This window comes from Salinicoccus cyprini (assembly GCF_007713705.1).
GTDB lineage: Bacteria > Bacillota > Bacilli > Staphylococcales > Salinicoccaceae > Salinicoccus > Salinicoccus cyprini.
This window is the reverse complement of sequence record NZ_VMSJ01000002.1, coordinates 115,343-172,378: the sequence shown is the minus strand read 5'-3', so window position 1 is coordinate 172,378 and position 57,036 is coordinate 115,343. Positions and strand designations below refer to the sequence as shown.

General features: G+C 46.1%; 61 protein-coding genes and 2 riboswitches (2 of these 63 only partly in view). Of the genes, 27 read left to right on the top strand and 34 right to left on the bottom strand.

Annotated features, from left to right (window positions below):
• Positions 1-931 carry the 5' portion of a sodium-dependent transporter gene (locus FO441_RS07090; RefSeq protein ID WP_145287861.1) on the bottom strand. Its footprint begins 410 nt before the window's first position, so the window shows 931 of its 1,341 coding nt (coding positions 1-931); it begins with the start codon at positions 929-931; its stop codon lies beyond the left edge, outside the window.
• Positions 932-1,224: 293 nt separating this feature from the next.
• Between FO441_RS07090 and fdhD the strand changes: the two genes are divergently transcribed.
• Entirely contained in the window at positions 1,225-1,992 is a 768-nt protein-coding gene (gene fdhD, locus FO441_RS07085; protein ID WP_222927805.1) for a formate dehydrogenase accessory sulfurtransferase FdhD, read from the top strand.
• A gap of 393 nt (positions 1,993-2,385) precedes the next feature.
• Here the strand turns inward: fdhD and FO441_RS07080 are convergent, their stop codons facing one another.
• The 3 genes from FO441_RS07080 to FO441_RS07070 form a co-directional block, all read right to left on the bottom strand.
• The gene (locus tag FO441_RS07080) at positions 2,386-3,165 is read right to left on the bottom strand and encodes an N-acetylglucosaminidase (protein WP_145287855.1); all 780 of its coding nucleotides are present in this window, start codon (positions 3,163-3,165) and stop codon (positions 2,386-2,388) included.
• 55 nt (positions 3,166-3,220) lie between these two features.
• Positions 3,221-3,754: an NADPH-dependent FMN reductase gene (locus tag FO441_RS07075; RefSeq protein ID WP_145287852.1), complete on the bottom strand. Its 534-nt coding sequence runs from the start codon at positions 3,752-3,754 to the stop codon at positions 3,221-3,223.
• A gap of 119 nt (positions 3,755-3,873) precedes the next feature.
• Positions 3,874-4,056, bottom strand: coding sequence for a hypothetical protein (locus FO441_RS07070; protein WP_145287849.1), 183 nt, complete (start codon positions 4,054-4,056; stop codon positions 3,874-3,876).
• Between the two features lie 214 nt (positions 4,057-4,270).
• On the opposite strand from FO441_RS07070, the gene FO441_RS07065 reads away from it, so the two are divergent.
• Positions 4,271-5,635, top strand: a complete 1,365-nt coding sequence (locus FO441_RS07065) for an aldehyde dehydrogenase (protein WP_145287846.1) — start codon at positions 4,271-4,273, stop codon at positions 5,633-5,635.
• Positions 5,636-5,680: 45 nt separating this feature from the next.
• Here the strand turns inward: FO441_RS07065 and FO441_RS07060 are convergent, their stop codons facing one another.
• Genes FO441_RS07060 through FO441_RS07050 form a run of 3 tightly spaced genes read right to left on the bottom strand, consistent with a single transcriptional unit; the run spans position 5,681 to position 9,337 of the window.
• Positions 5,681-6,565, bottom strand: coding sequence for an SDR family oxidoreductase (locus FO441_RS07060; RefSeq protein ID WP_145287842.1), 885 nt, complete (start codon positions 6,563-6,565; stop codon positions 5,681-5,683).
• A gap of 33 nt (positions 6,566-6,598) precedes the next feature.
• On the bottom strand, positions 6,599-7,969 hold the full coding sequence (locus tag FO441_RS07055; RefSeq protein WP_145287839.1) for an MATE family efflux transporter: 1,371 nt from the start codon (positions 7,967-7,969) through the stop codon (positions 6,599-6,601).
• A 57-nt stretch (positions 7,970-8,026) separates the two neighbouring features.
• Entirely contained in the window at positions 8,027-9,337 is a 1,311-nt protein-coding gene (locus FO441_RS07050; protein ID WP_145287836.1) for a Na+/H+ antiporter family protein, read from the bottom strand.
• 141 nt (positions 9,338-9,478) lie between these two features.
• Between FO441_RS07050 and FO441_RS07045 the strand changes: the two genes are divergently transcribed.
• Complete coding sequence (locus FO441_RS07045) at positions 9,479-9,829, top strand: YflT domain-containing protein (RefSeq protein ID WP_145287833.1); 351 nt, start codon at positions 9,479-9,481, stop codon at positions 9,827-9,829.
• Between the two features lie 28 nt (positions 9,830-9,857).
• On the opposite strand, the gene FO441_RS07040 is transcribed toward FO441_RS07045, so the two are convergent.
• Positions 9,858-10,847 (bottom strand): YeiH family protein, encoded by a 990-nt coding sequence (locus tag FO441_RS07040; RefSeq protein ID WP_145287831.1) that lies wholly within the window; start codon positions 10,845-10,847, stop codon positions 9,858-9,860.
• A 99-nt stretch (positions 10,848-10,946) separates the two neighbouring features.
• Between FO441_RS07040 and FO441_RS07035 the strand changes: the two genes are divergently transcribed.
• Positions 10,947-11,837: a LysR family transcriptional regulator gene (locus FO441_RS07035; RefSeq protein ID WP_145287828.1), complete on the top strand. Its 891-nt coding sequence runs from the start codon at positions 10,947-10,949 to the stop codon at positions 11,835-11,837.
• A 5-nt stretch (positions 11,838-11,842) separates the two neighbouring features.
• Here the strand turns inward: FO441_RS07035 and FO441_RS07030 are convergent, their stop codons facing one another.
• Both FO441_RS07030 and FO441_RS07025 read right to left on the bottom strand, forming a co-directional pair.
• On the bottom strand, positions 11,843-12,157 hold the full coding sequence (locus FO441_RS07030) for a DMT family transporter (RefSeq protein WP_145287825.1): 315 nt from the start codon (positions 12,155-12,157) through the stop codon (positions 11,843-11,845).
• A complete protein-coding gene (locus FO441_RS07025) occupies positions 12,157-12,492 on the bottom strand; it encodes a DMT family transporter (protein ID WP_145287822.1) in 336 nt (111 codons plus the stop codon). Before FO441_RS07025 ends, FO441_RS07030 begins: the two co-directional genes overlap by 1 nt.
• A 45-nt stretch (positions 12,493-12,537) precedes the next feature.
• Positions 12,538-12,638: riboswitch (guanidine-I (ykkC/yxkD leader) on the bottom strand.
• 123 nt (positions 12,639-12,761) lie between these two features.
• On the opposite strand from FO441_RS07025, the gene FO441_RS07020 reads away from it, so the two are divergent.
• On the top strand, positions 12,762-13,295 hold the full coding sequence (locus FO441_RS07020; RefSeq protein WP_145287819.1) for a cysteine hydrolase family protein: 534 nt from the start codon (positions 12,762-12,764) through the stop codon (positions 13,293-13,295).
• A gap of 12 nt (positions 13,296-13,307) precedes the next feature.
• Here the strand turns inward: FO441_RS07020 and FO441_RS07015 are convergent, their stop codons facing one another.
• Both FO441_RS07015 and FO441_RS07010 read right to left on the bottom strand, forming a co-directional pair.
• On the bottom strand, positions 13,308-14,369 hold the full coding sequence (locus FO441_RS07015; RefSeq protein ID WP_186365499.1) for a YkvI family membrane protein: 1,062 nt from the start codon (positions 14,367-14,369) through the stop codon (positions 13,308-13,310).
• Positions 14,370-14,491: 122 nt separating this feature from the next.
• Complete coding sequence (locus FO441_RS07010) at positions 14,492-14,743, bottom strand: hypothetical protein (RefSeq protein ID WP_145287814.1); 252 nt, start codon at positions 14,741-14,743, stop codon at positions 14,492-14,494.
• Between the two features lie 91 nt (positions 14,744-14,834).
• A riboswitch (SAM riboswitch) is annotated at positions 14,835-14,931 on the top strand.
• A 69-nt stretch (positions 14,932-15,000) separates the two neighbouring features.
• Between FO441_RS07010 and FO441_RS07005 the strand changes: the two genes are divergently transcribed.
• Together FO441_RS07005 and FO441_RS07000 are read left to right on the top strand one after the other, a co-directional pair.
• On the top strand, positions 15,001-16,278 hold the full coding sequence (locus FO441_RS07005; RefSeq protein ID WP_145287811.1) for an O-acetylhomoserine aminocarboxypropyltransferase/cysteine synthase family protein: 1,278 nt from the start codon (positions 15,001-15,003) through the stop codon (positions 16,276-16,278).
• On the top strand, positions 16,278-17,192 hold the full coding sequence (locus tag FO441_RS07000; RefSeq protein WP_145287808.1) for a homoserine O-succinyltransferase: 915 nt from the start codon (positions 16,278-16,280) through the stop codon (positions 17,190-17,192). The genes FO441_RS07005 and FO441_RS07000 overlap by 1 nt, the downstream gene beginning before the upstream one ends.
• A 26-nt stretch (positions 17,193-17,218) precedes the next feature.
• Here FO441_RS07000 and FO441_RS06995 read toward each other — a convergent pair whose 3' ends face one another.
• Together FO441_RS06995 and aroF are read right to left on the bottom strand one after the other, a co-directional pair.
• Positions 17,219-17,512: a chorismate mutase gene (locus FO441_RS06995; RefSeq protein WP_145287805.1), complete on the bottom strand. Its 294-nt coding sequence runs from the start codon at positions 17,510-17,512 to the stop codon at positions 17,219-17,221.
• Between the two features lie 16 nt (positions 17,513-17,528).
• Complete coding sequence (aroF, locus tag FO441_RS06990) at positions 17,529-18,566, bottom strand: 3-deoxy-7-phosphoheptulonate synthase (protein WP_145287803.1); 1,038 nt, start codon at positions 18,564-18,566, stop codon at positions 17,529-17,531.
• Between the two features lie 410 nt (positions 18,567-18,976).
• Between aroF and FO441_RS06985 the strand changes: the two genes are divergently transcribed.
• Positions 18,977-19,843, top strand: a complete 867-nt coding sequence (locus FO441_RS06985; protein WP_145287800.1) for a prephenate dehydrogenase — start codon at positions 18,977-18,979, stop codon at positions 19,841-19,843.
• A 45-nt stretch (positions 19,844-19,888) separates the two neighbouring features.
• Here FO441_RS06985 and guaC read toward each other — a convergent pair whose 3' ends face one another.
• Positions 19,889-20,872: a GMP reductase gene (guaC, locus tag FO441_RS06980; RefSeq protein ID WP_145287798.1), complete on the bottom strand. Its 984-nt coding sequence runs from the start codon at positions 20,870-20,872 to the stop codon at positions 19,889-19,891.
• Positions 20,873-21,091: 219 nt separating this feature from the next.
• Between guaC and argF the strand changes: the two genes are divergently transcribed.
• The 3 genes from argF to FO441_RS06965 are packed head-to-tail and all read left to right on the top strand — an operon-like array spanning position 21,092 to position 24,147.
• A complete protein-coding gene (gene argF / locus FO441_RS06975; RefSeq protein ID WP_222927804.1) occupies positions 21,092-22,111 on the top strand; it encodes an ornithine carbamoyltransferase in 1,020 nt (339 codons plus the stop codon).
• A 60-nt stretch (positions 22,112-22,171) separates the two neighbouring features.
• Positions 22,172-22,759: a DsrE/DsrF/DrsH-like family protein gene (locus tag FO441_RS06970; protein ID WP_237605677.1), complete on the top strand. Its 588-nt coding sequence runs from the start codon at positions 22,172-22,174 to the stop codon at positions 22,757-22,759.
• A gap of 26 nt (positions 22,760-22,785) precedes the next feature.
• Complete coding sequence (locus FO441_RS06965; protein ID WP_145287795.1) at positions 22,786-24,147, top strand: MBL fold metallo-hydrolase; 1,362 nt, start codon at positions 22,786-22,788, stop codon at positions 24,145-24,147.
• 72 nt (positions 24,148-24,219) lie between these two features.
• On the opposite strand, the gene FO441_RS06960 is transcribed toward FO441_RS06965, so the two are convergent.
• The 4 genes from FO441_RS06960 to FO441_RS06945 all read right to left on the bottom strand — a co-directional run bounded on the left by FO441_RS06960 (position 24,220) and on the right by FO441_RS06945 (position 27,103).
• Positions 24,220-24,765: a redoxin domain-containing protein gene (locus tag FO441_RS06960; protein ID WP_145287793.1), complete on the bottom strand. Its 546-nt coding sequence runs from the start codon at positions 24,763-24,765 to the stop codon at positions 24,220-24,222.
• Entirely contained in the window at positions 24,758-25,381 is a 624-nt protein-coding gene (locus tag FO441_RS06955) for a hypothetical protein (protein ID WP_145287790.1), read from the bottom strand. The genes FO441_RS06960 and FO441_RS06955 overlap by 8 nt, the downstream gene beginning before the upstream one ends.
• Positions 25,382-25,471: 90 nt before the next feature.
• Positions 25,472-26,305 carry an SDR family NAD(P)-dependent oxidoreductase gene (locus FO441_RS06950; protein ID WP_145287787.1) on the bottom strand — a complete coding sequence of 278 codons (834 nt, stop codon included), beginning with the start codon at positions 26,303-26,305 and terminating at the stop codon, positions 25,472-25,474.
• A 30-nt stretch (positions 26,306-26,335) separates the two neighbouring features.
• The gene (locus tag FO441_RS06945) at positions 26,336-27,103 is read right to left on the bottom strand and encodes a hypothetical protein (protein WP_145287784.1); all 768 of its coding nucleotides are present in this window, start codon (positions 27,101-27,103) and stop codon (positions 26,336-26,338) included.
• 569 nt (positions 27,104-27,672) lie between these two features.
• On the opposite strand from FO441_RS06945, the gene FO441_RS06940 reads away from it, so the two are divergent.
• The gene (locus FO441_RS06940; RefSeq protein WP_145287781.1) at positions 27,673-28,767 is read left to right on the top strand and encodes a PLP-dependent transferase; all 1,095 of its coding nucleotides are present in this window, start codon (positions 27,673-27,675) and stop codon (positions 28,765-28,767) included.
• A gap of 76 nt (positions 28,768-28,843) precedes the next feature.
• The gene (locus FO441_RS06935) at positions 28,844-29,044 is read left to right on the top strand and encodes a PLP-dependent transferase (protein ID WP_145287778.1); all 201 of its coding nucleotides are present in this window, start codon (positions 28,844-28,846) and stop codon (positions 29,042-29,044) included.
• Between the two features lie 274 nt (positions 29,045-29,318).
• On the opposite strand, the gene FO441_RS06930 is transcribed toward FO441_RS06935, so the two are convergent.
• On the bottom strand, positions 29,319-29,588 hold the full coding sequence (locus FO441_RS06930) for a glutaredoxin family protein (protein ID WP_145287773.1): 270 nt from the start codon (positions 29,586-29,588) through the stop codon (positions 29,319-29,321).
• Positions 29,589-29,837: 249 nt separating this feature from the next.
• Positions 29,838-30,626, bottom strand: coding sequence for a pyrroline-5-carboxylate reductase (gene proC, locus FO441_RS06925; protein ID WP_145287770.1), 789 nt, complete (start codon positions 30,624-30,626; stop codon positions 29,838-29,840).
• 343 nt (positions 30,627-30,969) lie between these two features.
• On the opposite strand from proC, the gene FO441_RS06920 reads away from it, so the two are divergent.
• The gene (locus FO441_RS06920; protein WP_145287767.1) at positions 30,970-31,662 is read left to right on the top strand and encodes a DUF1048 domain-containing protein; all 693 of its coding nucleotides are present in this window, start codon (positions 30,970-30,972) and stop codon (positions 31,660-31,662) included.
• A 98-nt stretch (positions 31,663-31,760) separates the two neighbouring features.
• Here FO441_RS06920 and mqo read toward each other — a convergent pair whose 3' ends face one another.
• Positions 31,761-33,269 carry a malate dehydrogenase (quinone) gene (mqo, locus tag FO441_RS06915; protein ID WP_145287764.1) on the bottom strand — a complete coding sequence of 503 codons (1,509 nt, stop codon included), beginning with the start codon at positions 33,267-33,269 and terminating at the stop codon, positions 31,761-31,763.
• A 255-nt stretch (positions 33,270-33,524) separates the two neighbouring features.
• On the opposite strand from mqo, the gene FO441_RS06910 reads away from it, so the two are divergent.
• Entirely contained in the window at positions 33,525-33,707 is a 183-nt protein-coding gene (locus FO441_RS06910) for a hypothetical protein (RefSeq protein WP_145287761.1), read from the top strand.
• A gap of 20 nt (positions 33,708-33,727) precedes the next feature.
• Here the strand turns inward: FO441_RS06910 and FO441_RS06905 are convergent, their stop codons facing one another.
• The 3 genes from FO441_RS06905 to FO441_RS06895 all read right to left on the bottom strand — a co-directional run bounded on the left by FO441_RS06905 (position 33,728) and on the right by FO441_RS06895 (position 35,805).
• Positions 33,728-34,057 carry a hypothetical protein gene (locus FO441_RS06905; protein ID WP_145287758.1) on the bottom strand — a complete coding sequence of 110 codons (330 nt, stop codon included), beginning with the start codon at positions 34,055-34,057 and terminating at the stop codon, positions 33,728-33,730.
• Positions 34,058-34,130: 73 nt separating this feature from the next.
• Positions 34,131-34,796 (bottom strand): HAD family hydrolase, encoded by a 666-nt coding sequence (locus tag FO441_RS06900; protein ID WP_145287755.1) that lies wholly within the window; start codon positions 34,794-34,796, stop codon positions 34,131-34,133.
• Positions 34,797-34,896: 100 nt separating this feature from the next.
• Complete coding sequence (locus tag FO441_RS06895) at positions 34,897-35,805, bottom strand: LysR family transcriptional regulator (RefSeq protein ID WP_145287753.1); 909 nt, start codon at positions 35,803-35,805, stop codon at positions 34,897-34,899.
• A gap of 114 nt (positions 35,806-35,919) precedes the next feature.
• Here FO441_RS06895 and FO441_RS06890 point away from each other — a divergent pair, with 114 nt between their 5' ends.
• Together FO441_RS06890 and FO441_RS06885 are read left to right on the top strand one after the other, a co-directional pair.
• Positions 35,920-37,023, top strand: coding sequence for a 5-methyltetrahydropteroyltriglutamate--homocysteine S-methyltransferase (locus tag FO441_RS06890; protein ID WP_145287750.1), 1,104 nt, complete (start codon positions 35,920-35,922; stop codon positions 37,021-37,023).
• Between the two features lie 26 nt (positions 37,024-37,049).
• On the top strand, positions 37,050-38,402 hold the full coding sequence (locus tag FO441_RS06885; RefSeq protein ID WP_145287747.1) for an MFS transporter: 1,353 nt from the start codon (positions 37,050-37,052) through the stop codon (positions 38,400-38,402).
• A 63-nt stretch (positions 38,403-38,465) separates the two neighbouring features.
• Here the strand turns inward: FO441_RS06885 and FO441_RS06880 are convergent, their stop codons facing one another.
• The 9 genes from FO441_RS06880 to FO441_RS06840 form a co-directional block, all read right to left on the bottom strand.
• Entirely contained in the window at positions 38,466-39,473 is a 1,008-nt protein-coding gene (locus FO441_RS06880; protein WP_145287744.1) for a PTS sugar transporter subunit IIC, read from the bottom strand.
• 74 nt (positions 39,474-39,547) lie between these two features.
• A complete protein-coding gene (locus tag FO441_RS06875) occupies positions 39,548-40,393 on the bottom strand; it encodes a MetQ/NlpA family ABC transporter substrate-binding protein (RefSeq protein WP_186365498.1) in 846 nt (281 codons plus the stop codon).
• A 22-nt stretch (positions 40,394-40,415) separates the two neighbouring features.
• The gene (locus FO441_RS06870; RefSeq protein WP_145287741.1) at positions 40,416-41,099 is read right to left on the bottom strand and encodes a methionine ABC transporter permease; all 684 of its coding nucleotides are present in this window, start codon (positions 41,097-41,099) and stop codon (positions 40,416-40,418) included.
• Entirely contained in the window at positions 41,092-41,829 is a 738-nt protein-coding gene (locus tag FO441_RS06865) for a methionine ABC transporter ATP-binding protein (RefSeq protein ID WP_145287738.1), read from the bottom strand. The genes FO441_RS06870 and FO441_RS06865 overlap by 8 nt, the downstream gene beginning before the upstream one ends.
• A 126-nt stretch (positions 41,830-41,955) precedes the next feature.
• Positions 41,956-42,723, bottom strand: coding sequence for a hypothetical protein (locus tag FO441_RS06860; protein WP_145287735.1), 768 nt, complete (start codon positions 42,721-42,723; stop codon positions 41,956-41,958).
• Positions 42,707-44,080: a sensor histidine kinase gene (locus FO441_RS06855; protein ID WP_145287731.1), complete on the bottom strand. Its 1,374-nt coding sequence runs from the start codon at positions 44,078-44,080 to the stop codon at positions 42,707-42,709. Before FO441_RS06855 ends, FO441_RS06860 begins: the two co-directional genes overlap by 17 nt.
• A gap of 4 nt (positions 44,081-44,084) precedes the next feature.
• Positions 44,085-44,762 carry a response regulator transcription factor gene (locus FO441_RS06850; RefSeq protein ID WP_145287728.1) on the bottom strand — a complete coding sequence of 226 codons (678 nt, stop codon included), beginning with the start codon at positions 44,760-44,762 and terminating at the stop codon, positions 44,085-44,087.
• Between the two features lie 141 nt (positions 44,763-44,903).
• Positions 44,904-45,620: a PepSY domain-containing protein gene (locus FO441_RS06845; RefSeq protein WP_145287725.1), complete on the bottom strand. Its 717-nt coding sequence runs from the start codon at positions 45,618-45,620 to the stop codon at positions 44,904-44,906.
• A gap of 124 nt (positions 45,621-45,744) precedes the next feature.
• Positions 45,745-46,317 carry a thymidine kinase gene (locus FO441_RS06840; RefSeq protein WP_145287722.1) on the bottom strand — a complete coding sequence of 191 codons (573 nt, stop codon included), beginning with the start codon at positions 46,315-46,317 and terminating at the stop codon, positions 45,745-45,747.
• A gap of 250 nt (positions 46,318-46,567) precedes the next feature.
• Between FO441_RS06840 and FO441_RS06835 the strand changes: the two genes are divergently transcribed.
• From FO441_RS06835 to FO441_RS06790, 10 genes are all read left to right on the top strand, one after another.
• Positions 46,568-47,821: a YeeE/YedE family protein gene (locus FO441_RS06835; RefSeq protein WP_145287719.1), complete on the top strand. Its 1,254-nt coding sequence runs from the start codon at positions 46,568-46,570 to the stop codon at positions 47,819-47,821.
• Between the two features lie 121 nt (positions 47,822-47,942).
• Positions 47,943-49,370, top strand: a complete 1,428-nt coding sequence (locus FO441_RS06830) for an aldehyde dehydrogenase family protein (protein ID WP_145287716.1) — start codon at positions 47,943-47,945, stop codon at positions 49,368-49,370.
• A 69-nt stretch (positions 49,371-49,439) separates the two neighbouring features.
• Positions 49,440-50,405 carry a dihydroxyacetone kinase subunit DhaK gene (gene dhaK / locus FO441_RS06825; RefSeq protein ID WP_145287713.1) on the top strand — a complete coding sequence of 322 codons (966 nt, stop codon included), beginning with the start codon at positions 49,440-49,442 and terminating at the stop codon, positions 50,403-50,405.
• Between the two features lie 12 nt (positions 50,406-50,417).
• Positions 50,418-50,996 (top strand): dihydroxyacetone kinase subunit DhaL, encoded by a 579-nt coding sequence (gene dhaL / locus FO441_RS06820; protein WP_145287711.1) that lies wholly within the window; start codon positions 50,418-50,420, stop codon positions 50,994-50,996.
• Complete coding sequence (gene dhaM, locus FO441_RS06815; protein WP_145287709.1) at positions 50,996-51,358, top strand: dihydroxyacetone kinase phosphoryl donor subunit DhaM; 363 nt, start codon at positions 50,996-50,998, stop codon at positions 51,356-51,358. Before dhaL ends, dhaM begins: the two co-directional genes overlap by 1 nt.
• Positions 51,359-51,758: 400 nt before the next feature.
• Complete coding sequence (locus FO441_RS06810) at positions 51,759-53,387, top strand: BCCT family transporter (RefSeq protein ID WP_145287705.1); 1,629 nt, start codon at positions 51,759-51,761, stop codon at positions 53,385-53,387.
• Positions 53,388-53,538: 151 nt separating this feature from the next.
• Positions 53,539-54,600 carry a type 2 isopentenyl-diphosphate Delta-isomerase gene (gene fni, locus FO441_RS06805; RefSeq protein WP_145287702.1) on the top strand — a complete coding sequence of 354 codons (1,062 nt, stop codon included), beginning with the start codon at positions 53,539-53,541 and terminating at the stop codon, positions 54,598-54,600.
• 1 nt (position 54,601) lies between these two features.
• On the top strand, positions 54,602-56,104 hold the full coding sequence (locus tag FO441_RS06800; RefSeq protein WP_145287699.1) for a phytoene desaturase family protein: 1,503 nt from the start codon (positions 54,602-54,604) through the stop codon (positions 56,102-56,104).
• 11 nt (positions 56,105-56,115) lie between these two features.
• A complete protein-coding gene (locus FO441_RS06795; protein ID WP_145287696.1) occupies positions 56,116-57,003 on the top strand; it encodes a phytoene/squalene synthase family protein in 888 nt (295 codons plus the stop codon).
• A gap of 13 nt (positions 57,004-57,016) precedes the next feature.
• Positions 57,017-57,036, top strand: partial view of a phytoene desaturase family protein gene (locus FO441_RS06790; protein WP_145287693.1) — the 5' end (the start) only. The gene runs 1,480 nt beyond the window's last position; 20 of the gene's 1,500 nt are visible here — the first part of the coding sequence; its start codon is at positions 57,017-57,019; the stop codon falls past the right edge of the window.

Below are 57,036 nucleotides of genomic sequence, written 5' to 3'. Positions count from 1 at the left end.
GGAACGCACCAAGGAAAAGAATATAAAACAGCATGCCGAGCGGTATTTCACCAAACACTTGTGGCAGTACAATGAACACAAGCCCCGGTCCTTCAGCCGCTTCAACACCAAGGGAAGCGATTGCCGGGAAGATGGCAAGACCCGCCATGATTGAAATGACAATGTTCATGATGACGATGGACAGCGACGACTGGGTCAGATTATGTTCTTCCCCCAGATAGGATGAATAGGTGATCATCGTCGTCGCACCAATGCTCAGAGCAAAGAAAGACTGGCCGAGTGCATAGAGCAGTGCTGTAGAGTCGATTGCACCGATATCCGGCGTCAGGAAGAACGCGATGCCTTCCATCGCGCCGGGCAGTGTAACGGAACGGATGATGACAATCAGAAAGAGTACAAACAGGAGCGGCATCATGATTTTTGATGCACGTTCCAATCCCTTCTGTACACCCTGGGCCACGATGAATGCCGTCAGCAGGATGAATATCCCCTGGGCAATAACGGCATAGAGTGGATTTGCAATAATATTTTCAAAAGCAGCGCCGTAGTTGTCGATCTGTATGAGACTGAATGCCTCTCCGAAAGCAACTACCAGATAAATCAGTATCCAGCCGCCAATTACACTATAGAAGGACAGCAGCAGGAAGACACCTATATTTCCAAGCCAACCGAATACTCTGTAGACCTTTTTGCCTCCCAGATATTCGAAGCCTTCAATCGGATTTCTCTGGCTGGCCCTTCCGATTACAAATTCAGACAGTAGAAGCGGCATACCTATAAATAGAGTCATTAACAGGAATACAAGAAGAAACGCGCCGCCGCCATGTTCTGCCGTCATATAAGGAAAACGCCATAGTGCGCCGAGTCCAATTGCCGAACCGGCCGCAGCCAGTACAAAGCCGAGTTTGGACCCCCATCTTACGTTGTTCATAAACTAACCTCACTTCAATGATTTATTCATTCTTTATAGAGTTCCTAATATATTAGCATACCTGTCACGACCTTGAATACACCGCATTGCAAATTACGTATGAATAAAAGGGCAATTTACGAATAAATGCCAACTTGAATTGCAGTACGGGGGACCTTCAATATGCCTGGATGATTCCAATCATCTTCCATCCATCTAATGAGTCGGTTCTATTGCATTGCAACCGGTAATCGCTTTCAATATAATGATTAAAAGGAGGGAATGCAGTGAAACCGACATCCAAAAGGAAAGTTATGCATTACAGCAGCAACCAGATGACGAAAATCGAAGATGCTGTAGCTGAAGAGTTCCCCCTCACCATCTATTTGAACGAAGTGGAATTTGCAACGCTGGTATGCTCGCCTGAACATCTCGAAGAACTGGTCATCGGCTTCCTTGCCTCCGAAGGTGTGATCAGGCGGTTCAACGATATAGAGAAAATGAATATGGATGAACATGGCGGCTTCTGTCATATTCGTCTGGACAGGCGTGTTTCCACAGACCATTTCACCTATTCCAAACGCGTCATCGGATCATGCTGCGGAAAGAGCCGACAGTTCTATTTCCAGAATGATGCAGATACTGCGAAAGTATCCATGTCAAAAAGCACACTTACTCCCACCCAGTGCATTCAGCTGATAGAGAAAATGCAGCAGCGCAGTACGGTTTTTAAAGAAACCGGCGGCATACATAACGCGAGCATGGGTACAGCGGACGGACTTGTTGTTCACAGAGGAGATATCGGCAGGCACAACGCCCTTGACAAACTATATGGATATTGTCTCACGAACCATATTACTGTACGCGACAAAGTGCTCGTATTCAGTGGGCGCATCTCTTCAGAAGTACTGGCAAAAGCTGCAAAAATTGGAGTAGGCATTGTCCTGAGCAAATCCGCTCCGACGAACCTTGCAATCAAAATGGCGGATGACCTGAATATTACGACCGTCGGTTTCATCCGAGGGGGTTCATTCAATATATACAGCCATTCCTGGCGTATAGAAAAAGATTCCGGCAACTAGGCTGGAATCTTCGAGAGGTTTGAAAAACAATAGACAACCACAAACGTTACAAGATCATCGAAGGTTACTTTCTCTAATCATCAGTGGCATTTCGGATCTGGAGTTTGTTGTTTAGGGATTGGCTCATGCTGGACGCGGTTGAAGCAGCTACAGATGGAGATCAAGCCGTCCCCTGGCAGACTGGACCTGTTCCAGTGTGTACGGAGGGGTGGCTTTTTGTGCTGTTTTCATCAGATTTGTTTGGAGATGGGCGAGCGGGGATGAGGTTGGCCCTGCAACTTGCCATGGCGACGCCCACGATGGTGAGTTGGCACCATCACCACACTCCCCTCAATCCCATCACCAAAAAAAGACTGCAGACATGTCATTCTGCAATGACTTTGTCTACAGCCCCTATTGATAGTATTCAGTTATGAACTGGCCCGCCTTTTCATCAATGCGTGCATAGTGGGACTCGAGTATATGTCCAATTTTTATCGCCCATTCTATATCCGTTGCATAGAGATGTGTCCCTGGCTGCTGAGGGTTCCAGCGCATTGCATATAAGGTCTGCTGCTGGTTATCCAGGTAATTTTTACGGATGAATGCGGCACCGCCAAGTATCGCCGCTTCAGGACTCGACCAGCCGGCTTCTGCTGCGTAGCTCGAACCTTCCTCAACGGCCTCGCGGTCGAATGCACCGATGCCAAAGAAATTATAGTAGGTCGTTCCATCCACTTCGATGCCTCGAGCGAGCTGGGATTTTCCATTGCCTGTTTCAATCTGTGCATGACTGATCAGATACAGTACATTAACCCCATGCTTCGACTGTGCTTCAAGAAAAGCCTCTTCCATCCCTTCGAGTATCCCCTTACCCTCGAGCAGGGCGGCAATCTCCCGAGAATCAGCATCCACCCTCTCAGTCAGATCGAGAAACTGGAATTCTGTAGGACTGCCGTCAACAGCCATCGCTTCCCTGACTCTCTCCTCCTTGGCGGTCAGCATGCTGCCATCTTTCAATTCGAGATCCGTTGTATCATTCTGAAGATGATGTCCGACTGCCTCCTCAAAACTGGCAACAGGTGTACTTCCTTTGAATACTTCCGTTTCAGATACAAGAAATGCCAGGAAAAACACGAGCATTACAACGAGCAGTATGAAAATCGGTATATTTTCTTTCGTCCTTTTATCCATCCATGTGTCCTCACCTGTTCAGATTGGGTCATACATTAAAAAAGCATCTGATACATCAGATGCTTACCGTCTCTGCATGGGACTGGCGAACCAGCCCATCAATCATAACACCGAGGCGTCCGGTCAATTCATCATTGGCAAGCACGCGTCCTTCGTCCGTACGTTCAAAATCTGCATCACATGTACAGACCTGGATTGGCAGTACCATCGCATGCAGACCGCGCATCACCATTCTGAGCTGGGTCAGGGGATCGGAGTTTCTCATCCCACCGCTATTGCAGTATAGGCCCACGGGTTTCATTTCAAATTCATCCATGGACAGGTGATCCAATGCGTTTTTCAATAGTCCAGAAAAAGAAGTATGGTAGTTCGGCGTCCCTATTATAATGGCATCCGCATTTTCAGCAAGACGCTTCAATGTTTCGACATCATCTGTCTTGCCCTGTCCGAAAACAGGCAGATTGTACTCCCTGAGATCGACATGGGTGACAGCATGCTCAGGCTGCTCTACGAGCGACTCGATCGTACGGGCGATCGCATGTGTATGGGAGCCTGGGAAAGCACTTCCCGAAAGTATTAGCAGATTCATTGGAAAAGCTCCTTTATACGTGTATATGTATAATATGTTACCATCTGACCCATCCAAATTAAACCGCCTAAAGTTGTATTAACATAAAAAGAAATCGGCTTGTTCAAGCCGATTTCTTTTTAATTCATCAATTTATCGTTTAGTATCCTCAACTTAGTTACCGTATCATTGTCTAATTCAGCGACGTCTACTTTTTTGTCTATGATGGATTGTGCCAGTTCAGTGGAAATGTCCACAGCCCTGCTTATCTGATAAGCCGTCAGCTTGTCAGTCATCAATTCAAAATTTACACCAGTGTCCATATGCTCACCTTCCTCGATCAATCATGCAATTAATTGATCCACTGCCAATTATATCACACGTACAGCATTAAACAATGAATGCACATCACATATTTACAATTATTTTATTATAACAATCATCATTCATCCACCGTTCCATCTATAAATTGCCATTTTCCAAGCAGGCTGACATAAAATCAGTTTGGGCGGGTACATGTAGATAAGACAAGGAGTGATGAAAATGTATGAATCATTATTCAATAGACAGAAGCAGTTTTACCAGTCGGGCAGAACAAAAACGCTCTCTTTCAGGATAGAGGCACTCAAGCAGCTGAAAAGAAGCATCCGGTATTATGAATCTGCATTACTTGATGCAATGGAGAAAGATTTCAATAAAGGCAGAGCAGAAGCCTACCTGACGGAAATCGGCTATGTATACAATGAAATCAACTATACTATGAAACACCTTGAGGAGTGGGCAGAAACGAAAAAAGTGAAGACTCCTGCGACCCATATCGGCTCCACTTCAAAAATCTACAAGGAACCTTATGGTGTCACGTTGATCATTGCACCATGGAACTACCCGTTCAATCTGACTGTTGCACCTCTGATTGGGGCCATCAGTGCAGGAAACACAGCCATACTCAAGCCTTCTGAGCATACACCCACAGTTGCAGGAGTCATCAGCAATATCATGACATTGGCATTTCCAGAGAAATATGTTGCTTCAGTCGAAGGGGGTATCGAAACAAACCAGAGTCTTCTAAGCCTGCCATTCAACTATATATTCTATACCGGCAGCTCCCATGTCGGCAGAATTGTCATGGAAAGTGCTGCCAGACATCTTACACCTGTCACACTTGAGCTCGGTGGGAAATCCCCGGCAATCGTGACGAAGCATGCCGATGTCAAACTTGCCGCGAAGCGTATTGTATGGGGAAAATTCTTGAACGCCGGGCAGACATGTGTGGCACCTGATTTCGTCTATGCCGATGCAAAAATCAAAAAGAAGCTCATCCACCATATGAAATACTATACAGAGAAATTCTATGCTGAAGCTTTCAAAACGGGAACGTATATGAACATCGTCAACCAGAATCATTTTGAACGTCTCAGAGGATTGATCCAGGGCAACGTCGTGTACGGTGGAACAACGCGACCTGCCACTCTGACAATAGAACCGACCATCATCGACGACGTCGATTTCGGCCATGATGCCATGCAGGAGGAAGTGTTCGGTCCAATACTTCCTGTCCTTCAATTCGAATCCCTGGATAAGGCAATACTCGACATCAGAGATCTGCCCGATCCACTTGCCCTATATGTATTCACTGACAGGAAATCAGAAGCAAAAAATGTAATCCGTTCCATCCCATTCGGCGGCGGTGCTGTAAATGACACCGTCTTCCATCTCGTAAATCCGCACCTGCCATTTGGTGGACGCGGCAACAGTGGCATGGGAAAATATCATGGCAGATATTCCTTCGATACTTTTACACACGAGAAGAGCATTCTTCATCAGACAACATGCATCGATTTCCCATTCAGGTATCCTGACTCAAAGCTTCTTGGCAAAGCCATCAAATATCTATGGAAATAGAAATAAAGCCCATCGCCAAAGCGATGGGCTTTATTTCAGCTGTTTCTAGTTGATCGGCATACCGCCTGTAATACCATATATCTGACCTGTAATATAGCTTGCGCTTTCTGATGCCAGCAAGACATATGTGTCTGCCAGTTCAACAGGCTGGCCTGCACGGCCAAGTGGTGTCGTCTGTCCAAATTCAGGGATGCTTTCTTGAGGCTGGCCACCTGAAATTTGAAGTGCTGTCCATATAGGACCTGGCGCCACACCGTTCACACGGATGCCTTTCTCACCAAGCTGCTGAGCCATGGAGATGATGAATGATCTCTGGGCACTTTTAGTCATTGCATAGTCAGCCAGAATATCTGACGGACTGAAACCTTGGATGGATGTGGTGATGATGACACTGCCACCTGATGGAAGGTGTTCAAGTGCTTCCTGCAGCATCCATACATTGGAGAATACATTGATGGTGAACGTATCTTTCAACTGTTCTGTACTGATGTCTCTGACATCTTTCTGGTACTGCTGCATACCCGCGTTCATCACAAGTATATCAAGCCCATCCATTGCCTTGGCTGCATCATGGACAAGGTTTCTCGCGAAATCCTCATCTCTCAGATCACCTGGCAGCAGTACAGCTTTTCTGCCTTCTGCTTCAATGACGGATTTGACTTCCTGTGCATCGGATTCCTCATCCGACAGATAGTTGATGGCTACATCCGCACCTTCTTTGGCATATGCAATCGCTGCTGCCCGTCCGATGCCGGAGTCGCCTCCTGTAACCAGGGCCTTTCTGCCTTCAAGTCTGCTGTGTCCTGTATAGGATTTCTCGCCACAGTCCGGTACCGGCTCCATCTTGTTCTGGAGACCTGGATAGGGCTGCTCCTGCTTCTCGAATTTATCCTCATAAAACATATGCTTCGGATTGTTCAATTCAGCCATTTCAATGCTCCTTTCTTTTTCACTACAACCTATTTATTGCGCGTTTCCAGGAACATTAAACATGTTTTTCTTTTCAATATGCTTCAATCTGATATAGAATCCGATTGCAGCACAAGTCAGACCGATTGAAATACCGATCCAGAAACCGTATACCTCGAGAGATGTATAGGCTGATAGAAGATAGCCTGTTACAAGTCCCACAAGCCAATAGGAGATGATGGCAATGACGGAAGGAAAGACAACGTCCTTATACCCGCGCAGAATCCCCTGGAATGTTGCCTGCAGTGCATCGGAAAACTGATAGATGATGGCAAAAAGGAATAAAGGCACAGTAATCGCCACCACTTGCGGATCATCCGTGTACAGGTAGGATATCCGTTCCCTGAAGGCAAACAGAATGAGCGAGGCAGCTCCTACAAGTGCCAGGCTTGATAGGACACCCATTATTTTATAACGTCTGGCATCATCGTACCGCCCGCCCCCAGCGCTGAAACCGATGACGATGGTCATCGCCATGGAGATGCTCAGTGGCAGCATGAAGAGCATTGTTGTAAAGTTGAGCACGACCTGATTGGCTGCTATGACGTTCGTTGTGAACATGACACCAATCAGCAGGGTCATCAGCGAAAAGATGCTTGTTTCGACAAAAACAAGGATGCCAATCGGTATACCTACCGCCAGGTGATGACGGATGGTTGATAGCGAAGGAGCCGAAAATCGTCTGAATATGCTGAAGGGCTGCAGCGCATCCACTTTCACAACCATCAGGACAATAAAGAAGAAGATGAGCCAGTAGGTGATGGCAGTAGCGACGCCCGCGCCGATCCCCCCCAGTTCAGGAAAACCGAAATTACCGAATATCAGTGTGTAATTGAAGAAAATATTCAAGGGCAGCGACGTTGCTATAACGTATAGTGATATTCTTGTCAGCCCCTGTGCATCAATGAAATTTCGGAGTACATTGAAGAGGAATAACGGCAATATACCGCAAGATAGTCCTGTAAGATAATAGAAGGCGACGTGGTGGACTGCCGGGTCCAGGTTCATGATACCGAGTACACTATCCAAAAATAGTACACCGAACAGCAGAACAAAGAGTGTCAGTACAAAAGTGACATATATCGCTTGATTGACATTATGGTTCACCTTATCCTTCTGTCCCGCACCAAGCAGCTGTGCAACAATCGCCGTCACTGCGAGCAGAATACCATTGATTCCTGTGGACACGGGCGCCCAAAGACTTGAGCCAATGGCGACACCTGCCAGGTCATCGACTCCAGCTCTGCCAGACATCATCGTATCTATCATATTCATCGAATATAAGAGAACCTGTGTTGTCATGATCGGCCATAGGATACCGACGAATTGCTTGTACATTTCTTTTATGGAATCAGTATGATACATATTTTCACCTTTTCTCCAAGTCATGGTTTCCATTGATGGTATACACTATAACCCTTTTTATAAGATCAACCCTGCTAAAAAACCGGCAATCAGGACGGGTATATTCAAAAATATGAAGGTTGGCACACAAGTATCCCATATATGGTCATGCTGACCATCTGCACTCAGTCCAGCCGTCGGACCAAGTGTGGAGTCGGATGCTGGAGAACCCGCGTCTCCCAGCGCCCCTGCAGTTCCGATGATGGCAATGATTGCGGGTATGGACAATTCCAGCTCCATACCCATCGGAATGAAGATGCTCGCGATAATGGGTATGGTGGCGAACGAGGAGCCGATACCCATTGTAACGATCAGCCCGACCAGCAGCATTGAACCGACAATCAGAACTTTTTGTCCTGAAAGCGTCTCTGCGATACCGTCGACCAGCGGACCAACATGTCCTGTTTCCGAAATCACAGCAGCAAAGCCGTTGGCAGCAAGCATTACAATACCGATATATGCCATCACCCTGATACCATCAACCAGCTCATTATCCAGCCTGCTCCACTTGAATTGAAAGGAAAGAAAGAAGACCATGATACCGGCCAACGCGCCGAATATCATTGAATCAGTGAGAATTTGTACACCGAAAGTGGCAGCAATGGCGACCAGAGCAATCGCTATTGTCTTCATACTTGCCTCCGTCTCGTTTGCAGAACCGAAAGTTTTCGTCTCATAAATACGTTGCTTCCTATAGTACACCAATGCCAGAATCAGCCCGACAACGAATCCGCTGGCAGGTAGGACCAGAGCGGGGGCTACTTGGCCAAAGGCGATGTCTGTTCCTGCCGATTCAAAACCTGAAACGATGGTATTCTGGAATATCTGTCCGAATCCGATTGGAAACAATACATATGGAAAAGTGAGACCGAAAGTCAGCACTACTGCAATCAATCTTCGATCAAAACCCAGTTCGTTCATCAAACTGAGCAGTGGTGGAATCAGAATCGGAATAAATGCAATATGTATCGGAATAAGGTTCTGGCTCATTATGGAAATGGCAAGCAGTGCAGCAATGATGGAGACTTTTGCGATGATTCTTGCTTTTTTGGACTGTTCCTTTTTCAAAGTCCTGATGATGAATGTCACTAGAACCTCTGTAATGCCACTGTAGGCAATCAGAGCTGCGAAACCTCCAAGAAGTGCATAGCTGAGGGCGATTTCAGCTCCTCCTGTAATCCCTTCAGTAAAGACACCGATTACTTCGCCGTATCCCATGCCTGCAACCAGACCACCGGCGAGTGCACCGATGAATAGTGCAAGTACCACGTTCAGTCTGAGCAGACTGAGTACAATCATTATAAGTACAGCTATAACTACTGCATTCATTCCGTACCCTCCTCATTAAAATTTTACAATATTGCTATACTAAATACTTTGACTGTGTTTGTCAATATGACCATGTTTAATATGGTTGTAATGGGGAAACCAATATAATGTAATGCTAATCAATTCAGGAGGGATTTTAACATGAAACCATTCATCAAGCCATACACGAATGATGAGACACTTCAGGACGATATTAAAAAATTGACATCAAAAGACATCAGTGCAGATGATATTTATGTCATCTCTCATGACGATGACCGTACTGAAAGAATTACTAAAAATGCAGGAGTCAACACGATTGGCGTAAGCGAGTCAGGTGTCGCTGATACCGTCAAATCGACATTCGAAAAACAGGGTGATACACTTCGCAAACAACTTCAGAATGTCGGCTTCTCTGAAACAGAAGCAGAAAATTATGAGAGTGATATGGACGAAGGTAAAGTATTCCTGATTGTCACAAACAATGAAAATGTAGGCCAGCATCTGGCATAGAAATAGAGCCGCTCCCATGGGAGCAGCTCTATTTTATCTGATACACCAGAACAGACAGTAGAATGGAAATTATGAGTATCAGAACAAATGGCTTCAGTGTACGTCCTGCCATATCTTTTATGCTGATATTCAAGCCAAGCGCAATCATCGCCATTGTCAGCAGCAATGTAGTCAACTGAGAAATAGAATCCATAATCTGAGCTGATATTTCAATATAATCTCCTATTACATAACTGTTCAATAGACTCATCAGTATAAAACCAATCAGGAAGTAGGGAAAAGCCACTTTGGCGCCTCCTGTCCTGCTCTCCTTGCGACGCATATACCAGATGAAAATAAGGCAGAGTGGCACAAGCAGGAAAACCCTTGAAAGTTTGGCCAGGAGCGCGAAGCCCAGCGCTTCTTCGCCGGCGGGTTCAGCGGCAAGGGCAACATGCGCCAGTTCATGAAGACTCAGGCCCGACCAGATGCCGTATGCCACATCTTCGATCGGCACATAAGGTCGGATCAAAAGATATACAACTGAAAATATAGTACCGAGAAGTGCAATGATTCCTACACTGACAGCGGTATCTTCATCCTTGGCCTTGATGATGGGGGCGACTGCTGCGATTGCAGCAGCACCGCATACTCCTGTGCCGACTCCAAGGAGCATGGACAAGGTCATATCAGCCTTGAACAGTTTCGCCAGAGCATATGACATGAGTATTGCAAATGCAATGACAACCGAAGATTTCAGCAACAGGGGAAGCCCTTCGCTGAATACAACATTTATATTCAATTTCAATCCATATAGTACAATGGCTGCACGCAGAAGTATTTTGGCTGAGAATTGTATCCCTGCCTTGAGTTTATAGGGATAGCCGAAAAGCTGCCTATAGATGAAGGCGAGAGTGATTGCTGTAGCCAGAGGCCCTATATAATTGAAGACCGGTAGGCGGGCGATGCCAAAACTGATGATTGCGATAAGCAGCGTAAAAATCATACCGTACCAGAACTGTAATCGATTAGATTCCATGAGATACCCCTCCCCCTATTATGATAGAAGGGATTACTATATAAGTGAAATAGTATATTATAATATTAATCATAACCCATCACTTATGGAGGTCGTCCTTTGATCAATCAAATCATGAAAGTGTTCGTTGCTGTAGTTGAGGAAGAAAGTTTTACAAAAGCAGCTCAAAGACTGCATATGACCCAGCCCGCAGTATCGGGCTATATCAGACAGCTTGAGGAGGAACTCGATATCACACTGATCGAGCGCTCAACTCGAGGGGTCCGGCTGAATGCAGCCGGGGATATCTACTATCATCATGCCAAAGAAATGATGACACTTGAATCCCGGATGCAGCACCTGATTCTTGATCTGCAGGAAGAAACGAAAGGTCCTGTTAAGATAGGCGCCAGCTATACGTACGGTGAATATATACTGCCGACCATGCTTGCAGCGCTTGTTGAAAAGCATCCAAAAATCGTACCTGAAGTGCATATAAGCAATTCAGCAACCATAATGAATGATATCAGATCCGCCACACTCGATATTGGCATCATTGAAGACGAAATCCAGGGCGCCAAAGTCAATATGACGCGTCTCCTGAAAGACGAGATGCATGTGATTGGCGAGGCGGGATTTCCCGACCATCCAACCCACCGGTCACTGAGAGAAGCAACCTGGCTGATACGCGAAGAAGGGTCGGGCACAAGAAGCTATCAGGAACAGGCATTCAGTCATCTTGATATCCAACCCAAAACAATCACTTTGAGCAGTACACAAGCTATTAAAAATGCTGTAGCAAGCGGTATGGGACTATCACTATTATCAAAACACACCATTAATCATGAGCTTGAAACCGGCCGTCTGAAGCGCATCGAATACAACAACGTTGCACTCGACAGGCATTTTTATCTGCTCACACCGGATGTCCGGTACCATTCGACCAGCACACTTGCACTGCTCGATATGTTCAACAGCATGGCTATCGAACACCACGAAGTTTTCCGATAGCCATGCTACGAGATCAGCTTCAGACCGACGACTGCACAAATGATGAGAAGAATGAAGAATACCCGCTTCCAGTCTTTTGATTCCCTAAAGAAGACCATGCCGAGGAGTGCACCGCCGGAAGCGCCGATACCGGTCCATACCGCATAGGCGGTGCCCATCGGCAGCACCTCAAGCGCCACCGCCAGAAACAAGAATGATAGTCCGAAAGATACCAGAAGAAGAAGCAGCGAAAACAGTGATTTATCTTTATGAAGTTTATTGATTGAAAGCACACCGCAGACTTCAAAGAGACCCGCCAGAACAAGTGATATCCATGCCATTACGAAACCTCCTCCGATTTATCATCTGTTACCATTTTCAAACCGACCACACCGACAAGTATCAGGAAGATCAATAGAATTTTAAGGGGTACGAATGGTGCATCAAAAAGAATGATTTCGGAAAGTACTGTTCCGAATGCACCCAGACCTACAAAAACAGCATATACTGTGCCCACCGGTAAATACTTGCCAGCGTTGATCATCAGATAGAAGCTGAGGAATATGGCTAGCAGAGTAGGAATCCACTGATACCATTCTGCTGCATGGGTAAGACCGATCACCCACCCGACTTCAAACACACTGGCGATTACAACTTTCAACCATTGGGTTTTCATAAAAAAGCCTCCTTTAATCTAAAAAGCCTGGGAGAGAATATTATTCTCTCCCAGGCTTTTATCCCTCCGTGTCATGAATGCACTTCATGCGCCATCTCTCGGACCAGGCCCATTACGCGAATGGCGGAACCCTAGATGACCTTCATATCAGATTAAGGATATCATAACCAAAGTTCTTCAGGATTTCAAACGAAACGGTATGAAATCTCATCAATCGGGTATTCATAGAGTATGAATTACATGTAAATAAAATATGAGGAGTGAACGACATGCTCATTGCTATAGACCTTCAGAATGATATTTTCGATAAAGACGGTTCAGGCTATGCTGAATCCACAGAAGCAGTACGCGATGGTATCGAATCGCGCATCCAGGAAGCCATAGAAGAGAATGAACCGATCATCTATACACAGAACTTCTATCCAGAATTCGAACAGGAGTCCCGTAGTCTGGAAAGCATCCGTTTTGATGAAGCAATTTTCCCCCAGTTCCGCGAACTTCTTGAAACACATGGTGACAAGTATGAAAAGACATTCTATGGCATCCCTCCTGAGGAAGCGAGGAAAATCCAAAAGAACTATGGAGATGATGTGGAAACCAATCGGAAAATCGAGTTCATAGGCGCAGAGACCAATGTATGCGTACTTGCCAATATCATGATCATCCAGAATATTTTCCCACAGGCTGATATCACCCTCAACAAGGACCTCGTAGCCAGTACCAGTAGAGAGCTGGGCGAGAAAACAATTGATGTCCTATCCAATATGAATGTATTCATTATCGGGAATAATGAACAGCAATAAAAAATCACCTCATTAATGAGGTGATTTTTTTCCTATAACCAGCCTTAACCATTTGATGAACATGGCGATACCGAGCAGCAGTCCGACATATCCCATTACCGGATAGACCGTGCCGACCAGATCCGCAAAACCCGCAAAGCTCAATATATAACCAAGTATAAGCGATACTGGCAGCATTATTTTATAACGCCGGCTGCCAGGACGGCTGAATCGGTTCAGAAATGGATAGAGCATGCCTACCGCCGTATTGTATATGACAAGCAGCATCGCTATTGAAAGCAGAAGTCCAAGTACCGGATGGATTTCATCTGCCAGAAGCAGCATCGGCAGCTCCACATCATTCACTTCATTCATACGTGCCAGCAGACCATTATTGATCAGGAACATGAGCAGGATGATGACGACACTGCCGATGATGCCACCCCATCCCGCCACTTTTCTCGAATCGGAACGTGAACCCATCATGGTCAGGAAACTGAAAGCGACAGCAATAGTAAAACCGCTGTATGTAATGGCGTCCCACCACCATGGTCCCAGCGGTGTTGCTTCAGGCTCGGCATACTGGTCAGCTTCACTGAAAGGTACAGCTGGACTCATAAAATTAATGAAAGCAATGATGACCACAATCGCCAGCAGATAAGGGGTGATGGCTCCCAGTGCCAGTACAATACGGTTGAAATCGAGGTTCAGTGTAATATAGACGGCAATGATTAATATCAGTGAACCTACCCATGGTGCCACGCCGAAGCTTTCGTAGAATGTGAATCCGGCACCTGCAAACATGATGACAGCTACACCATAAAGAAAGAATGCAAGGACGACATCAACGATGCGTCCAAAAATATTCCCGAACATGCTCAGAAGCGAGTCGACATGCGACTCTGCTTTAATATCAAATCCGACATCCGCCGTCCATTTCCCTGTAAACAGTACCAATAGCCCCGACAGCAATATGGCAAAGATGCTCATCGTTCCATTATTTGTGAAAAACTGCAGTATTTCCTGCCCCGTGGAGAAACCCGCACCGACGACTACACCGGTGTAGGCAAATCCTATCTTGAGGGCCCGCCTCATATTGGCCACCTTGAATCACTCCAAAATTTCTTGAGATTTATTTACCAGAACAACTTCATACTATACTTGTGCCACCATGTTGGCAATTGGCAAAAACCGCATAATACCTCCAGCCTCGAATTCTACTCAAGACTCCCTTCCACACGATCATACATGTATTCCGCTTCATGATGCTCAAGACCATAATCATGCATGATGGCATCGATGATCTGCACTCTCGTCAGACCTTCTCTACTGTACTTCATGATGCCATCGCGCATTTCTTCCATATGGTCATGTGCACTTATTCTATTCTTGGTCCGCTTCAACTGGTAGCGGCTGCCGATGAACAGCATCAGTGCGAGCACCATCAGGATGATGATCAGAATATCCACTGGACCACTCCTTTGCTGAAAGTAGCTCAAATCTTAAAATTATTTGACAAATTCACTCCTTCTATAGTAACATAGTTTCTAATTAAATAATTGCTTATCCAGAGTGGTGGAGGGAATGGCCCTGCGAAGCCCGGCAACCTTTTCAGTAAGGTGCTAAATCCAACAGGTATCAGCCTGAAAGATGAGTTGACGTGAGAGTCTCCCTTAATCTTTGGGTAGGCTCTTTTTTTATTAATCTATACTTGGAGGAATGTAAAATGGCAGAAGATCACCGTTTCGAAACAAAACAGCTGCATGCTGGACAGGAAGTGGATGCTACTACGAACTCCCGAGCGCTCCCGATCTATCAGACGACATCCTATGTCTTCGATGACACCAAACATGCTGCAAAACTATTCGGTCTGCAGGATGTCGGCAATATATATACACGCATCATGAATCCAACTACAGCAGCGCTCGAAACCCGGGTAGCTGAACTTGAAGGTGGTGTAGCAGGTCTTGGTGTGGCTTCGGGTATGGCAGCAATCACCTATGCAATCCAGGCTGTAGCGAATAGTGGAGACCACATCGTTTCAACAACGAGCCTATATGGTGGTACACATACGCTGTTCACACATACCTTCAAGAAGTTCGGCATCGAAACTTCTCTTGTAGACACTAAAAATCCTGAAGATGTTTCACGTGAAATCAAAGAGAATACGAAAGCCATTTTCATAGAAACCATCGGCAACCCGGAAGGAAACATAGAAGATATACAAGCACTTGCCGATATTGCAGAGAAAAATGGCATTCCGCTGATTGTCGATAACACTTTTGCCACGCCTTACCTATGCAGGCCGATTGAACATGGGGCACATGTAGTCGTCCACTCGGCGACCAAGTTTCTTGGCGGACACGGTACCTCGATCGGTGGCGTAATTGTAGATGGCGGCAACTTCAATTGGGATAATGGCAAATTCCCCGGTCTGACCGAGCCGGATGAATCCTATCATGGACTGGTTTTCACAGAAGCCTTCGGTCCGGCCGCCTATGCATTCAAAATAAGAACGACGCTTCTGAGGGATACAGGGGCAGCACTGTCACCATTCAATGCGTTTCTGCTGACACAAGGAATCGAAACGCTTTCCCTCCGCATGGAGAGACACGTGGAAAATGCAGAAAAAGTGGCTGCATTCCTCGAGAGCCACGATAAGGTGGAGTGGGTCGACTATGCGGGACTTGAGTCGAACAGATACTATGCACTCAAAGAAAAATATCTTCCGAAAGGCGCATCCTCCATATTCACCTTCGGTGTGAAAGGCGGCTATGAAGCCGGAAAGACTTTTATCGAATCTCTGGAGCTCTTCTCACTGCTCGCCAATGTGGGAGACGCCAAATCGCTTGTCATCCACCCTGCTTCCACAACGCACTCGCAGCTGAGTGAAGAGCAGCAGCTTACGGGTGGTGTGAAGCCGGAGACCATCCGACTGTCCGTTGGGCTTGAGCACATTGATGATATTCTGGATGATCTCAGGAAAGGGCTGGATGCAATCTAATGCCTATTAAAATTATAGAAGGTCTCCCTGTCAGGGAGCGCCTTCAGAAGGAAAATGTATACACCATAGAAGCGAAGCGGGCGCATACACAGGATATACGTCCGCTCCGCATACTCATTTTAAATCTGATGCCTAAGAAGGAAGAGACCGAGCTTCATCTGCTGAGGCTGCTTGGAAACTCTCCATTGCAGGTGGATATAGACTTTATGTACATGACTACACATCAAAGCAGGAACACTCCGACCAGCCACCTGCAAAAGTACTATCACACTTTGGACGAAGTGCACGACAGGCGTTATGATGGGATGATTGTCACGGGTGCACCTGTCGAAACATTGGACTTTGAACAGGTGAACTATATAGAAGAACTGCGTGATATCGTCGAGTGGTCCGAGACACATGTGTTTTCCAGGTTTTTCATATGCTGGGGAGCGCAGTTTGCGCTGAACTACTATTACGGCATAGAGAAGTCGCTCCTGCCAAGCAAACTGTTCGGCATCTTCGACTACGACAATCTGATGCCGACCCATCCATTGATGAGAGGATTCGATGATACGTACCACGTACCTCAATCCCGACATACACAGGTGGACAGGATAGCCATCAAAAATGCCGAGACGATTGATATACTGTCGTCACATCCTACATTCGGACCGGATATACTATGTACTAAAGATCAGCGCAATCTGTTCATATTCGGTCATCTGGAGTATGAACGCAATACACTTAAAAACGAATACGACAGGGATTGCGAGGCCGGCCATGAAATTGCATTGCCCCATAACTACTTCCCGGAAGATGATCCTTCTGCTGATCCCGTGTTCAACTGGAAAAGCCATGGACATCTGCTGTTTGGCAACTGGATCAACGAAACATACCAGAACACCTACTATGATCTGTCAGAACTAGAATAGCCTGCGATATTATCGCAGGCTATTTCTTATATCTTATGGGAGACATTATAATTTTTTAAGTTTTCATGCTGTCGTTTTTTGGAGAGTGCCATGAGATGCCTGAAAAATGAGTCCGCATAGATCTCCAGACTTTGATCCTGCAGTCTTTCTACATTTCTACAAACGACTTGCTCTTCACGTGCTTCGTCAAATACCGGAATATTGTTCATCATTTTATATTCGGCAATATTCTCCGCAATCTGCATCCGTGCTTCAAACAGCGCAATAAGCTCTGCATCCAGTTCATCAATTCTGTGCCTCAATTTTTCATGTGTATTCATGGCCACCCCTCCTTATCTACTGCTGTACAATCTGTTTGCCGGTAGCAGTCTTCTTCTCGATATCAAGCAGCATGTTGATCGTCTGCATCAGTTCACCAAATTCATCCGGCGTCAGACACTGCTGACCATCGCTCCATGCATTTTCAGGTTCTTCATGTACTTCGATCTGCAGTCCGTTTGCTCCTGCCATCACAGCTGCCTTGGCCATGGATGGAATCAGATGTCTTACACCTGCAGCGTGGCTCGGGTCAACAACGATTGGAAGGTGGGACTCTTTCTGGATCACCGGCACTGCCTGGATATCCAGTGTATTTCTGGTTGCAGTCTCGAAAGTGCGGATACCACGCTCACAGAAGATGACGTTATCGTTTCCACCAGCCATGACGTATTCTGCAGACATCAACCATTCCTTCATTGTGGCCGACATGCCACGCTTCAATAGAACAGGCTTGTCCGTCTGTCCGATTGCCTTCAGCAGGTCGAAGTTCTGCATATTGCGCGCACCGACCTGGATGACATCCACCATCTCGACGAAATCATCGATGTAGTCTGTGGACATCAGTTCCGAAACAATCGGCAATCCTGTTTCCTCTTTGACTACGTTAAGGATACGAAGACCTTCGAGTCCAAGGCCCTGGAAAGCGTATGGCGACGTTCTCGGCTTGAATGCGCCACCTCTGAATGTATTCGCACCTGCCGCTTTAAGCTTTTTGCCAAGTGCGACCATATCATCTTCATTTTCGACTGAACAAGGGCCTGCACATACCATGAAGTTCTCGGCACCTACTTTGACACCATCGATGTCTATTACGCTATCATCCTCATGAAACTGTCTATTTGCTTTCTTATATGGCGCTTGGATACGATGAACCCCCTCGACAATCCTGTATTTTGCGAAATCATTTTCCGTAACAACCGATGTATCACCAATCAGACCGATCACTGTCCGGTTCTTGCCGTCCGAGCGGTTGACTCCAAAACCTGCTCCCTCGATATTATTGACCAGTTCCTGAATTTCCTGTTCCTTGGCATCGTGCGCAACATGAATAATCATAATAAAACCTCCCAGTATATTTGTAAAAATAAAACCGCCACCTATTATATAAATAAGTGGCGGTAGTTTGAATAAAATGATATACCGAGCTCTAGCCACTTATTTATATAAATGGCTAGACATCACAAAATGCTTTAGCCATCACTGATACAAACAGAATTTGTTTTACGTTTGTACGCAATGATGATGGGTACAAACGGTATCAAAAATAGCTAAAGTAAAATCGATTATGTTGTTGTTGTCTGGTAAGTAACATATAATCGCCTCTTTTGAGATGTGTTGAAAGTCATTATAGACCCCTTATATGGCTTTGTCAATACAGAATTGTCAGAAAATCAGAAAATATCCGTTTGCTTTAAAAAACCAATATGTTTATACTACTCTAATATAATGAACGTGGAGGTAGAGTCATGAATATTACCATAGTTGGCCTTGGGAACATCGGTGGGTCGTTTGCCATGTCCTTGAAGGAGAACGCAGCAGAACACGATGTCTATGCGATTGATGTCGATAGCAATGCGTTGCGAAACGCTGAACAGGATGGCATCATTATCAAGGGATATACAGAACCCGAAGAAATATTGCCCAAAACCGACCTGATCATCTTCGCAGTCTATCCTCTCATTATGAAATCGCTGGTTGAAAAATATGGACCCTACCTGAAGGATGATGCTGTGCTGACTGATGTAACCGGTGTGAAACGATCCATCATCGGACAGATTGAGCCCATTCTGCCGGAGCATGCAGATTTCATTTTCGGACATCCTATGGCCGGCAGGGAAAACAGAGGATTGAAATATGCGAGTGGCGAAGTGTTCAAAGGCGCAAACTATCTCTTTACGCTGACTGATAGAAATAAGGAATCGAACGTCCGGATGCTGTCTTCACTGGTCGAACGGATGGGCTTTAAAAATATTTCTGCAGTGAGCCCTGAGTTCCATGATGATGTCATCGGCTTCACGAGTCAGCTGACCCACGTCATTGCCCTCTCGCTCATAAACAGTGATGATGTAGAAAGAAGGACGAAGCAGTATACTGGTGACAGCTACAGGGATCTGACACGTATTACAAACATAAACGAGAACCTCTGGCCCGAACTGTTCATCATGAATAAGGACTATCTGCTCGACCATATCGACCGGTTCAAATCCCAGATGGATCTGCTCAAGGACGCCATTGAAGCAGAGGATATCGACACCATGCAGGAAATGATGGTCGAAGCGAGACGCAGGTATCATGATCTGCATGACCTGGAACTTCCCGAATCAAATGAATAGTGTACATAAAAAGAGCTCTTCACTTCTGTGAAGGGCTCTTTGCTTCTAATATACTTTATCTCCATTGAAGATTGAATTCTTGACCATCACGTAGTCGACAGTACGGATTGCTTCCAATGTACTACCCCCTGCGTATGAAATGGAGGATTGCAGATCTTGTTCCATTTCATCAAGCGTATCGTTCAGTGGACCCTTATAATCCACAAACATCTTCTTGCCTTCGACGTTCTTCTTCTCGCCTTTTTGGAATTCGGAAGCGGAACCGAAGTACTCCTTGTACTTCCTACCGTCACGTTCGACCGTTTCCCCCGGTGACTCCTCATGTCCTGCAAATAGTGAACCGATCATGACCATCGATGCACCGAAGCGGACTGATTTCGCGATGTCTCCGTGCGTTCTGATGCCACCATCCGCAATGATCGGCTTCGTTGCGGCTTTTGAACACCATCTGAGTGCCGCCAGCTGCCAGCCGCCTGTACCGAATCCTGTTTTTATTTTTGTGATGCAGACTTTACCTGGGCCAATGCCGACCTTGGTTGCGTCCGCACCAGCGTGCTCGAGTTCACGAACCGCTTCAGGTGTACCGACGTTCCCTGCAATCAGAAATGTTTCAGGGAGCTGCTCCTTGATATACTGGATCATTCTGATGACGCTGTTGGAGTGTCCATGGGCAATATCGATCGTAATATAGTCAGGCACAAGTGCCTCCTCTTTCAATTCATCTACAAAAGCAAATTCTTCTTCTTTTACACCGACACTGATGGAAGCAATCAGATTTTTGTCTTTCATCAATCTGATGAAGTCCATGCGTGTTTCCGGCTGGAAGCGGTGCATGATGTAGAAGTAGCCTTCCTCAGCCAGTTTTAGGGCGATTGTGTCATCGATGATCGTCTGCATGTTTGCAGGTACTACAGGCAGTCTGAATGTATGTTTACCGAGAGTGACGGAAGTATCGCATTCTGCTCGGCTGTCCACTATGCATTTATTCGGAATTAACTGGATATCTTCGTAGTCAAATACATTTTCCATTATAAATTCTCCTTAAAATACGAATATTATTGTAACTGGTTAATTAATATGTTCGCCATTCGGTAGTTTATGACATTTGAGGTCCAAAGTCAAGAGCATTGGATGCATCAGCTGAAAAATTAAGTTTTATAAATTTTTATGCATTATTTTAAATATTTATTTGATAATTATATATAAACATGTATAATTATGATTAATCAATTTTAGGGAGATGATGGTTTGGGCGCTGCTAGACAATTAAACCTGATCAATTTCTATGGCAAGAATTATCTAAAGGAATATGACTTCAATAAGCATCAGCTTGAAATACTGATAAACCTTGCAGAGGATCTCAAAACTAAAGAGAAGCACGGCATTCCTCACCGCTATATGAGCGGCAAGCATATTGCGCTGATTTTTGAGAAGCAGTCCACACGTACACGCTCTGCTTTCACTGTAGCTGCAAGCAAGCTTGGTGCAAGTGTCGAATATTTAAGTAAAAATGATATGCAGCTCGGTGCCAAGGAATCCGTTGAAGATACTGCTAAAGTACTCGGTTCGATGTTCGATGGCATTGCATACAGAGGATTTGGACAGGAGACGGTAGAAGCACTCGGAGAATTCGCAGGTGTGCCCGTCTGGAATGCACTGACGAATGAATGGCATCCGACTCAGATGCTTGCTGATTTTCTGACCGTCAAGGAGTATCTCGGCACTTATCATGGCAAAACGGTCACCTTTGTTGGGGATGGCAGGAACAATGTCGCACATTCTCTGCTCGTCACAGGTGCCATCCTTGGTGTAAACATCAATATCGTTGCACCCGAGTCGCTGCAGCCGACACTGTCGGTCCAGAAGCTTGCCATGGATCTGCAGCACCAGTCGGGCAGCAAGTCCCTGATCACCTCAAATGTTGAAAAAGGGATCAAAGGCAGTGACGTCATCTATACGGATGTCTGGTGTTCGATGGGCGAGGAAGATGCACTTGAAGAACGTTATAATCTGCTTCATCCATATCAGGTGAATCAGGAGCTGGTAGATATGACCGGAAAAGACACACTCTTCCTCCATTGCCTGCCTGCTATACATGATACAACGACCGATGTCGGTCAGCTGGCTTATGAAAAGTTCGGTGTCGATGGTCTTGAAGTGACAGATGAAGTTTTCAGAAGCAGCTACTCCAGAGTATTCGAACAGGCTGAGAATCGCATGCACACAATCAAAGCACTGCTTGCTGCTACATGCGGTGATGTCCATTAGAAGAGCGACTATGACAGTCGCTTTTTTGTTGTTCATAATATACCTGCCGGGGTATTTGGTATGTATTATAAGACTTTCTATAATGTCATTATATTAAAAGGTAAAGTCGTTGTTGCACTTCAGAAGAATGCACCACAGGCCAAGGCGAACATTGATGGCCATCAGGTCGTCGAAACGAAGGATGGAGCTACACTGGTCGTTTTCAGTGGTGACCTTGATAAGGCGCTTGCTTCTTTTGTCATTGCGACCGGGGCAAGAAGCATGGGGAAAGAAGTGACGATGTTCTTCACATTCTGGGGACTCAATATCATTAAAGATCCGAACGCCCCCAGGAAGAATAAAAAGGGCCTCGATAAAGTGTTCAGCATGATGATGCCAAAGTCCGCATCCAAACTGCCGATCTCCAAGATGAATATGTTCGGTATGGGATCCAGAATGATCCAGTACGTGATGAAGAATAAAAAGGTGGATGCCGTTACCGAAATGATCGAAAAGGCAGACAAGCTCGGTATCAAGATGATTGCCTGTACAATGAGCATGGACGTGATGTCTATAGACACAGATGAACTGCTCCCTCATGTAAACTTGGGAGGGGTTGGCACTTACCTTGGAGACGCTGAAAATGGTAATCTGAACTTGTTCATATAAATAATTGATAAAGGAGTGCATTACAAGTGTTTTTTAAACAATTCTACGATCAGAAGCTTTCCCAAACTTCATATATGGTTGCCTGTCAGAAAACAAAAGAGGCGATTATCATTGACCCTAAACGTGTTCTTGATGAATACGCAGATGTTGCAGAGTCACAAGGCTTCAATATTACGCAGGCGACGGAAACGCATATCCATGCAGACTTTGCATCCGGTCTAAGAGATGCCAACAGGCGTTTTGATGCCAAACTGTATGTATCTGATGAGGGTGATGAAAATTGGAAGTACAGCAATATGCCTGAAGAGACCGAATATCTTAAGGATGGAGATGTCATCAAGGTCGGCAGTGTTGAGCTTGAAGTCATCCATACACCGGGACATACTCCTGAAAGCGTCTCATTCGTCCTTACCGATCGCGGTGCAGGCAGCGTTGAGCCGATGGGCATGTTCACTGGAGACTTTCTATTTGTAGGTGACATCGGTCGTCCGGATCTGCTTGAAGAAGCAGCAAACATGGAAGGTACGACTGAAGAAGGTGCCGATGCCATGTTTGATTCTCTGAAAAAACTTGGTGCCTACCCGGGCTTCATGCAAGTATGGCCAGGCCACGGTGCAGGCAGTGCATGCGGCAAGTCACTCGGCGCAGTACCCCTTTCAACATTGGGATATGAACGGAAAAACAACTGGGTGTTCAAATATGAAGACAAGGAAGCTTTCATTCAGGAGCTGACAAGTGATCAGCCGGAACCACCAAGCTACTTTGCCCAGATGAAAAAGGTCAACAGGGACGGCTTACCCGAGTTCAAATTGAAAGCGGTTGAAGTCGGCACTCCCGAAACACTTCCAGGTCAGATATTTGATCTGAGAAGCAAAGAGGATTTCAAGAAAGGATTCAAAAGAGGCGCCATAAATGTACCCTACAACAGCAAGTTTCTTCAATTTGCCGGATGGTACATTGATTATGATGCACCAATGACAGTGATTGCCCATCCTGAAGACAGCAAAGTATTACAGGAAGAGCTGGCTTCCACAGGATTTGATGATCTGCAGCTGATCGTTCCTCTGGAAGAGGCAGATAAATACTATGATGATGCCTATGATAATATTTCACCTGAATCGCTTGTGCAGGATCGTGACACTAGAAATATTCTGGATGTAAGATCCACTTCCGAATACAAATCAGGAAATCTCGACAATGCCCATCATATCCACTTCGGTCACCTGGACGATAAGGAATTGCCTTTTGGCAAAGAGGAGACAGTATACGTACATTGCCAATCCGGGGTCCGCTCCGCAATTGCAATGAGTGTGCTCAAAGCGCGTGGATTTGAAAATGTAGTCAATATTGAAAATGGCTATATCGGTATTAAAAAAGCTATGAACTGATTAGCGTTTACTACTATTCATATCGATACCATAAACATAAAGACATCCGGTTCAGATCTGAACTGGATGTCTTTATTTCATTTGATCAAATGTACTGTCAATCGACTGCTCTGTCATCGGACCTGTAAACTTGAACCTTATATAACCTTCCGAATCAATAAAGTATGAAGTAGGAACAGATTTGACCTGGTATGTATCAGTGACCGATCCTTCCTCATCCAGCAATACAGGAAAATTCAGATCATAATCCTCATGGAAATCCGATATATCCTGCATGCTGCTCTCCTGGTGCATCATATTGACAGCAAGGATTTCATAATCATTATGCATCTCGTAATAATTGACCATATGAGGCATTTCAGCTTTACATGGCGGACACCATGAGGCCCAGAAGTTCAGCATCACCGGCTGATTCACATCACTTAGACTGATCGCTTCACCGCTCGTCGAAGATAGTGTGAAGTCCGGCGCTCTGGATCCAATATCAAGTCCCGTTTCAGGATTGGACTCAAGTGCTTCGCTCGTCGCCACGCCACCTGAAAATGATTGATATAAAGCGACTGCAACTGCCCCCGTCAATATCGTTACGATGACTGCATGTCTGATGAATCTATTCATCTTCGGTATCCTTTGAAGCGACGGCTATCAGGTAGATCAAGCTGAGTAGGATCCACCACTGTATAATGCTCAAGGTGAGCACCTCAATACCACTGTATACAAAGAAACGAGCAATCACATGCATAATGAATATCGCTACGGTTACTGCGAATATCACTCTGAAGCGACGCCATAGGAAGTAGATTGATATGAGTGCAGCGAGCGTTATAACGGCAAGAGCGGTATAATGCCACTGCATAAGGGATCTGATTTCCAGTATGCCGTAGAAAGCAAGAAAAGAGACTGAAAAAATGCAGAATGCCTCTACATAGAATAATCCTTTCGATACGTAGAATAGATAGATGAAGGCTATCACCATACCAATCAGAAGACCGGGTGCACCGCCGTCAAAGTATAGTACACCCAATGGATTATTGATGAATTCCGTCCAGCTGAATACGATGTATGTAAGTTTATAGACCAAAAATAGTATGATGAGTCCATTGGTCCATCTATTGAACAGTTCACGCTTCTCATCAGATTCCCATAGCATCAGATAGCTGACAATCAATGAAAGTAATATTGCCATGTAGATAGAAGGTAGCGAAAAATTCCCGATTGTAAAAGTTTCAAACATGCTATCATTCCAATTCAAATAAATTTAATAATACTTATAATGATGACATGTATGTCTACTCGATGAAAGCTTCCTGCTTCTTGAAAATGACTACGGATGCTGGCGTATTCTTCTGATCGCCTGCTTTACAATGGCATCATACAATACCGGCGGCAGAACTTTGCTTGCAAAGTTCAGAGCAAAAGAACCCGGAGTCGTACGATAGACCGGTTTTACCCGCTGATCAGTCAGAGCCTTCACCATGATATCCCTTGTCCGCTCAACACCAGGCGCCCGATCGAATGCACTCAGCATGAAAGCCTTCACTTGTTGCATCTGGCCATGGTAATCCGACCCTTCAACCGCCATATAGTTCTCATCCATAGCTACCTGGCCGAAAGCAGTCTTGACGATGCCCGGTTCCACCATGACCACTTCAATTCCCAGACCTTGCACTTCCTGCCTTAGAGCTGTACCGATTGCCCTGATACTATGCTTTGTCGCAGCATAGTATCCCATGCCGGCACTTGAAACATGTGCCGCTGAAGAGCTGGTGACCACTATGCGTCCTGCCCCCTGCTGACGCATGGCCGGCAGCACATTGCGTATCGTCTCCACCGCACCGAAGACGTTGACTTCAAACTGGCGTCTGACTGCATTCTCGGGAACTTCCTCAATAGCGCCGTACACACCAAAACCAGCATTTACCAGAACTGCATCAATCGTGCCGAACGCATCTTGAATGGAAGAGCGCACCTCCGCCACCTGATCACTTTTTGTAACATCCACCGGGAAGGCGTGCGCCCCCTGCCTGGCAAGTATATCGAGCAGGTGGGCCCTTCTGGCACTCACACAGATGATATGTTCAGTCTCTTTTAATAGTTTCATGGCCACTGCCATACCGAATCCACTTGATGCACCTGTAATCCATATCACTTTCGGCATATTAAAACCCCAGTCCTGTAAAAATGGCGCCTACTTCTTGAACATGCTGAACAGCTTGCTGAAGTATCCTCCTTTTTCTTCAGTATCCTGCTTTGAGGATTCATCAGCCTGTGTTTCTTCTTCCTTCCGATCATCTTCCTGTTCCTGATCGGCATAGCTGTTCATATCAATATTGGATGCTTTACCTGATTGATTTTCCGATTCATGTGCCGCCGTCTCATCCTCAGTTTCATCTTCAGTCGCGACCTCTGCAGGCATCGGCTCTTCATACGCTGCATCTTCATAGGTGCTATCGGCAGAACCATTTGAAGTGATGGCATCTGAACGCTGCGCCTCATCACCACTGCCACTATACTGCAGAGAAAGCGTCTGGGAATACTTCCCGTACTCATCAAGCTTCTCGACAAGCCTATGTACATTTTCCTTAAGCTCCCTGTTTTCCTGCTGCATTGTCTCAAGCTTATCCATAACAACACCGAGCATATGGTTTATATCGTTATTAGTAACGCTTGCAGGTGTGTTTTGAGACTTTTCGGTAACGATATTCGGCACTTTTTCTATGATTTCATCGGCCGCAGTTTCCAACGTATATCCAGGTTGTTTTGCAAGCCTGATGAATTCCTTCATCACTGCCACGTCCCCTTGTGAGAACAGTCTTCTATTATGTTCATCTTTGGCGACTTCGTAGTTTCTATCTTCCAGCAACCTTACATATTTACGGACATTCTGATCCGATAGTTCAACCTTATCCTTCATCTGAGCCGTTGTATAATACACTGTCTGGTTCATTTCTTTCATAATTGATCCTTCTCCCATAAATATAGTTACCATTATTATAACATTATATTCATTGCTGTCCATGATATACTTTTATGCACCATTTTTTATTTCATACTGCATTGATATCGATGGTGCTATATGCGTTATAAAATAGAATAAATACTTACATATAAGTATTTCTGGTGATATTTAAGCGTTATTTAATAAAGTTTCATCGTATTGTGATAGAGATGAAATATTTGATTGTGCTAAAGCCATGTCCGCTCTCCATATCGACATGACCAGTAATGTTTTCCATCATATTCCTACTATCTACAAGCATCAGACAATGAGATTGACTTTGCCGCAATAAATTTGTATATTGGTCTAAATAAATAATTTAATATAGGCGATGACAGCTTGAGTTTTCACTGAATAGATAAAAGCATTTCAGGTTTACAGAAACTCAGCATTACATACTGGATGAAGTGTAAGCTGTAATGAATCCACCATAGGTGGCATGTCATGGGTTTTGGCTTTCGTCCTTCCGGCAGACAAATTCTGCGGATGGATGGAAGCTTTTTATTTACACATTAAGGAGGAACACTATGGAAACGAAATTAGCACAGATTGGGATGTCAAAAGATATTACGGGAGCGACAACGAGCCCGATATATACAGCAAGTGCCTATAAGCACGAGAAGCTCGGCATGTCGACCGGATTCGACTACACAAGAACCAAAAATCCGACACGGTCACACTTTGAAGAAGCTTTTGCAGACCTGGAACAGGGCAGCCATGCTTTTGCTACATCGAGTGGCATGGCAGCAATACAGCTCGTATGCAACCTGTTCAAACCTGGAGACGAAGTGCTGGTCAGTTTTGATCTCTATGGGGGCACATTCAGGATATTTGAATTTTATGAAGAGCAATATGGCATCAAGTTCATCTACGTCGATTTTGATGATATTGAAGATGTTAAAACACATATGAATGCCGCTACAAAAGCTTTCTTCATTGAACCGATTACAAATCCGTCAATGATTGAAGTTGCACTTGCACCAATCTACAGACTGGCCAGAGAACGTGACATCATGACAATCATCGATAATACATTCCTGACCCCCTTCTACTACAAGCCGCTTGCTGAAGGTGCAGATATCGTCCTTCACTCGGCTACAAAGTACATCGGCGGTCATAATGATGTACTTGCCGGTGTAGTGACAGTAAAGGATGAAGCGCTCGGCAATACACTATCGATGCACCATAACATGATTGGTGCCACTCTCTCACCTTTCGACGGCTATCTGCTGCTGAGAGGACTGAAGACATTGCATCTGAGGATGGAAAGATCGACCGAAAATGCACAAGCACTCTCCGAGTATTTTTCAGATCATGAAGCAATTGACGAGGTGCTCTATTCGGGACGTACCGGCATGATGAGTCTGAGACTGCATGAAGACTACGACGTCGGCGCGCTGCTTGAGAATATGGAAGTATGTACTTTTGCAGAGAGCCTGGGCGGTACTGAGACTTTCGTCACTTTCCCGTTCACTCAGACACATGCCGACATGCCGGATGACGAAAGAATCAAACGCGGCATAGACGAGCAGCTGATCAGACTGTCAGTAGGTATAGAGAATATTGAAGACATTAAAATAGATTTAATACAGGCGCTTGCCAAAGCGAAGAGAGGCGCATAAGATGCGCTATTCCAAAGAGGCCGATATGATCATCGATAGCAGACTCCGTCCGAGTCCCGATTCGTAAGAGGGATACTTGTACGTCCGCCACGCAAAGCCGAATACGGAAAAGCTCGAAGAAAAACTTGCCGGACTGGAGCATGGCAAGTTCGCATTTGCTTTCAACTCCGGCATTACTGCAATCAGTGCTGCACTTATGACGGTTCCACCCGGCGGCTATATCATAATGCCGTGTGATATGTATGGCGGTACGTACCCGCTTGTAAAACGGCACTGAAGCACTTTGGATGCAGTTTGCTTCTATAGGCCAGAGCAATATCGATAACGTTGCAGAAGACAGAGTTTATCTGAAAAAAGGAATTACAGATGACCTCTTCAGGCTCTCTGTCGGCATTCTAGATGTTTCTAGATCTGATATCCAGTCTAGAACATGGTTTAAAAAATATATAGGCGTTGCGACTGTCTGCTCAACCGAGGGACAGTCGTTTTTTATGCATTATTTTCAGTTTCCAACAAACACTGGGCTATAGGTCATCAATGAGTCGGTTCGGCTAGTTTGACATTCTATAGTGCCTGAGTGTCTTCTCAAGCTTGGATATGCCCATTCCTGTAACAGCATCGAACCTTTTACCGAAACCGATCTCCACCACCGGCACATGATCCACGTCATATTTGATCAGAAGCACTTCCCTTAATGCCTCATTCCCCGTAACGTCTATAGTTCTAAACTCGAAACCGTTCTCCGTCAAGTAGCGCTTCACTTCTTCACAATACGGACAGTCCTGTTCTTCCCAGACGACAACGTTCACTTTTTTATTCATTCGGATTCTCCTTTTCTATTCATATTCTTATATGCATGCCATTCTTCATGTTGAGCAGTCGGACCAATGCGTTATATCGGCAATATATACCCAGATTCCGAAGAACAGCAATATCAGCAGATGATTCAAAGTCCAGGGCCTGCACCAATATGAAGACTCGGTGATTAGTAACATATTATAATGATATGATTTAAAAAAGTAAATAGTATCTTTTAGGAGAAAACATAAAATAGCAGAACTAAAGTTCTGCTATTTGCCGTTTGCATTATTTATCGCTTTCATCGCCTGGATGATACTATTCCTGAAGCCTTGATTCTCAAGTTCCATTACACCTTGTATTGTAGAACCACCTGAAGTGGTGATCTGATCCTTCAGAACTCCTGGATGGGCCTCTGTTTCCAATACGAGTCTACCAGCGCCTATAATTGCCTGAGCAGCAAGCTTGTAGGCCTGCTGACGCGGAAAACCGACGCTGACTGCCTGATCTGCCATAGCTTCGATCATAAGGAAGCCATAGGTTGGAGAAGAGCCCGTGAGTGCAGGCGTGTATTTCATCAAAGATTCCTCTACCCAGGCTACTGTTCCGACTCTACTGAATATATCATCAGTCAACTGCCGGTCTGTCTCTAAGAGGTGCTCATTTGCAGACATGATCATTACACCTTCCTGTACCGATACGGCAATGTTAGGCATATTGCGAATAATTTTTCTATCCGGTAATATCGTTTCCATTTCGGAAATGGTGACGCCTGCGGCAATGGAAATATGAACTGAATCTTTTCTTGTATGCTCCTTGACTTCACTGAATACGTCCAGTACCTGATCGGAACTGACTCCATTGATGATGATGTCGCATTCAGACAGTCTGCTATAGTCTGTGCTGACTTCCACTCCCTTGTCTGCACTGAATTTCTCAAGTTTGTTCAGATTTCTGCCTGTAACAAGGATGTTCTGCTGCATTTCCGAATCTTTCAGCAGTCCCTTCACGATGTGATTGACCATTTTACCTGCACCGATGAATCCAAGTTTATACTTCATAGATCAGCCTCCTCGGTTTTACTGAATATCTTAGCATGTATTGCTGCACAACTGTTTATGATTTGTATAAAACTTTCCAAATGATATAATAATCCTCAAATGAACGCGTTAACTCTACATTATTTCAGAAAGGGCTGTAACCATGAATGTTTTCTTCATCCTGTTTCTCATAACACCTATACTTGCGTTTATAAGTATATTTCTGATCACCGACAGCCTTGTCAGCGCCATTATAGCACTACTCATCATCGACGTTATTTTTACCACTCTCTTCATAATCCGAAGACGGAGGAACACTCACTAGCCCTCAGGCATCATACTACATGAAAGAAGGGGTTTAAGAATGACGAAAACAGAAAAAGATCTTCGTAAGCAGAATTACAGGCTGCGCGAAAAATTGGATCCACGCTATAAGAGGGCATATGAAGAGATTCAGACATATATCCGGGTAAATACTATTGCTCGAGACCAGGAAACAGAAGCAGCGGTCCATGCATTGCTGAAGCAGATCATACAGGCACAGAGGGAAGGCAAGAGTTTGGAAGCAGTGACTGGGGAAGATCATAAGGCTTTTGCAGAGGATCTTATCAAGGAACTTCCTAAGAGGAATGTACTGAAGTTTGCTGGTATTCTTGCTGTAATACTTGTAGGACTGAATCTTATATTCGACTATACGATTGAAATGCTCTTCCGGGTGATTGACAGTGCGCCTTTCACAACCACTATGAGAATACCATCATTCATCATGGAGATGATCATCACTGCCGGGTTCGGAATGGCCTTCATATATCTCATATTCTATGTGTATCGTCAGATCGCTTTCAGACGGTGGTCATTCTGGAAGGAATATGGGTTGTATCTTCTCGTAGGTGTCGGCCTTTTTCTACTTTATCTCATCCTCAACTATATTGTATCCACCATCGATACAGGTCCTTCCTTTGAAGTGAATATGTTTTTACTTATATTGCTGGGCATAGTGCTGATAGTAGCTGGAATCATGGTTTTCATCAGAAGAAATAACGCTTACCGTTACTAAATTTCATAACGCATGGCGTTATATAAAAGTTCGTTCAGCTTTATGTACAATGTATTGATATGAAAAATCCTGCAATGATCTCCATTGCAGGATTTTTTTCAACTGAGCAGAGCGCCTTCTTCCTGTGGTTTCAGGTTAAGCCTTTTCGATACTGTCTCATGTATCTCTTTGAACTTATCGGGCTGTTCTGAGAGATTGATGCCATAGGAAGGGATCATTTCTTTGATCTTATCTTCCCATTCATGAAATTCCTGAGGGAAGCATCGCTTCATGACATCGAGCATGACATCGACGGAAACGGAGGCACCTGGAGAGGCACCGAGCAGGGCAGCAACGGAACCATCTTCAGAAGTAATGACTTCCGTACCGAACTGAAGCGTACCTTTTCCCCCTTTTTCAGTGTCCTTGATGACCTGGACACGCTGGCCGGCCACTACAATATCCCAATCTTCACTCTGCGCGGAAGGAATGAACGCTCTTAGATCATTCATCTTCTCTTCATTCGACTGCATCACCTGCTGGATGAGGTACTTTGTCAGTCCCATTTCTTTTGCACCAGCAGAAAGCATGGTGAACATGTTATTCGGTTTAACAGAACCGAACAGGTCAAAGTATGAGCCGGTCTTAAGGAATTTTGGTGAAAATCCGGCAAATGGTCCAAACAACAGTGATTTCTTTCCGTCAATGTACCGTGTATCCAAGTGAGGCACAGACATTGGTGGGGCGCCGACCTTGGCTTTGCCATACACTTTTGCATTATGCTTTTCTACAATTTCAGGATTCTGGCAGACCATGAACATACCGCTCACAGGAAATCCGCCAATCTTTTTCGATTCGGGTATATCTGTCTTTTGAAGCAGGGGTAGACTGCCGCCGCCTGCGCCGATGAAGATGAACCTGGATGTATGATATTCAATACCGCCTGTCTTCAAATCCTTGACTTTGACTTGCCAGCCGCCGCCTTCAGTCCTTCGGATGTCTTCCACCTCGTGGCCGAGATTAAGCGATACCCCTTTGTCTTCAAGCAGTGAAAACAGCTTGCGTGTCAGATTTCCAAAATTGATATCCGTACCAGTTTCAATACGTGTCGCAGCAATCGGTTCTTCAGTCTGCCGATTCTGCATCATCAAAGGAATCCATTCTTTCAGCGTCTCAATATCATCAGTGAATTCCATGCCTTCGAATAAAGGATTTTCAGTTAGCGCTTCCACACGTCTCTGTAGAAAATCGACATTCCTCTCTCCTTCTACGAAACTGAGATGCGGCACAGGCATGATGAAATCCTCCGGTTTCTCGATCATGCCTTTTTCGACAAGATGAGACCAGAACTGCTTGGATAGCTGAAATTGTTCATTGATGCGGATTGCTTTCGTAATATCCAATGAACCATCCGTCTTTTCCGGTGTATAGTTCAGCTCGCATAAGGCAGAGTGACCCGTTCCTGCATTATTCCAGGCGTCCGAGCTTTCCTGTGCCGGTGCTTCGAGCTTTTCAAATACTTCAATGTTCCATTCTGGCTTGACTTCCTTAAGGAGCGTTCCCAGCGTAGCGCTCATGATTCCGCTTCCAATAAGAATGACGTCGGTGTTATTCATTACATTTTTCATAGTAACTTCAAGACTCCTTATCAAAATTCAAATATATGGATGCCCCCAGTCAAGTGATCATAAATATGCCAGGTGCATCCTGATCCATTGATACTGCCATCCATTCATGAGATGGTATATAATGAATAATCAGTTGTAAAACTATTGGTTATTATCTGTTAATTATACTCTTTTTTATTAATATGTAAAAGGGTTTCAAGACTGCATCCTATACATGAGCCAAAGTATTTTATCACCAATCCGAAGGAGTTCTTTATGAAGCATATTTCCATGTTCATCATCGCCCCGATACTGCTCTTCCTTTTCCTGATTCTGATTACAGACCCCGCAAATGCACTGGGAGGCGTCTTCATATACATGCTGGTCATGCTTGCCAGCCATCTATATGATAGATACAGGATCAAAAAGTCAAACCAAGAAAAAAACTCCGGAAAATAGCATTCCGGAGTCTTTCTCAATCACTTTACTTTTTCGTTTACATATTCGATGAATTCATCAATGTCACCTTGTACAATATCAATCATCGCCACTTTCCCCATACCCTGGGGGAACTCGATGAACAGCGTATTGTTTTCAATGACCGCCTGCTGTATATCCTGGTAGCTGAAGACGCGCCTGTATGGCTCGCCACTCATATCCACGTTCATGATGACACGCTCATTTGTAGTAATATAAGCACCTTTGAAGTGGGTTTGACCCCCCACCTTGTAGATGATGGTCCCTTCGATTGCCGGACCCAGTTTTTCCGTTGGATATAATTCATTTGTGTCTATATCAATCAAACTCATGCTATCACACTCCATTCACCAGATTTGCCATCCTATCGTATCATGCCCTCATGCCTGGTGACCAATATTCAACCTAGTCGGTATGGATACGCCACTGGTTTCTGGCAGCGATGGCCTTGAGCCTTTCATCAGGCTTCACTGCTACTGGGCGTCCTACCAGCTCAAGCATCTTCAGATCGGTATAGCTATCGCTATATGCCTCGCTGTTCTTCCAATCCACCTGCTTGTCTGCAAAGTGACGCCTGATGATGTCGATCTTGCGATCGGCATAGACACGTTCAAAACGCGATTTATAATCGAGTTTTTCTCCCTTATAACTTATTTCTGAACCGATGATGCAGTCTATATCAAATCCTTTGAATACTGCTTCAAGCAAGGGGATGAAAGCCCCTGATATCAGCATTATATAATAGTTGTCCTGTTTCAGCTGCTTCATCTTTCCGATCAGAGGCGCCCTCAGATCTTCAATCATTTCACCAGCAACTTCCCTGAAGAAAGACTCGATTTCACTTCGTGTGTTCTTCTTGAAGGAGAGGAGATAGTATTCCATCGCTTTACTCTGCATTTTCGGTTTATTGATCATCTTCATTTTGTATGCAAAATAGACGGGTGCAAACCTGCGTATGAAACGGCTGTAGTTTCTCTTATATCTGGGATGGCGCTTCAGACGCTCCATCAGGACATTAAATGTTTCATATGGGTACAAGGTGCCGTCAAAATCAAACAAAGCCACTTTCATATTACATATCCCTTTCCACTGCATAGATTATTCTGCGAGTATTTGCTTTCATTCTACCATACAGACATGGGTTCTGTACCGGATGGTTTCCCGTGAAACATCATCGCATATGGCGGGTCCTCTCCCTCAGCTCCTCGAGATAAAGACGTGCCATGCGACTGAGCTCGACCTTCTTGCTCACCACCCATCCCACCTTTATCGTATCTTCCACTTCCAGTGGTACCTGGACAATCTCCGAACTGTCGAGATCTTCGCTGAGTATTCCTGTCGAAATAGTATAGCCATCCAGACCGATGAGTAGATTGAACAAGGTCGCCCGGTCACTGACCTGTATGCTTTTGACACTCTGGATCGTACTATAGATCTCTTCCGAATAGTAGAAGGAATTGAATTCACCCTGTTCAAAAGCCAGTCTTGGATATGGCTCGAGATCCGCAAGAGTCACAGACTTCCTTGCAGCCAGGGGATTGCTTCTGCTGATGAACACATGGGGGTCCGCTTCGAAAAGCTCAGTGAACTCCAGTCCTTTTTCCCTGATCAGCTGGAGCAGCACCTTCTCATTGAATGCACTGATATAGAGCACACCAATTTCACTTGTCAGATCCTTGACGTCATCAATGATTTCGTAGGTCCGTGTCTCCCGGATGGCAAACTGGTATTTATCGCCACCATATTTGCGGATCATATCAACAAATGCATCCACCACAAAGGAATAGTGCTGCGAAGATACGGAGAATAGCTGCTGTGAAGGTTCGGTGTTGAAATAGCGCCGGTCCAGCAGTTCCACCTGTTCATTGATCTGACGGGCATAGCTCAGAAATTCCGCCCCGTCCCGAGACAGGGAGATACCTGTGGATGTTCTCGTGAAGAGGACGATGCCAAGCTCATTCTCCAGTTCCTTGATTGCTTTCGATAAGGTAGGTTGTGATATGTACAGTCTTCTGGCTGCTTCGTTGATGGAACCGCTCAATACGACTTCTATAAAATATTTCAGTTGCTGAAGCTTCATTATATCCCCCTTCGCTATAGCCAAAAGGCATAGCAGACTATAAAAATTAACCGTTACACTATATCTTATATGCATGATAGGATTTATACAATATCATTTTGAAAGAGGGATTGCATGAGCACATTGAATATAAAGAAAGCATATAGAGCGGATCACGTAGGGAGTCTGCTGCGTCCTGAAAGGCTCAAGGAAGCAAGAAAGCAGTTTTCGGAAGGTGACATCACTAAAGAAGCGCTGACACAGATTGAAAACGAAGAGATCAGCAGAGTGATAGAAAAACAGAAGTCCCTTGGTATCGAAGCAGTAACAGATGGAGAATTGCGCCGTTCATGGTGGCACTTCGACTTTCTTGAAGGTCTTACTGGTGTGGAAGGATACTGGTCCGGCGAGGGTATTGCTTTCAAGGGAAAGAATACAAAATCAAGAGCCATCAAAGTAACAGGCAAACTTGGCTTCGATGATCATCCAATGCTTGAAGATTTCAGATTCGTAGCAGAGCAGGCGGGAGGTCATACAGCCAAGTTCACCATTCCAAGCCCGAGCATGCTGCACTTCCGCGGGGAGATCGATCCGGCCGTCTACCCGGATGAAGAGGTGTTCTTTGATGACCTGGCAAAAGCTTATAAAAAAGCTTTGAAGGCCTTCTATGATGCCGGTTGCCGCTATCTGCAGCTCGACGATACATCATGGGCGTATCTCTGCTCTGAAGAGCAGAAGGAACAGCTTAAAAATAAAGGCCTCGATCCGGACCATCTTATACAGAAGTATCTCGAGACTCTGAACAAGGCTGTTGCCGATCGACCGGAAGATCTCAAGATTACAATGCACATCTGCCGCGGCAACTTCCGTTCCACATGGATTTCCTCCGGTGGCTATGAGCCTGTGGCAAAAGAAATTTTCGGCAAACTCAATATCGATGCCTTCTTCCTTGAATATGACAGTGACCGTGCAGGAGACTTCAGGCCATTGCGCCATGTTGATCGCGATGATCTTACGATTGTCCTCGGACTGATTACTTCAAAGCATGGTAATCTTGAGAACAAGGATGAAATCAAAAAAAGGGTCGAGGAAGCAACACAGTATGTGCCTCTGGAACAGCTTGCGCTGAGTCCTCAATGTGGATTTGCATCCACTGAGGAAGGTAATCTGCTGAGTGAGGAAGAACAATGGAAAAAGCTCCAGCATGTAGTGGAAATTGCACAGGACATCTGGTCCTGAATAGATAATATCCGAGGAGGATAGTCATGCGTACAATACAATTGGAATCAGTCATTGATAACAGCCGCTTCAACAAGTTCCATCTGCTTGTATTCATATGGTGTTTCTTTGCCATTTCATTCGACGGCTTCGATATCGCCCTATATGGCATCGGACTGCCATTGATGACCGAGGAATTCGGTCTCAGTGCCGCACAGGGCGGAGCACTCGGCAGCTATGCACTGATCGGCATGATGGCCGGCACTTTCATTCTCGGGTCCTTCTCGGATATCATCGGGCGTAAAAGAGTGCTCGCTCTATGTCTTGCGCTTATAAGCATCTTCAATATGCTTGCGGGATTTGCACCGAATGCGACAGTCTTCATCATCATGCGCTTCATCGCTTCCATGGGCATGGGTGGACTGATGCCTGTTGTCATCTCTCTGATGACCGAGTATTCACCAAAGAAAAACCGAGCGATGACTGTAGCTGTCATGTACTGCGGCTATTCCTTCGGAGCCATCTTTGCATCCGTCATCGGCATGGTACTGCTGGAGAGTCTGGGTTGGCGTTTCATGTACTGGCTCGGCGCTCTGCCACTTCTCTCATTACCGTTCTTCCTGAAGCAGTTTCCTGAATCCCTGTCCCAGCACTTATCAAGAAACGAGACGGGCAAAGTGGCAGACATCCTCAACCGGATCGAACCACAGGGAAACTATCGTCCATCGGATCGTTTCGAATTCACTGCTGCTGCCAAGGCGGGCAGGGGTGTACCGGTGAACAAACTGTTCAGCGAAGGGCGTGCGCTCACTACGGTTGCATTCTGGATCATGGTATTCAGCTGCCTGATGATGATCTATGGCCTCAATACATGGCTTCCGACCATCATGATGGAATCCGGTTTTGGTGTCGCATCAAGCCTTTCCTTCATCCTTATCCTGGCGGTGGGGCAGATCATCGGTTCACTGGCGGGAGGCTATTTCGTAGACCGCATCGGCCACCGCAATGTGCTGCTCCTGATGTATCTCATTGGAGCTGCCAGCTTCGTCGCTCTGAGCGTGACACAGGCACCTCTGCTGCTGTACGTGCTGATTGCCATCGGCGGCGCCTGCACGGGTGGTACACAGAATCTTGTCAATCCGTATATCAGCACGTTCTATCCAGCTGATATCAGAGGGACCGGGCTGAGCATGGCGGTCGGCATCGGACGTCTCGGATCGATTTGTGCTCCGGTTCTGATCGGACTGGTACTGATGACAAGCCTGGCTCCACAGACAGCATTCATGGCGTTTGCCATCCCGAGTCTGGTCGGGTTCACTGCACTGCTGCTGGTCCAGGAAAAGCATGCAGGACGAATCCAGAAAAAGATTGTGTCCAGTACGTCCGGATCGAATGTATAGCTGCAATACAAAAGCACATCAGCAGAAGCTGATGTGCTTTTTGTATTATCTCTGTTTCGGATGCTAGTCGAAATCCGTATTTCTAACAGGATAGTTCCTGAAGAAGTGGCTGCCGATATAACCGACCACACCTGAAATCACTGCCACAATGACGGCATATATGATGACCTGCGCGGCAGGGTTGTAGCCGAACAGTACGAGCAGGCCGGCAGTCGGTGTTGCCGTACCCGGTGCGTCATTGACGAGCCCCGAGTAGGCGATGACAATACCACTCAGCCCACCACCGACAAAGTTCGTGACATAGATCGGAATGGGATTGGCCGAAACGACGTCTGCTTTCGATAATGGTTCCACTGCCACTGACAGTACAGATTTCATATTTCCTATCTTCAGTTTGTGGAACAAAGTACTGTTTATAAATGCAGAACCGAATGCAGCCAGACTTCCGACAGCCATCGGAATGCCTGTCAGCCCGAGCAGAGCTGTAAGCGCCATCGAACTGAGCGGGGATGTTCCGACTACAGTTATGATTCCGCCAAGCAGAAGGCCCATGAGAATCGGGCTTGCCTCTGTCGCAACAACGATGATGTTACCGATGTTGAGTAGTGATGCATCCACCAGCGGGGTAAGCAGCAGGCCGATCAGTCGGGTGATTGGTACGATGACGATGACGACCACAATGAAATCGAGACCATTGGGAATTTTGCGCTCCATATACTTTACAACGAAAGATATTAGATAGGCTGCAAAGAATCCCGGTATCAGGCCGATGCCGCCGCATGATACAGCAATGATTGCAGCGTTCAGCGGGTTGACGCCCATCGTCAAAGCTACAAGAAAAGCAACGATGACACCACTCAGGAGTCCTGCTTCAGTTCCGGCCTCCTGAAAGAATCCCAGACTGAATATGTCCCCGATCACAAAGGACTGTAGTGCTTCCACAAGGAACGTGGCAATGGCTGCTGCAGCAAGTGCCCCCATGGCCTTGTCGCCATGCGGGGCATAGTAAGTAAAGACGGTAAAAAACGCGAGTAAAAGTACGAGTAACCCGATGCCAACTATCTGTGCCATTTTCTCTCCTCTATTTCAACCGATATCCACGACGCGCTATCGGTTCCGGCATATTCATGCTCAACATGCCTGCACTATTCTTCCATTTCGAAAGCCGGTTCAAGATGACCTTCTTTGCTCAGTTCACTCAGGTAATCATATACCTCCTGCGAAGTGAATGCCTCCTTGAGCGCCCGGATTGCTTCTGAATCCTGAGTATCTTCACGCGCAACAAGCTGGATGGCAAATGTATTGTCCTCATCCTCCTCAAGCAGTACTGCATCTTCCGGTGTAAGATCGATGCTTGAAATGTAGGTTGGATAGTTGAATACAAGTTCGACACCATCTTCATACGCACCTGTCAGATTGAGAAGGTCGATATGTGTAAACTCAAGATTATGCGGGTTCTCTTCTATATCATCGACACTTGCACTATAGCCTGCTTCCGGATCCAGTGTAATGAGACCATGCTGATCCAGTATCATCAGTGCACGGGCTTCATTCGTCGCATCTGCAGGTATGGCAACTTCCGCCCCATCTTCCAGCGCTTCAATCGAATCATAGACAGGTGAATAGAAACCGACGATGGCATTATAGACTGGCTGAAGTGCAACCAGGTTTCCATTGCGCTCTTCATTGAATATCTCCATGAAAGGTTCGTGCTGTGCAAAATTGGCATCTACTTCTTCATTAAGAAGAGCTTCATTGTATTGGATATTGTCCGACACTTCAACCAGTTCGACTTCATAAGGCCCTTCGATTGCATCTCCAGCAATCTCGACAATATCCGTCATCGGCGGCAGATGCGAAGCGACCTGTATGACAGTTTCCTCCTGCGAAGCACTGCTGTCCTCCTGAGATTCTTCTGTACTTTCCTGTCCACCGCCACATCCGGCCAGAAGCAGTGTCAAACCACTCAATAGCAATCCTTTTTTCAACATATAATCCATCTCCTTTGATTTATTATCTTTTATCCAGCTTTCCTGCAATCTTCAACCCGAACCATTGGGCCAGAACAACAAATATGATGATTACGACAATCGAGGTATACATGATGTCCGTCTCGTACCTCTGATAGCCATATCGGATGGCAAAATCTCCGATGCCGCCTCCACCGACGACACCCATGATGGTGGAGTAGGAAATGAAGCTGACGAAGACAGTGGTGAACCCGATGATCAGAGAGCTTCGTGCTTCAACGTACAGAAACTTCCATACCAGCTGGAAAGTGGTGGCGCCCATGGATTGGGCGGTTTCCGTCACACCTCTTGGTACATCGTGCAGGGACTGTTCTACAAATCTTGCGTATAGCGCAATGGCAATGAGCATCATGGGGAACGAGGCTGCGACCGGATCCCCTGTCGCACGTCCGTATAGAAAGCGGATCAGCGGCTGCATGACCACGACCAGCAGAAGAAACGGGAAAGACCTGACAATATTGACGAATATGCTCGCTACCTGGTATAGAAATTTGTTTTCCATCGGCTTGCCTTTTGAGCTGAGATACAGCAGTGTACCGAGAGGCAGTCCCAGTATGATTGCCGCCATCATGGCAAATATCATCATGATCCCGGTTTCAAAAAGACTCTCTGCCAGTCTGGGTGCATACTCGATGACACGCTCGATATAGAGATTGAAACTATTCATCTTTCAGCACTTCCAATACACGTGCATAGTAGGACTGTTCAGAACGCTTGCCACTATTCCGTACAACATCCATGATATCTATCAGCCTGCCGTGCTCCAGGACAGCTGCCCTGTGGCACAGGGTCTTGATTACGCCAAGTTCATGGGTCACGATGACCACAGTCATCCCGTATTCATTCTGCGCCTTGCGAAGGACCTCTGCAATTTCATATGTTGTATTCTCATCGAGTGCAGATGTGGGCTCGTCACACAGCAGGATGTGAGGGCGTATGATAAGTGCCCGCGCAATCCCTACACGCTGCTTCTGTCCTCCCGAAAGTTCAGCCGGATAACTGCTGCGCTTGTCGGTGAGACCGGTGAATTCCAGCACTTCGTCAATGGTCAGGACCTGATCATACCTATGCAGTTTCAGGGGCAGAAGGATATTCTCCTCCACTGTTCTGTTCGCCAGAAGGTTGAAATGCTGAAATACCATCCCGATATGCTTCTGATGATTTCTCAAGCTTTTGCCCCGCAGCTTATCAACTGCCACACCATTCACCAGAACCTGCCCGGAGTCCGGTGTTTCCAGTGCATTGATGAAGCGCATCAGCGTCGACTTGCCGGCACCGCTCTCACCAATGATGCCGAATATCTCCTTTTCCTTGATGGACAGGTCTACCCCATCCACTGCCTTGAAGGGACCATCCTTGCCTGAGAAGGATTTGGAAACTCCCATCATTTCTATCATACTTCGCACCTCCGCAATCTCAATTCCTTCAGCTGCTGTCAGAATTCAATAATATCATATATGCAGTGGCAGCATGGATGGATGAACGCAAAAAAATACCTCTTTAGAATAACATGTCCAAAGAGGCTAATCATCATCGTCTTCCATATCGTTTTCGGCATCCGTATCCTCACCGTTCTCTGTATCCGTACCACTGTCATCATCAAATTCAATATAATAGTTGTTCTGATACTGTGTATTGTAGTTCTGGAGCTCCTGGGCAAAAGCCTCGATATCGGTAATATCCTCAAAATCAATTGAAAACCACAACACTTTGGTGACTTCCCCCGCCTGGGCGTCTATGGAAACAAGCGCCCCTTCATCGTCATCCTCCACTAGCTGTATGACCTGGTATTCGGCCGGGTGGATTTCTTCATTCAGGGCGACATGGACAAACTGTCCACCCACTTCTTCAAGGGCAAGGGCTTTGGCTTCCGCCTCTGTTACTTGCACTGCCGGCTTTTCTGCAGATTCTTCCGTTGGTTCTTCTGTTGTGTCCTCTACGGATGCTTCCGTCGTTTCATCCTCGGGTGTTTTTTCAGCACCTTCCGTCTCTGTACTTCCTTCAGCAGCTTCCTCTACAGCTATTTTTCGAGAGTCCATGGCAGTGATCCTGCCATCCTCCCTGTCCATGGTGATTTCGTATTCGAAGCCGTCGTCTTCCACATGGACAATATAATTGCTGCCTTCCGTCTCTATTGTTCTGATCTGCCCACTGTAACGGTCGGTGACCATCGCTCTGATTGTATCTTCCCCCAATGATTCAGATTGCGACTGCACCATCAGTACAGTACCAATCACAACGCCAAGTACGACAGCCATTGCAGCAATCAGCATTTTAGTTGTCCGTTTCATCCTCATTCCCACTTTCCATAACCAGTCTGAAAGTCGTTCCGACATCCATTTCACTTTCGACCTGGATATCCATACCATTCAGTTTCGCCAACTCACTTGCAATCGACAGCCCGAGACCCGATCCGCCCGTCTTTCTGGCTCTCGCCTTATCCACACGATAGAAGCGGGTGAAAATGTGTTCAATATCCTCTTCCGGAATTCCGATACCTTTGTCCTTGATCGCCACTTCAACCGAAGAACCATGATCCAGCACATCGATGGTGATGGCATCCGAACTGTACTTGTAGGCATTATCGAGAAATATCTTGATCAGCTGATCGAAAGTATCCACATCCACACGGGCCAGGAGCGCCTCATGATTCGTATGCACATGGATGCCCCGCTGGTATACCTTCTCGAGGCGCACAGCGATGTCCCGGATCAATTCAACGATGGGTACAGGTCGACGGATGATCTCTTCCCTTCCTGTATTCACTTTGGCAAAGCTCAGAAGCTGTTCGGTCAAGTACTTCATTCTTTTTGCTTCATCGCTGATGGCGTGTATGCTCTCATCCAGGACATCTTCACGTGTCTTGCCAAAGCGCGACAGCATTTCACTATAAGAACTGATCACTGTAATCGGTGTTTTCAGCTCATGGGAGGCATTCATGATGAAGGCCTGCTGATTTTCATCATGAATCTTGAGAGACTTCATCATATTATTGAAAGCGCCGGAGAGCTCCTGGAGTTCCCTGGTGTCTTTCGGATCGATTTCCAGCATCGAGTATTTGGCGGTATTGTTCGTCTTATTCATCTTATTGATGAGTTTGTTGATCGGCTGTGTAATGAAGTTTGTGATGACCCGATTCAGCAGGAATATGACAATGAATATGAGTCCGGTCGACAGCAGCAGGATCCAGCGCAGTATTTCAAAGGTTTCATGAATAAAACCGACGTTTTCATATATCTGGAGGGCATGGACCTGACCGTTTTCCCAGATGATCGGAAGGGAGACCATTACGAAATGGTGACTATTATGCGTAAGCGGCTCTGCATATTGAGAAGTGCTGTAGGGCATCGTAAGGTCTGCATATTCCGCTTCCGTGGCAATACGTACTACGGGGCTTTCCCCACTGTCTATAATCGTGATATAGCCATCTGAAAGCAGGTAGGCCTGAAGCACCGCTTCCGCGTTGATGCCATTACTATTGGCATTCTGGATTTCCTGCATGATATTGAATCCACGATTCTCAAGCTGGCCCATTTCCGCTTCCAGTGAAAAGTGGCGATAGGAGTAGTAGACGAACAGATTGATGATGATGACGACAATCAAAGTCATCACTGTTGTATATAACTGGATTTTTGTACCAAGTTTCATCGTTTCATTCCTTCACTATATAGCCGATACCTCTGACACTTGCGATGATGGAAGGTGGATTACGATCGAGCTTCTTGCGCAAATACCTGACGTAGACATCGACAGTATTGGTATCGCCAAAGTAATCATAGCCCCAGACCGCTTCTATGATCTGTTCCCTTGATAGTGCCTGGTTCCTGTGTGCCACCAGAAAATGAAGCAGATCATACTCCTTCTGAGTGAGGTAGACCAGTTCATCGTCGATATACACCTCACGTGCCATGGGCAGTATTTTTATGTGCCTGCACACCATCTCCTGATCATCCGCATCCTGTGACATGATACGCTGCTTGAGCTGTGCCCTTATGCGGGCCAGAAGCTCTTCGATTTCAAATGGTTTGGTGACGTAGTCGTTCGCTCCTGAATCCAGACCACTCACCTTGTCCATGACTGCATCCCGGGCAGTAAGCATGATGATGCGGGTATTATCATCTTTCTGACGGATACGCCGAAGGACCTCGAGTCCATTCAGTTCAGGAATCATGACATCAAGAAGAATCAAATCGTAAGGTTTGTCCTCATAGCGCTCGAGCGCTGATTTCCCTGTATAAGCGATTGCCACCTCGTATCCCTCATGCTCCAACTCGAGCTGTATGACACGGGCAATTTTTTCATCATCTTCAACAATCAGAATCTTTTCCATATGAGCACTCCTTATTGCCTTGATGCGAATCGGTTACTATTACACCAATTATAAAGCAAAGCGCTGCATTTTTCGTTATAGAACCATTAAAATTCAATTAAAAAAGCCTGGAATAAATTCCAGGCTCATACTCTACTCGCTTCAGTCATCAAATTCGACGACATCACCGGTTTTTGCATCAATTGTCAGTTCATGCTCCTCACCGTTTGCGATGATTTCCACTTCATATTCTCTGTCATCTTCATCGTAATCCCATTCAGACACTTCGCCGCCCACTTCGTTCTGTGCAATTTTCAGTGCCTCGGTCGAAGAAATGATTGCACTGCCTGCAGAGGTGCCATTCGCAGGGGTAGATTGTGTTGTGTCGTCTGCATTGTCGTCACCGTTCATGTCGTCGCGGTTGTCGTCTGCATTGTCGTCACCGTTCATATCATCGCGGTTGTCGTCTGCATTGTCCTCACCGTTCATATCATCACGGTTGTCGTCATAATTGTCATCCCTGATATCATCGTCATGGTCAAATGATTCATGAAGAATTGTCAGATCGTTTGCATCAAGATCCACCTGGTATTCTTTTGTGCCATTCTGAAGCTCGACTTCATAGTAGTATCTGCCATCATCCTCATCAAGTTCGACTTCCTGGACTTCACCATCAAACTGCTCTTTTGCCTTATCGACTGCCTGCTGTGCTTCCATTTTGACATTACTGTTCGTTGTGCTGTCATTAACGATTGCCTTGCCTTCGTTTTTGTCATCCTGCCAATCAAGATTTGTATCTGCGCTTACGCTTGAACATGCTCCGAGCATCAACGCCGAGATCAGACTTCCTGCCAACAAGTGATTTCTTTTCAAATTCATTCATAACGCCTCCTATCTGTTTGTAAGTTCAGTATAGAGGGGCATTTATAAAGGACGGTTAGAGAAAAATTAAAAAATGATTAGAGTCGCATTGGCTTCTGTTAATTAAGATAGGAATGCATCTTCAGTCCAGTCCGAGTCTTTCCTTGTAGCATTTTCTGCAGACCGGCACATATTCCTCATCCCCAATCTGGATCGTTTCCCCGACATTCGTCGGTCTGCCGTCAAGAAGCCTCATATTCAGTGTTGCCTTCTTGTTGCAGAACTGGCAGATGGTCTTCAGCTCATCGATGGCATCAGCAAGCTCAAGCAGTACTTGACTGCCCTGGAACAGCTGATTGCGGAAGTCCGTCTTCAGCCCGAAGCAGATGACCGGGATATCCAGGTCATCCGCAATATCACTCAGACGATGGACATCCTTTTTCGATAGGAACTGCGCTTCGTCGACGACCACCGCATGCACCCTGTTCTTTTCATGAATAGCTTTCACGTCGTCATATATGGTATCTGTTATATATTCGCATACCAGCTCGAGGCCGATTCTGGATTTTATTTTTCTGTATCCGCTTCTTGTATCTATAGGTGTGGAATATGCAAGGCACTGCTTGCCCTGCGTTGTATATTGGTGGTGTGTGGTGATGATCTGATTGCTTTTGTTACTCTGCATCGTCCCATACCGGTAGTATAGCTTTGCCACTTGAATCCCTCCGACTTCCTTTGTGCAAGGCGCTTTTCTGATGCGTTTCTTCCATGCCGCCTTGATTTTGCAGAAGCGGCATCATAATGCTTCAATATTATAACCTCTTTCCAGGCTCAGAACAATTGTGAGTATACATCCGGCATGCATTGTTTTTTAAATTCGAAACTTCATTCTTGACTTGAATACTAGGATATAATAGACTGTGCAAATATTACACAAACTGTTCATAAGGAAAGGTGATCTATAAATGACTACTAGAGTGCAGCCGGTTAATGAAGCGAGAGATCCGGTAATACGCCGGTCCCTGGAGTTGAATGCCCCGCAGAAAGTACTGATCGGTGTCGGTATTGCAGTCAGCTTTGTACTATTCCTATATCTTGCTGCGACACAGTCGATGGCCCAGCCTATACTCATGCTTCTCGGGCTTCTGCTCGGTTTCACTTTATTCCATGCCCGCTTCGGCTTCACTTCCGCTTTCAGACGTATGATGTCGGTCGGGAATGGTCAGGCGCTGCGTGCACATATGCTCATGCTGGCTGTCGCTGTGACATTGTTCGCGCCGATACTTGCTTTCGGCATTTCCTTCTTTGGTCAGGATGTCGCCGGCTATGTGTCACCGGTCGGCATCAGTCTGATTGTCGGATCCTTCATATTCGGTATCGGCATGCAGCTTGGCGGCGGATGTGCATCCGGTACACTCTATGCGATCGGTGGCGGACGTACCGTCATGTTCATCACTTTGATCTTCTTCATCGTCGGTGCAACAGTCGGCGCACACCACCTGCCTTTCTGGACAGAAGAGCTGCCATCATTTGAACCCATCTCACTGGCCACCTCCACGGGACTGGGCTACGGAGGGGCATGGCTCGTCTCCATCGTTCTGTTCGGGCTGATTGCCTGGATTACAGTCATCATTGAAAAGAAAAGAAAAGCACCTAAAATGGCACCTCTACCGACTGCACAAGGATGGAAACGCATATTCAGAGGTTCCTGGCCGCTTTTTGCTGCAGCCATCGCACTGGCTGTACTTAATGCACTCACTCTGATGACGAGGGGGACGCCTTGGGGCATCACTTCAGCATTCGCACTCTGGGGTTCCAAAATAGCGGGCATGTTCGGCGTGGACGTTGCTTCATGGGGCTACTGGCAGGGTGCCAATGCTGCCGTACTCGAATCTTCAATATTTGCGGACTCGACGACTGTGCTCAACTTTGGTGTCATACTCGGCGCGTTCATCGCCTCTGCAGCAGGTGGTCTGTTCAAGTTCAGCAGAATTACACTTGGCAATTTTTCTGCATCCGTCATCGGCGGACTGCTGATGGGCTACGGGGCACGCCTTGCCTTCGGATGCAATATCGGTGCATACTTCGGTGGTATCGCCTCTTTCAGTCTACATGGCTATATATGGGGGATTCTGGCACTCGCAGGTACATTCCTGGCACTCTATCTCCGTCCACTGTTCGGCCTATCCGTACCAAAATCCAACGATTCCGTATGCTGATTCAAAATGGGATGTCCTGATCCGGGATATCCTATTTTTTATATTTTTTATTTTCGATGATTAAAGTTCCACAAATTAGGCTAAAGGGTAAAAGACAAAAACTGTGAAGGGGAATGACATGATGAGAGAGCAGACAAAGCAGTATATAAATGGAGAATGGGTTGAGAGTGCGAGTGGAGAGACGATTGACGTCATCAACCCTGCAACCGGTGAGGTGTTCGGCAGAATCGCTAAAGGGAATGCCGAGGACGTTGACAAGGCGGTGGAAGCCGCGCATGCGGTCTACTTGAAATTCCGCCATACACCTGTAGCGGAAAGACGCGAGCTGCTGGACAGGATTGTAAGGGAATATGAGGACCGCAAGGACGATCTGATCGAAACAATTACAGATGAGCTCGGTTCTCCGTTGAAAATGTCGGAAGAGACACACTACCAGGCGGGTCTCAACCATTTCAAAGCAGCCAGAGACGCACTGGATACTTTTGAATTCGAAGAGCAGCGGGGTGACCACCTTGTTGTGAAAGAGGCAATCGGTGTTGCCGGACTGATTACCCCATGGAACTTCCCGACCAATCAGACATCATTGAAACTCGCAGGGGCGATTGCCGCCGGAAGCACTGTCGTCATGAAGCCTTCCGAGGAGACGCCTTTTGCAGCCATCATCCTGGCTGAAATTTTCGATAAGGCCGGGGTGCCGAAAGGTGTCTTCAACCTCGTCAATGGTGATGGGGAAGGTGTCGGCAATCCGCTCAGTGAACATCCAAAGGTGCGCATGATGTCCTTTACGGGGTCTGGTTCCACCGGATCCAAAATCATGGAGAAAGCAAGCAGGGACTTCAAGAAAGTCTCCCTTGAACTGGGCGGCAAATCTCCGCTCATCATTCTGGAGGATGCTGATATTGCAGAGGCCGCAAAACTTGCCGTCAAAAAAGTGGTCCATAACTCAGGACAGGTATGTACTGCCGGTACAAGAACCCTCGTTCCGGAATCGAAGAAAGAAGCTTTCCTTGAGGCGGCAAAACAGGAAATGACACAGGTGAACGTCGGTGATCCCCGTGGATCAGGCACGACCATCGGTCCATTGATCAGCAGGAAGCAGTTCGATACGGTCCAGTCCTATATCGAGAAAGGGACGGAAGAAGGCGCAACGCTGTTCCATGGAGGCAGCGGCCAGCCGGACAACCTGGATAAAGGCTATTATGTCAGACCGACCATATTCTCGGACGTCAGAAATGATATGACGATTGCACAGGAGGAAATATTCGGGCCTGTAATGTCTGTCATCACATACAACGACCTTGATGAGGCCATTGAAATTGCGAATGATACGAAATACGGCCTTGCCGGTTATGTATTCGGTGAAGATATGGAGACGCTCAAGCACGTTGCACGCAGTATTGAAGCAGGTACTGTTGAAATCAATGGCGCAAAGGGCCGTACCGACCTGCCATTCGGCGGATATAAGCAATCCGGTATCGGCCGCGAATGGGGCGACTATGGTATTGAGGAATTCCTGGAGGTCAAAGCCATCAAAGGCTATTTCAAATAATATTCCATGCCCACCCCAATTCATTCATGGATTGGGGTATAGGTACTTATGGAAAAGGAGGAGAAGTTTATGAAGAAACTGGTGAATGACAGAGAGCGCTTCTTGGCGGATATGCTTGATGGTCTGAAATTGCGTGATGAAAATATTGATATCATCGAAGAAACAGTAGTCGTCCGGAAAAACAGGAAAGAAAGCGGTGTCGCACTCGTCTCAGGGGGTGGAAGCGGTCATGAGCCTGCCCATGCAGGATATGTCGCAGAAGGTATGCTCGATGCGGCGGTGTGTGGCGAGGTATTCACTTCTCCGACACCAGACAAGGTCCTGGCGGCAATAAAGGCTGTGGATAATGGAGATGGCGTACTGCTCATCATAAAAAACTACAGCGGTGATGTCATGAACTTTGAAATGGCACAGGAAATGGCACAGGCGGAAGGCCACCAGGTATCTTCCGTCATAGTCAGAGATGATGTTGCGATTGACAACAAGGAGCAGAGACGTGGCGTTGCCGGCACTGTAATTGTCCATAAGTATGCTGGCTATCTTTCCGATCAGAATACACCTTTGGAAGAAATCGTCAAGAAGGTGAAGGGGATGATGGAGAGTCTGTACTCCATCGGCATGGCAATTGCGCCGTGTCTTGTGCCTACTACAGGAGAGTATGGTTTTGACCTTGATGAAAATGAAATGGAAATTGGTGTCGGCATACATGGTGAGAAAGGCATATACCGTGAGCAGTCGGAAACAGTCGACAAGATTGTCGGTCGTCTGCTGGATGAACTTTTTAAGCACACGGACAGTTCCCGATTGATTGTCATGGTCAATGGCATGGGGGGGACACCTGAGAGCGAACTCAGCATCGTCACCAACTACGTGATGAAAAAACTGCAAGAACATGATGTTACTGTTTCCAGACTGCTTGTCGGCGACTATATGACTGCGCTCGATATGCAAGGCTTTTCACTGACTGTATTGGACGAAGACCAGGAAGTTCTGGATAGTCTCGAAGCAGAGACAGGATCGAAGTATTTCAAATAGGAGGTTTGAAAAATGAATGGTGACAAACTGCTTGAAAAGATGCACGGACTGAAGTCCGTCTTCGATGAAAAGGAAAGCGAACTTACCGGTCTGGATCGTGAGATTGGCGATGGGGATCATGGCGTGAATATGAAGCGTGGATTTTCTGCCGTCCATGAGAAGGTCTCCGGTGGAACAGCCCCTGAAGTTTTGAAACAGACAGGGATGACCTTGATGAGCTCGATCGGCGGGGCAAGCGGCCCACTTTATGGGTTCAGCTTCGTCAAAATGAGTGACGTTGCAAAAGAGGATATCGACAAGGAAAACCTGATGGAAATGCTTGATGTATTCGCTGATACAGTCGCCAGTAAAGGCAAGGTTGAAGGCGGCGAGAAGACAATGTATGATGTCATCTCAAAATCGGCTGAGCTTCTTAAGGAAAGCGGTGCGCTCAAACTGGACGACCTTCAGGCACTTGCACAGGAAACAGAAGATATGATTGCAACGAAAGGACGGGCCGCATATTTCAAGGAGCAGTCCAAAGGGACCATAGACCCCGGCGCACAGAGCGCCGTATATATCATCCATGCATTGGGAGAGGGGATGGAATAATGACGGAAATTCTAATTATAAGCCACAGTAAAGATATAGCGGAAGGTACGAGAGCACTCATTTCCCAGATGGCAAAAGATACAGTCATACAGGCTTCAGGCGGCATGGACGGTGGTATCGGTACCAGTGTCGATCAGATCAATGATATGCTCGATCAGGTTCAGGAAGATACCATCTGCTTCTATGATATCGGCTCCAGCAAGATGAATCTTGAAATGGCAGTCGAAATGTATGATGGAAATCATACGCTCCACATCTCGGAGGCCCCCATCGTCGAGGGCAGTTTCCTCGCTGCTGTTGAAAACAGTGTCGGCACTGAAACAACTCAGATACTTGAGAAGCTCCAGGAAATGAAAAAGTAGATGGACAGAGGAATTCCGCAGCTTTTATCGAAAACTGCGGAATTCTGATTGTGCAGGTGTATCTACATAGCAGTATATCGCCGTCTTCAGAACATTAAAAACACTGTGATCATCACTATTTCGCTCGCTAATAACGATATAACGGCGTTATTTGTATTGTCATGTCAAGTAGTGTAATATAAATATAAGTAGGAAACAGAGAGCATTCCAAAATAGCAGGGAGCGTAACACACTTCCTTTTTTCGAAATGCTTCTATCGGAACGCTTCTATTTATATAGGAAGTTGTAATCCACGTTCCAGTTTGTTATTATTAATAACGTTGTTTCCAGTTGCACTTTTTACACCTGGTTTTATGCCAGTCATACTTCAGTAAAAAAATTAAAGGAGGACATTTGTCCTATGGAAAATCCTGAACATCCAAGCGGTAAAAAACTGTCGAACGTTTTCATTTATGCCTCCATCATCGTCGGCCTGATGGTCGTCATCGGTATAGTCATTCCTGATCGATTCGGCATCGTTACAAGCAATGTCGGTTCATGGATCATAGAGTACTTTGGATGGTACTATCTCATCATCACAACACTAATGGTATTTTTCTGTATCTTTCTTATCTTCAGCCCAATCGGCAAATTGAAGCTCGGCAAGCCGTACCATAAACCCGAATTCAGAACCATTTCATGGCTCGCCATGCTTTTCAGTGCGGGTATGGGTATCGGTCTTGTCTTCTATGGGGCTGCTGAACCGGTCCAGCACTATCTCGGCCCACCGACAGCAGACCCACAGACCGAAGCGGCAATGATTGAAGCAATGCGTTCAACCTTCTTCCACTATGGCTTCCATGCCTGGGCGATGTATGCCGTTGTCGCACTCGCTCTTGCGTATTCACAATTCAGAAAAGGCGAAGTTGGCCTTCTCTCGAAAACACTCAGACCCATTCTCGGTGATCGCGTCGATGGACCGATCGGCGTCGCTGTAGACGTCCTCTCCGTATTTGCAACAATCATCGGTGTCGCTGTTTCACTCGGTATCGGTACATTGCAGATCAATGGTGGTCTGAACTACCTGTTCAACGTCCCGATCAATATCGTGACACAGGGAATCATCATAGCTGTAGTTACATTCCTGTTCCTCATCAGTGCATGGAGCGGATTGAGCAAAGGTATCCAATACTTAAGTAACCTGAATATGGGACTTGCCGGTATCCTTCTGATTACAGTGCTCATCATCGGTCCAACCATGATGATCCTCAACATGATGAACACGTCTACTGGCGCCATGCTCGACACGTTCCTATACAACAGTCTAGATGTAGCGCCACTCAACCAGCAGAAGAATGACTGGCTTGAAGTATGGACCATCTACTACTGGGGCTGGTGGATGAGCTGGAGCCCATTTGTTGGTATATTCATCGCCCGTGTATCCCGTGGCCGTACCGTACGTGAATTCATCATAGCTGTACTGCTGGTACCTACAATAGTCAGTATCATATGGTTCAGTGTATTCGGTGTTACAGGAATTGAAATTGGACAATCCACACCGTCCATCTTTGAATTGAATCCTGAAACAATGCTGTTCGGCATATTCAATGAATTGCCATTGAGTACAATACTATCTGTAACTGCATTGCTGCTTATCGCATCATTCTTTGTCACATCTGCAGACTCTGCAACATATGTGCTGGGCATGCAGACCACATTCGGTTCACTGCAGCCTTCCAACAAAGTAAAAGTCATATGGGGCGTTGCACTTTCCTCAATCGCTTTTGTTCTTCTTCTTTCAGGAGGAGAGTCCGGACTGAATGCATTACAGTCAGCAGCAATCGTTTCAGCTTTCCCATTCAGTATTGTCATCATTTCGATGATGGTCTCCTTCTACAAGGATGCCAATGAGGAAAGAAAGTATCTCGGTCTTTCCATCACACCAAACAAACAGCGCATGAAGGAATATGTTGAAAAGTCAAAACGTGAACGCGCAGAAGAAATCAAACTCAGAAAACAGATGGAACAGGAAGCTGAGAGTCAGGAATAGACGTTTCATACCAAGCACCGGATCTTTTCCGGTGCTTTTTTATATTTAGCGACGTTTTTAGTTATGTTATGCGCTTATCATTTTACAAAGCACATGCTTTTCATTGATAATTGTATATATTCATAACAGTACCGAGGGAAGGCTGAGAGGAATGAATAGAGAGACGGATTTGAGAAGCCAGAGAAAAGATGAACATGTCAGACATGCCTTGGACCAGAAGGCTGCAGTAGTGGATTCTGATTTCAACCATGTCCATTTTGTTCATCAGTCCATACCGTCCTTCAATCTGGATGAGGTGGATCTGTCCACTTGCATCGGTCCGCTCAAACTTTCCCAGCCACTCTATATCAATGCGATGACAGGCGGTAGTGAATGGACACGCACCATCAACAGCAAACTGGCTGAAGTCGCAAGTGCAACAGGCATTCCGATGGCCGTGGGATCCATGCATGCGGCACTGAAGCACCCCGAGCTCGAGAATTCTTTCACCGTAGTGCGTGACCGTAATCCCAAGGGCCTCGTTTTTGCGAACGTCGGTGCCGACGTCTCATTGGACGGTGCAAAGCGTGCCATTGAGCTGATCCAGGCCGATGCGCTGCAGATCCATATCAACGCACCACAGGAGCTCATCATGCCTGAGGGTGACCGCAACTTCAGATCATGGCTTGAAAACATCGAAAATATCGTGCGTCATGCCGGTATACCTGTCATTATCAAAGAAGTCGGGTTCGGCATGAGCTGGGAAACACTTCAGACTTTGAAAGATAGTGGAGTCCGGTATGTGGATGTGAGCGGTAAAGGCGGCACCAATTTTGCATCCATAGAAAATGCACGTCGTGAGCACAAGGACATGGACTATCTCAAAAACTGGGGGCTTTCCACAGCCATTTCGCTGCTCGAAGCAGAGCCGTTTGTCAGTGATATGTCCATTCTCGCCAGTGGGGGGATCAAGACGCCTTTGGACGCCATGAAATGCCTCGCCCTCGGTGCCAAAGCGGTCGGCATGTCGAGAACAATGCTCGAACAGGTGGAATACAATGGCATCGAAGCGGCAATTGAATACATCAGCCAGTTTCATCATCAGATGTGTAAAATTGCAATCATGATCAATGCAAGAACCATTGAAGAAATTACGCAACGACCGATTGTTCTAAGCCCTGAAATTCTTTCCTGGCAGAAACAGCGGGCGTTACATAGCCAGAGGAGCCGTTAAAATGACAAAGACGATTACTATTATTGGTGCAGGTGTCGCAGGCCTTGCCAGCGCAGTCCGTCTGCAGAACGAAGGATACGATGTCACCATCATCGAAAAGGAATCCGCACCAGGCGGCAAGATGAACCGTATTGATGTCGATGGATACTATTTCGACCTTGGACCGACCATCGTAATGATGCCTGAGCTCTATAGAGAAGTTTTCGAACTCGCAGGTCGCGATCCGGAAGACTACATTCCGATGCAGCGGCTTGATCCGATGTACAGTGGGTACTTCGACAATGGTACAAAGCAGTATCAGGTAACCAACGATCTCGTAAAAAATATTGAAATGTTCGAGGAGATCAGCGATGCAGATGCTGAAGGCTTCATGCGGTACTTGAGTGACTTGTACCATCGGTTCAATGTGGCCAAAAAGCATTTTCTCCAGCGACCATTCAGAAGTCAAAAAGATTTCTATAATCCCTTCATGATCGGCCAGGGTCTTAAACTGCGTACATTGAGCAATGCTGAAAACCTGATGAAAAAGTATATTAAAGATAAGCGTATGAGACAGATGATCAGCTTCCAGACCCTCTATATCGGTGTCTCTCCCTTTAAAGGTCCCTCGCTCTATACAATCATCCCCATGATAGAATTCCTATATGGCGTATGGTTCATAAAGGGTGGCATGCGCACCATGGCTTCCGGCATGGAACAATTGTTTCGGGAACTTGGAGGCAGGATTGAATATGACACAAGTGTCGAGCGGATCGTCATTGAGGACCAGAAAGCTGTCGGTGTGTCAGTCAATGAATCATTCATTCCTTCAGACTACGTCATGTGCAACGCCGATTTTCCGTACGCCATGAAAAACCTGGTCGAAAAACCGGAACATAAAGGTAAATACATTGATGAAAAAATCGATAAGATGGACTACTCCTGCTCATGCTTCGTCCTCTACCTCGGCATGGACCGGAAATATCCTGAGATTGATAACGTGCATAACTTTGTGTTTTCCGAGGATCTCGATACGAACATCAACCAGATCTTTGATGGAGACATACTGGACGACCCCTCCCTCTATATGTACTTGGCATCGAAGATCGACCCGTCCCTGGCACCGGAGGGCAAGGATGGCATATATATTCTGATGCCGGTTTCGGACCTTTCTACAATGAAGTACGAATGGAACGATGAAATAACGCAAATGTATCGTAATAAAATCATACAGAAAATCAGGATGCTGCCTGGGATGTCGCACTTCGACCAGGAAATCGTGACCGAAAGGAAAATGACGCCTTATGAGTTTGAAGGCCGCTTCAACGCTTATAACGGTGCAACATTCGGACTCAGACCGACACTGACACAAAGCAATCATATGAGACCTCAGAGCAAGGCGACACATTGCGATAACCTCTACTTTACGGGCAGCAGTACACATCCAGGCGCTGGTGTGCCGATTGTACTGCTCTCTGCAAAAATCGCAGTGGAAGAACTTCTGAAGGATGAAAACCTTCGATAGGAGATGTGATCATGATGAAACCCTACACCCCTTCATTGGAAAATGATTACAGAATATGCGAATCCATAATAAAAGAGCACTCCAAAAGCTTCTATTATGCTTTCTCCAGCCTGCCTGATCTGGATGCCAAAGCAGTCTATGCCATCTATGCCTTCTGTCGCATGGCGGATGATGCCATCGACCATGCAGAAGATGCACCGGAACGCATGGAGAACCTGAGAGAACTTGAGTCCGACCTGGATGACTTCATTGCTGGTGAGCCGCCTAATACACCGATGTGGCGTGCCTTGTGGGACACCTGTGAGCGGTATGATATCGATGCGTCCATGCTTTATGCCCAGATCAAGGGTCAGGAGATGGATGTTAACTTCGAACAGCCGGAAGACATGAAGGATCTGATCCACTACAGCAATCATGTTGCTGGATCTGTCGGCAGACTGCTCCTGCCGATACTTTGTGATAATCCATCAGCAGAACGGAAGATCAATGCAGAAAAACTCGGCGTGGCGATGCAGATCACCAATATACTGAGGGATGTCGGTGAAGATATGAGAGAGCATGGCCGGGTTTACATACCGACGTCCATTCTCAGACAGCATGGCTGTGCCATGAACCAGATTGAACAGGGGGAAATCGATCAGGTATTTATTAACGTCTGGGAAGACCTTGCCACTCATGCCGAGGTGTTCTACGACGACTTCAGAAGCGAAATCATCCATTACAAGAAAGAGGCCCGGCTGCCGCTTCTGCTGTCGCTATCCGTCTATCGGGAAATTCTGAATGAAGTAAGAAAAAATGGCTACGACTGCTTTACAAAACGCAATGCCGTTTCCATGGCACGGAAGATGAAAATCAGAAATGAAGAAAGCCAGTTTCTGAAAAAAATAATAGATGCTTAAAGGTGGGCTATGCATGACCGGAAATAAAAAAGC

Excerpts from the sequence above, each read along its gene's own strand:
- fdhD (WP_222927805.1), top strand. The coding sequence starts at position 1,225 with ATGCATTACAGCAGCAACCAGATGACGAAAATCGAAGATGCTGTAGCT.
- FO441_RS07080 (WP_145287855.1), bottom strand. The coding sequence starts at position 3,165 with ATGGATAAAAGGACGAAAGAAAATATACCGATTTTCATACTGCTCGTT.
- FO441_RS07075 (WP_145287852.1), bottom strand. The coding sequence starts at position 3,754 with ATGAATCTGCTAATACTTTCGGGAAGTGCTTTCCCAGGCTCCCATACA.
- FO441_RS07070 (WP_145287849.1), bottom strand. The coding sequence starts at position 4,056 with ATGGACACTGGTGTAAATTTTGAATTGATGACTGACAAGCTGACGGCT.
- FO441_RS07065 (WP_145287846.1), top strand. The coding sequence starts at position 4,271 with ATGAAAATGTATGAATCATTATTCAATAGACAGAAGCAGTTTTACCAG.
- FO441_RS07060 (WP_145287842.1), bottom strand. The coding sequence starts at position 6,565 with ATGGCTGAATTGAACAATCCGAAGCATATGTTTTATGAGGATAAATTC.
- FO441_RS07055 (WP_145287839.1), bottom strand. The coding sequence starts at position 7,969 with ATGTATCATACTGATTCCATAAAAGAAATGTACAAGCAATTCGTCGGT.
- FO441_RS07050 (WP_145287836.1), bottom strand. The coding sequence starts at position 9,337 with ATGAATGCAGTAGTTATAGCTGTACTTATAATGATTGTACTCAGTCTG.
- FO441_RS07045 (WP_145287833.1), top strand. The coding sequence starts at position 9,479 with ATGAAACCATTCATCAAGCCATACACGAATGATGAGACACTTCAGGAC.
- FO441_RS07040 (WP_145287831.1), bottom strand. The coding sequence starts at position 10,847 with ATGGAATCTAATCGATTACAGTTCTGGTACGGTATGATTTTTACGCTG.
- FO441_RS07030 (WP_145287825.1), bottom strand. The coding sequence starts at position 12,157 with ATGGCATGGATATCACTTGTTCTGGCGGGTCTCTTTGAAGTCTGCGGT.
- FO441_RS07025 (WP_145287822.1), bottom strand. The coding sequence starts at position 12,492 with ATGAAAACCCAATGGTTGAAAGTTGTAATCGCCAGTGTGTTTGAAGTC.
- FO441_RS07020 (WP_145287819.1), top strand. The coding sequence starts at position 12,762 with ATGCTCATTGCTATAGACCTTCAGAATGATATTTTCGATAAAGACGGT.
- FO441_RS07015 (WP_186365499.1), bottom strand. The coding sequence starts at position 14,369 with ATGAGGCGGGCCCTCAAGATAGGATTTGCCTACACCGGTGTAGTCGTC.
- FO441_RS07005 (WP_145287811.1), top strand. The coding sequence starts at position 15,001 with ATGGCAGAAGATCACCGTTTCGAAACAAAACAGCTGCATGCTGGACAG.
- FO441_RS07000 (WP_145287808.1), top strand. The coding sequence starts at position 16,278 with ATGCCTATTAAAATTATAGAAGGTCTCCCTGTCAGGGAGCGCCTTCAG.
- FO441_RS06995 (WP_145287805.1), bottom strand. The coding sequence starts at position 17,512 with ATGAATACACATGAAAAATTGAGGCACAGAATTGATGAACTGGATGCA.
- aroF (WP_145287803.1), bottom strand. The coding sequence starts at position 18,566 with ATGATTATTCATGTTGCGCACGATGCCAAGGAACAGGAAATTCAGGAA.
- FO441_RS06985 (WP_145287800.1), top strand. The coding sequence starts at position 18,977 with ATGAATATTACCATAGTTGGCCTTGGGAACATCGGTGGGTCGTTTGCC.
- guaC (WP_145287798.1), bottom strand. The coding sequence starts at position 20,872 with ATGGAAAATGTATTTGACTACGAAGATATCCAGTTAATTCCGAATAAA.
- FO441_RS06970 (WP_237605677.1), top strand. The coding sequence starts at position 22,172 with ATGTATTATAAGACTTTCTATAATGTCATTATATTAAAAGGTAAAGTC.
- FO441_RS06960 (WP_145287793.1), bottom strand. The coding sequence starts at position 24,765 with ATGAATAGATTCATCAGACATGCAGTCATCGTAACGATATTGACGGGG.
- FO441_RS06955 (WP_145287790.1), bottom strand. The coding sequence starts at position 25,381 with ATGTTTGAAACTTTTACAATCGGGAATTTTTCGCTACCTTCTATCTAC.
- FO441_RS06950 (WP_145287787.1), bottom strand. The coding sequence starts at position 26,305 with ATGCCGAAAGTGATATGGATTACAGGTGCATCAAGTGGATTCGGTATG.
- FO441_RS06945 (WP_145287784.1), bottom strand. The coding sequence starts at position 27,103 with ATGAAAGAAATGAACCAGACAGTGTATTATACAACGGCTCAGATGAAG.
- FO441_RS06940 (WP_145287781.1), top strand. The coding sequence starts at position 27,673 with ATGGAAACGAAATTAGCACAGATTGGGATGTCAAAAGATATTACGGGA.
- FO441_RS06930 (WP_145287773.1), bottom strand. The coding sequence starts at position 29,588 with ATGAATAAAAAAGTGAACGTTGTCGTCTGGGAAGAACAGGACTGTCCG.
- proC (WP_145287770.1), bottom strand. The coding sequence starts at position 30,626 with ATGAAGTATAAACTTGGATTCATCGGTGCAGGTAAAATGGTCAATCAC.
- FO441_RS06920 (WP_145287767.1), top strand. The coding sequence starts at position 30,970 with ATGACGAAAACAGAAAAAGATCTTCGTAAGCAGAATTACAGGCTGCGC.
- mqo (WP_145287764.1), bottom strand. The coding sequence starts at position 33,269 with ATGAAAAATGTAATGAATAACACCGACGTCATTCTTATTGGAAGCGGA.
- FO441_RS06910 (WP_145287761.1), top strand. The coding sequence starts at position 33,525 with ATGAAGCATATTTCCATGTTCATCATCGCCCCGATACTGCTCTTCCTT.
- FO441_RS06905 (WP_145287758.1), bottom strand. The coding sequence starts at position 34,057 with ATGAGTTTGATTGATATAGACACAAATGAATTATATCCAACGGAAAAA.
- FO441_RS06900 (WP_145287755.1), bottom strand. The coding sequence starts at position 34,796 with ATGAAAGTGGCTTTGTTTGATTTTGACGGCACCTTGTACCCATATGAA.
- FO441_RS06895 (WP_145287753.1), bottom strand. The coding sequence starts at position 35,805 with ATGAAGCTTCAGCAACTGAAATATTTTATAGAAGTCGTATTGAGCGGT.
- FO441_RS06890 (WP_145287750.1), top strand. The coding sequence starts at position 35,920 with ATGAGCACATTGAATATAAAGAAAGCATATAGAGCGGATCACGTAGGG.
- FO441_RS06885 (WP_145287747.1), top strand. The coding sequence starts at position 37,050 with ATGCGTACAATACAATTGGAATCAGTCATTGATAACAGCCGCTTCAAC.
- FO441_RS06880 (WP_145287744.1), bottom strand. The coding sequence starts at position 39,473 with ATGGCACAGATAGTTGGCATCGGGTTACTCGTACTTTTACTCGCGTTT.
- FO441_RS06875 (WP_186365498.1), bottom strand. The coding sequence starts at position 40,393 with ATGTTGAAAAAAGGATTGCTATTGAGTGGTTTGACACTGCTTCTGGCC.
- FO441_RS06870 (WP_145287741.1), bottom strand. The coding sequence starts at position 41,099 with ATGAATAGTTTCAATCTCTATATCGAGCGTGTCATCGAGTATGCACCC.
- FO441_RS06865 (WP_145287738.1), bottom strand. The coding sequence starts at position 41,829 with ATGATAGAAATGATGGGAGTTTCCAAATCCTTCTCAGGCAAGGATGGT.
- FO441_RS06860 (WP_145287735.1), bottom strand. The coding sequence starts at position 42,723 with ATGAAACGGACAACTAAAATGCTGATTGCTGCAATGGCTGTCGTACTT.
- FO441_RS06855 (WP_145287731.1), bottom strand. The coding sequence starts at position 44,080 with ATGAAACTTGGTACAAAAATCCAGTTATATACAACAGTGATGACTTTG.
- FO441_RS06850 (WP_145287728.1), bottom strand. The coding sequence starts at position 44,762 with ATGGAAAAGATTCTGATTGTTGAAGATGATGAAAAAATTGCCCGTGTC.
- FO441_RS06845 (WP_145287725.1), bottom strand. The coding sequence starts at position 45,620 with ATGAATTTGAAAAGAAATCACTTGTTGGCAGGAAGTCTGATCTCGGCG.
- FO441_RS06835 (WP_145287719.1), top strand. The coding sequence starts at position 46,568 with ATGACTACTAGAGTGCAGCCGGTTAATGAAGCGAGAGATCCGGTAATA.
- FO441_RS06830 (WP_145287716.1), top strand. The coding sequence starts at position 47,943 with ATGAGAGAGCAGACAAAGCAGTATATAAATGGAGAATGGGTTGAGAGT.
- dhaK (WP_145287713.1), top strand. The coding sequence starts at position 49,440 with ATGAAGAAACTGGTGAATGACAGAGAGCGCTTCTTGGCGGATATGCTT.
- dhaL (WP_145287711.1), top strand. The coding sequence starts at position 50,418 with ATGAATGGTGACAAACTGCTTGAAAAGATGCACGGACTGAAGTCCGTC.
- dhaM (WP_145287709.1), top strand. The coding sequence starts at position 50,996 with ATGACGGAAATTCTAATTATAAGCCACAGTAAAGATATAGCGGAAGGT.
- FO441_RS06810 (WP_145287705.1), top strand. The coding sequence starts at position 51,759 with ATGGAAAATCCTGAACATCCAAGCGGTAAAAAACTGTCGAACGTTTTC.
- fni (WP_145287702.1), top strand. The coding sequence starts at position 53,539 with ATGAATAGAGAGACGGATTTGAGAAGCCAGAGAAAAGATGAACATGTC.
- FO441_RS06800 (WP_145287699.1), top strand. The coding sequence starts at position 54,602 with ATGACAAAGACGATTACTATTATTGGTGCAGGTGTCGCAGGCCTTGCC.
- FO441_RS06795 (WP_145287696.1), top strand. The coding sequence starts at position 56,116 with ATGATGAAACCCTACACCCCTTCATTGGAAAATGATTACAGAATATGC.